General features: G+C 66.1%; 53 protein-coding genes and 4 pseudogenes (2 of these 57 only partly in view). 23 read left to right on the forward strand and 34 right to left on the reverse strand.

Going from position 1 to position 56462, the window contains the following annotated elements; all coding sequences use genetic code 11:
* On the forward strand, nucleotides 1-1085 hold the 3' portion of the coding sequence (locus CDN38_RS12450; RefSeq protein ID WP_075512535.1) for a PE family protein. It extends 379 nt beyond the left edge of the window; only the last 1085 of its 1464 coding nucleotides appear in the window; its start codon lies off the left edge, out of view; the stop codon is at nucleotides 1083-1085.
* A 41-nt stretch (nucleotides 1086-1126) separates the two neighbouring features.
* Here CDN38_RS12450 and CDN38_RS12455 read toward each other — a convergent pair whose 3' ends face one another.
* The 4 genes from CDN38_RS12455 to CDN38_RS12470 all read right to left on the reverse strand — a co-directional run bounded on the left by CDN38_RS12455 (nucleotide 1127) and on the right by CDN38_RS12470 (nucleotide 4693).
* Nucleotides 1127-2551 carry an NAD(P)(+) transhydrogenase (Re/Si-specific) subunit beta gene (locus tag CDN38_RS12455; protein WP_075512536.1) on the reverse strand — a complete coding sequence of 475 codons (1425 nt, stop codon included), beginning with the start codon at nucleotides 2549-2551 and terminating at the stop codon, nucleotides 1127-1129.
* Complete coding sequence (locus CDN38_RS12460; protein WP_075512537.1) at nucleotides 2548-2886, reverse strand: NAD(P) transhydrogenase subunit alpha part 2; 339 nt, start codon at nucleotides 2884-2886, stop codon at nucleotides 2548-2550. The genes CDN38_RS12455 and CDN38_RS12460 overlap by 4 nt, the downstream gene beginning before the upstream one ends.
* A gap of 1 nt (nucleotide 2887) precedes the next feature.
* Nucleotides 2888-3997, reverse strand: a complete 1110-nt coding sequence (locus CDN38_RS12465; protein WP_075512538.1) for a Re/Si-specific NAD(P)(+) transhydrogenase subunit alpha — start codon at nucleotides 3995-3997, stop codon at nucleotides 2888-2890.
* Between the two features lie 234 nt (nucleotides 3998-4231).
* Nucleotides 4232-4693 carry a nuclear transport factor 2 family protein gene (locus CDN38_RS12470; RefSeq protein WP_075512539.1) on the reverse strand — a complete coding sequence of 154 codons (462 nt, stop codon included), beginning with the start codon at nucleotides 4691-4693 and terminating at the stop codon, nucleotides 4232-4234.
* Between the two features lie 130 nt (nucleotides 4694-4823).
* Here CDN38_RS12470 and CDN38_RS12475 point away from each other — a divergent pair, with 130 nt between their 5' ends.
* From CDN38_RS12475 to CDN38_RS12485, 3 genes are all read left to right on the forward strand, one after another.
* A complete protein-coding gene (locus CDN38_RS12475; protein WP_099319382.1) occupies nucleotides 4824-6053 on the forward strand; it encodes an acyl-CoA dehydrogenase family protein in 1230 nt (409 codons plus the stop codon).
* Nucleotides 6046-6858, forward strand: a complete 813-nt coding sequence (locus CDN38_RS12480) for a tyrosine-protein phosphatase (protein ID WP_075512541.1) — start codon at nucleotides 6046-6048, stop codon at nucleotides 6856-6858. Before CDN38_RS12475 ends, CDN38_RS12480 begins: the two co-directional genes overlap by 8 nt.
* Before the next feature lie 116 nt (nucleotides 6859-6974).
* Entirely contained in the window at nucleotides 6975-8615 is a 1641-nt protein-coding gene (locus tag CDN38_RS12485) for a PE family protein (RefSeq protein WP_075512542.1), read from the forward strand.
* 11 nt (nucleotides 8616-8626) lie between these two features.
* On the opposite strand, the gene CDN38_RS31780 is transcribed toward CDN38_RS12485, so the two are convergent.
* On the reverse strand, nucleotides 8627-8863 hold the full coding sequence (locus CDN38_RS31780) for a hypothetical protein (RefSeq protein ID WP_267888305.1): 237 nt from the start codon (nucleotides 8861-8863) through the stop codon (nucleotides 8627-8629).
* Here CDN38_RS31780 and CDN38_RS31785 point away from each other — a divergent pair.
* From CDN38_RS31785 to CDN38_RS12500, 4 genes and pseudogenes are all read left to right on the forward strand, one after another.
* A complete protein-coding gene (locus CDN38_RS31785; protein ID WP_267888304.1) occupies nucleotides 8748-9206 on the forward strand; it encodes a PE domain-containing protein in 459 nt (152 codons plus the stop codon). The genes CDN38_RS31780 and CDN38_RS31785 overlap by 116 nt on opposite strands.
* A pseudogene (locus CDN38_RS29415) lies at nucleotides 9149-10210 on the forward strand (PE-PPE domain-containing protein). The gene CDN38_RS31785 and the pseudogene CDN38_RS29415 overlap by 58 nt, the downstream one beginning before the upstream one ends.
* Before the next feature lie 710 nt (nucleotides 10211-10920).
* Nucleotides 10921-11385, forward strand: coding sequence for a PE domain-containing protein (locus CDN38_RS31790; RefSeq protein WP_075512543.1), 465 nt, complete (start codon nucleotides 10921-10923; stop codon nucleotides 11383-11385).
* Complete coding sequence (locus CDN38_RS12500; RefSeq protein WP_075512544.1) at nucleotides 11346-12539, forward strand: PE-PPE domain-containing protein; 1194 nt, start codon at nucleotides 11346-11348, stop codon at nucleotides 12537-12539. The genes CDN38_RS31790 and CDN38_RS12500 overlap by 40 nt, the downstream gene beginning before the upstream one ends.
* On the opposite strand, the gene CDN38_RS12505 is transcribed toward CDN38_RS12500, so the two are convergent.
* From CDN38_RS12505 to CDN38_RS12535, 7 genes are all read right to left on the reverse strand, one after another.
* The gene (locus CDN38_RS12505) at nucleotides 12536-13504 is read right to left on the reverse strand and encodes an NADPH:quinone oxidoreductase family protein (RefSeq protein WP_075512545.1); all 969 of its coding nucleotides are present in this window, start codon (nucleotides 13502-13504) and stop codon (nucleotides 12536-12538) included. The two genes, CDN38_RS12500 and CDN38_RS12505, sit on opposite strands and share 4 nt — an antisense overlap.
* Nucleotides 13505-13509: 5 nt before the next feature.
* Complete coding sequence (locus tag CDN38_RS12510; protein ID WP_075512546.1) at nucleotides 13510-14370, reverse strand: SDR family NAD(P)-dependent oxidoreductase; 861 nt, start codon at nucleotides 14368-14370, stop codon at nucleotides 13510-13512.
* An 81-nt stretch (nucleotides 14371-14451) separates the two neighbouring features.
* Nucleotides 14452-15951: an aldehyde dehydrogenase family protein gene (locus CDN38_RS12515; RefSeq protein WP_075512547.1), complete on the reverse strand. Its 1500-nt coding sequence runs from the start codon at nucleotides 15949-15951 to the stop codon at nucleotides 14452-14454.
* A 202-nt stretch (nucleotides 15952-16153) separates the two neighbouring features.
* Nucleotides 16154-17452 carry an MFS transporter gene (locus CDN38_RS12520; protein ID WP_233026856.1) on the reverse strand — a complete coding sequence of 433 codons (1299 nt, stop codon included), beginning with the start codon at nucleotides 17450-17452 and terminating at the stop codon, nucleotides 16154-16156.
* 320 nt (nucleotides 17453-17772) lie between these two features.
* Complete coding sequence (locus CDN38_RS12525) at nucleotides 17773-18705, reverse strand: class I SAM-dependent methyltransferase (RefSeq protein WP_099319383.1); 933 nt, start codon at nucleotides 18703-18705, stop codon at nucleotides 17773-17775.
* 229 nt (nucleotides 18706-18934) lie between these two features.
* Entirely contained in the window at nucleotides 18935-19573 is a 639-nt protein-coding gene (locus CDN38_RS12530) for a TetR/AcrR family transcriptional regulator (protein WP_075512549.1), read from the reverse strand.
* Nucleotides 19574-19575: 2 nt separating this feature from the next.
* Nucleotides 19576-20559, reverse strand: a complete 984-nt coding sequence (locus CDN38_RS12535; protein ID WP_075512550.1) for a pirin family protein — start codon at nucleotides 20557-20559, stop codon at nucleotides 19576-19578.
* Nucleotides 20560-20667: 108 nt separating this feature from the next.
* Between CDN38_RS12535 and CDN38_RS12540 the strand changes: the two genes are divergently transcribed.
* Complete coding sequence (locus CDN38_RS12540) at nucleotides 20668-22116, forward strand: chloride channel protein (protein WP_099318985.1); 1449 nt, start codon at nucleotides 20668-20670, stop codon at nucleotides 22114-22116.
* 41 nt (nucleotides 22117-22157) lie between these two features.
* Here the strand turns inward: CDN38_RS12540 and CDN38_RS12545 are convergent, their stop codons facing one another.
* Nucleotides 22158-23069: a DNA-3-methyladenine glycosylase family protein gene (locus CDN38_RS12545; protein ID WP_075512552.1), complete on the reverse strand. Its 912-nt coding sequence runs from the start codon at nucleotides 23067-23069 to the stop codon at nucleotides 22158-22160.
* A gap of 88 nt (nucleotides 23070-23157) precedes the next feature.
* Here CDN38_RS12545 and CDN38_RS12550 point away from each other — a divergent pair, with 88 nt between their 5' ends.
* Nucleotides 23158-23541: a nuclear transport factor 2 family protein gene (locus tag CDN38_RS12550; protein ID WP_075512597.1), complete on the forward strand. Its 384-nt coding sequence runs from the start codon at nucleotides 23158-23160 to the stop codon at nucleotides 23539-23541.
* A 7-nt stretch (nucleotides 23542-23548) separates the two neighbouring features.
* Here CDN38_RS12550 and CDN38_RS12555 read toward each other — a convergent pair whose 3' ends face one another.
* From CDN38_RS12555 to CDN38_RS12570, 4 genes are read right to left on the reverse strand one after another with little or no spacing between them, the layout of a single operon-like run.
* Complete coding sequence (locus CDN38_RS12555; protein ID WP_075512553.1) at nucleotides 23549-23929, reverse strand: DUF427 domain-containing protein; 381 nt, start codon at nucleotides 23927-23929, stop codon at nucleotides 23549-23551.
* 24 nt (nucleotides 23930-23953) lie between these two features.
* Nucleotides 23954-24781, reverse strand: a complete 828-nt coding sequence (locus CDN38_RS12560; protein ID WP_075512554.1) for a class I SAM-dependent methyltransferase — start codon at nucleotides 24779-24781, stop codon at nucleotides 23954-23956.
* A gap of 8 nt (nucleotides 24782-24789) precedes the next feature.
* On the reverse strand, nucleotides 24790-25824 hold the full coding sequence (locus CDN38_RS12565) for an NAD-dependent epimerase/dehydratase family protein (RefSeq protein WP_075512555.1): 1035 nt from the start codon (nucleotides 25822-25824) through the stop codon (nucleotides 24790-24792).
* Nucleotides 25821-26327 (reverse strand): nuclear transport factor 2 family protein, encoded by a 507-nt coding sequence (locus CDN38_RS12570; protein ID WP_075512556.1) that lies wholly within the window; start codon nucleotides 26325-26327, stop codon nucleotides 25821-25823. Before CDN38_RS12570 ends, CDN38_RS12565 begins: the two co-directional genes overlap by 4 nt.
* A 168-nt stretch (nucleotides 26328-26495) precedes the next feature.
* On the opposite strand from CDN38_RS12570, the gene msrA reads away from it, so the two are divergent.
* The gene (gene msrA, locus CDN38_RS12575; protein ID WP_075512557.1) at nucleotides 26496-27008 is read left to right on the forward strand and encodes a peptide-methionine (S)-S-oxide reductase MsrA; all 513 of its coding nucleotides are present in this window, start codon (nucleotides 26496-26498) and stop codon (nucleotides 27006-27008) included.
* A 10-nt stretch (nucleotides 27009-27018) separates the two neighbouring features.
* Here the strand turns inward: msrA and CDN38_RS12580 are convergent, their stop codons facing one another.
* Nucleotides 27019-28344, reverse strand: a complete 1326-nt coding sequence (locus tag CDN38_RS12580) for a cytochrome P450 (RefSeq protein ID WP_075512598.1) — start codon at nucleotides 28342-28344, stop codon at nucleotides 27019-27021.
* A gap of 146 nt (nucleotides 28345-28490) precedes the next feature.
* On the opposite strand from CDN38_RS12580, the gene CDN38_RS12585 reads away from it, so the two are divergent.
* The 3 genes and pseudogenes from CDN38_RS12585 to CDN38_RS12595 all read left to right on the forward strand — a co-directional run bounded on the left by CDN38_RS12585 (nucleotide 28491) and on the right by CDN38_RS12595 (nucleotide 30203).
* Nucleotides 28491-29096, forward strand: a complete 606-nt coding sequence (locus CDN38_RS12585) for a TetR/AcrR family transcriptional regulator (RefSeq protein WP_075512599.1) — start codon at nucleotides 28491-28493, stop codon at nucleotides 29094-29096.
* 51 nt (nucleotides 29097-29147) lie between these two features.
* Nucleotides 29148-29360 (forward strand): TOBE domain-containing protein, encoded by a 213-nt coding sequence (locus CDN38_RS12590; protein ID WP_075512558.1) that lies wholly within the window; start codon nucleotides 29148-29150, stop codon nucleotides 29358-29360.
* Nucleotides 29361-29362: 2 nt separating this feature from the next.
* A pseudogene (locus tag CDN38_RS12595) lies at nucleotides 29363-30203 on the forward strand (zinc-binding dehydrogenase).
* Here the strand turns inward: CDN38_RS12595 and CDN38_RS12600 are convergent.
* Entirely contained in the window at nucleotides 30193-31077 is an 885-nt protein-coding gene (locus tag CDN38_RS12600) for an alpha/beta fold hydrolase (RefSeq protein WP_075512559.1), read from the reverse strand. The pseudogene CDN38_RS12595 and the gene CDN38_RS12600 sit on opposite strands and share 11 nt — an antisense overlap.
* A gap of 111 nt (nucleotides 31078-31188) precedes the next feature.
* Nucleotides 31189-32424, reverse strand: coding sequence for a sulfotransferase family protein (locus CDN38_RS12605; RefSeq protein ID WP_075512560.1), 1236 nt, complete (start codon nucleotides 32422-32424; stop codon nucleotides 31189-31191).
* A 28-nt stretch (nucleotides 32425-32452) separates the two neighbouring features.
* Here CDN38_RS12605 and CDN38_RS12610 point away from each other — a divergent pair, with 28 nt between their 5' ends.
* Both CDN38_RS12610 and CDN38_RS12615 read left to right on the forward strand, forming a co-directional pair.
* Nucleotides 32453-33040, forward strand: coding sequence for a TetR/AcrR family transcriptional regulator (locus tag CDN38_RS12610; RefSeq protein WP_075512561.1), 588 nt, complete (start codon nucleotides 32453-32455; stop codon nucleotides 33038-33040).
* A complete protein-coding gene (locus CDN38_RS12615; protein WP_075512562.1) occupies nucleotides 33037-34149 on the forward strand; it encodes a DUF1214 domain-containing protein in 1113 nt (370 codons plus the stop codon). Before CDN38_RS12610 ends, CDN38_RS12615 begins: the two co-directional genes overlap by 4 nt.
* Here CDN38_RS12615 and CDN38_RS12620 read toward each other — a convergent pair.
* The 4 genes from CDN38_RS12620 to CDN38_RS12635 all read right to left on the reverse strand — a co-directional run bounded on the left by CDN38_RS12620 (nucleotide 34146) and on the right by CDN38_RS12635 (nucleotide 38058).
* Nucleotides 34146-35186: an LLM class flavin-dependent oxidoreductase gene (locus CDN38_RS12620; RefSeq protein WP_075512563.1), complete on the reverse strand. Its 1041-nt coding sequence runs from the start codon at nucleotides 35184-35186 to the stop codon at nucleotides 34146-34148. The genes CDN38_RS12615 and CDN38_RS12620 overlap by 4 nt on opposite strands.
* Nucleotides 35186-35701: an SRPBCC family protein gene (locus CDN38_RS12625; RefSeq protein WP_075512564.1), complete on the reverse strand. Its 516-nt coding sequence runs from the start codon at nucleotides 35699-35701 to the stop codon at nucleotides 35186-35188. Before CDN38_RS12625 ends, CDN38_RS12620 begins: the two co-directional genes overlap by 1 nt.
* A 142-nt stretch (nucleotides 35702-35843) precedes the next feature.
* On the reverse strand, nucleotides 35844-36950 hold the full coding sequence (locus CDN38_RS12630; protein ID WP_075512565.1) for a fatty acid desaturase family protein: 1107 nt from the start codon (nucleotides 36948-36950) through the stop codon (nucleotides 35844-35846).
* A 25-nt stretch (nucleotides 36951-36975) separates the two neighbouring features.
* Nucleotides 36976-38058, reverse strand: a complete 1083-nt coding sequence (locus tag CDN38_RS12635; RefSeq protein ID WP_075512566.1) for a ferredoxin reductase — start codon at nucleotides 38056-38058, stop codon at nucleotides 36976-36978.
* 69 nt (nucleotides 38059-38127) lie between these two features.
* Here CDN38_RS12635 and CDN38_RS12640 point away from each other — a divergent pair, with 69 nt between their 5' ends.
* Nucleotides 38128-38802: a TetR family transcriptional regulator gene (locus tag CDN38_RS12640; RefSeq protein WP_075512567.1), complete on the forward strand. Its 675-nt coding sequence runs from the start codon at nucleotides 38128-38130 to the stop codon at nucleotides 38800-38802.
* Here the strand turns inward: CDN38_RS12640 and CDN38_RS12645 are convergent, their stop codons facing one another.
* The 3 genes from CDN38_RS12645 to CDN38_RS12655 form a co-directional block, all read right to left on the reverse strand.
* Nucleotides 38803-40923 carry a catalase gene (locus CDN38_RS12645; protein WP_075512568.1) on the reverse strand — a complete coding sequence of 707 codons (2121 nt, stop codon included), beginning with the start codon at nucleotides 40921-40923 and terminating at the stop codon, nucleotides 38803-38805.
* An 83-nt stretch (nucleotides 40924-41006) separates the two neighbouring features.
* Complete coding sequence (locus CDN38_RS12650; RefSeq protein ID WP_075512569.1) at nucleotides 41007-41348, reverse strand: hypothetical protein; 342 nt, start codon at nucleotides 41346-41348, stop codon at nucleotides 41007-41009.
* Nucleotides 41349-41412: 64 nt separating this feature from the next.
* Entirely contained in the window at nucleotides 41413-42018 is a 606-nt protein-coding gene (locus CDN38_RS12655; RefSeq protein WP_075512570.1) for a GNAT family N-acetyltransferase, read from the reverse strand.
* 155 nt (nucleotides 42019-42173) lie between these two features.
* Between CDN38_RS12655 and CDN38_RS12660 the strand changes: the two are divergent.
* Both CDN38_RS12660 and CDN38_RS12665 read left to right on the forward strand, forming a co-directional pair.
* A pseudogene (locus CDN38_RS12660) lies at nucleotides 42174-43270 on the forward strand (F420-dependent hydroxymycolic acid dehydrogenase).
* 465 nt (nucleotides 43271-43735) lie between these two features.
* Nucleotides 43736-45034, forward strand: coding sequence for an acyl-CoA dehydrogenase family protein (locus tag CDN38_RS12665; protein WP_180276320.1), 1299 nt, complete (start codon nucleotides 43736-43738; stop codon nucleotides 45032-45034).
* 10 nt (nucleotides 45035-45044) lie between these two features.
* Here the strand turns inward: CDN38_RS12665 and CDN38_RS12670 are convergent, their stop codons facing one another.
* The gene (locus tag CDN38_RS12670) at nucleotides 45045-45500 is read right to left on the reverse strand and encodes a MaoC family dehydratase (RefSeq protein WP_075512572.1); all 456 of its coding nucleotides are present in this window, start codon (nucleotides 45498-45500) and stop codon (nucleotides 45045-45047) included.
* 79 nt (nucleotides 45501-45579) lie between these two features.
* Nucleotides 45580-46083, reverse strand: coding sequence for a cyclic nucleotide-binding domain-containing protein (locus CDN38_RS12675; RefSeq protein ID WP_075512573.1), 504 nt, complete (start codon nucleotides 46081-46083; stop codon nucleotides 45580-45582).
* A 506-nt stretch (nucleotides 46084-46589) separates the two neighbouring features.
* Between CDN38_RS12675 and ag85C the strand changes: the two genes are divergently transcribed.
* Nucleotides 46590-47585, forward strand: coding sequence for a diacylglycerol acyltransferase/mycolyltransferase Ag85C (ag85C, locus tag CDN38_RS12680; protein WP_075512574.1), 996 nt, complete (start codon nucleotides 46590-46592; stop codon nucleotides 47583-47585).
* Nucleotides 47586-47683: 98 nt separating this feature from the next.
* On the opposite strand, the gene CDN38_RS12685 is transcribed toward ag85C, so the two are convergent.
* The 5 genes and pseudogenes from CDN38_RS12685 to CDN38_RS12710 all read right to left on the reverse strand — a co-directional run bounded on the left by CDN38_RS12685 (nucleotide 47684) and on the right by CDN38_RS12710 (nucleotide 53493).
* On the reverse strand, nucleotides 47684-48370 hold the full coding sequence (locus tag CDN38_RS12685) for a YoaK family protein (RefSeq protein ID WP_075512575.1): 687 nt from the start codon (nucleotides 48368-48370) through the stop codon (nucleotides 47684-47686).
* A 93-nt stretch (nucleotides 48371-48463) separates the two neighbouring features.
* A complete protein-coding gene (locus tag CDN38_RS12690; protein WP_099318986.1) occupies nucleotides 48464-49822 on the reverse strand; it encodes a maltokinase N-terminal cap-like domain-containing protein in 1359 nt (452 codons plus the stop codon).
* Nucleotides 49819-51692 (reverse strand): annotated as a pseudogene (treS, locus tag CDN38_RS12700) (maltose alpha-D-glucosyltransferase). Before treS ends, CDN38_RS12690 begins: the two are co-directional and overlap by 4 nt.
* Before the next feature lie 109 nt (nucleotides 51693-51801).
* Nucleotides 51802-52875: a S1C family serine protease gene (locus tag CDN38_RS12705; RefSeq protein WP_075512578.1), complete on the reverse strand. Its 1074-nt coding sequence runs from the start codon at nucleotides 52873-52875 to the stop codon at nucleotides 51802-51804.
* Between the two features lie 168 nt (nucleotides 52876-53043).
* Nucleotides 53044-53493 (reverse strand): nuclear transport factor 2 family protein, encoded by a 450-nt coding sequence (locus tag CDN38_RS12710; RefSeq protein ID WP_075512579.1) that lies wholly within the window; start codon nucleotides 53491-53493, stop codon nucleotides 53044-53046.
* Between the two features lie 82 nt (nucleotides 53494-53575).
* On the opposite strand from CDN38_RS12710, the gene CDN38_RS12715 reads away from it, so the two are divergent.
* The 3 genes from CDN38_RS12715 to CDN38_RS12725 form a co-directional block, all read left to right on the forward strand.
* Entirely contained in the window at nucleotides 53576-53983 is a 408-nt protein-coding gene (locus CDN38_RS12715) for a TIGR03668 family PPOX class F420-dependent oxidoreductase (RefSeq protein ID WP_075512580.1), read from the forward strand.
* Nucleotides 53984-54291: 308 nt separating this feature from the next.
* Nucleotides 54292-56448 (forward strand): elongation factor G-like protein EF-G2, encoded by a 2157-nt coding sequence (locus CDN38_RS12720; RefSeq protein ID WP_075512581.1) that lies wholly within the window; start codon nucleotides 54292-54294, stop codon nucleotides 56446-56448.
* A 10-nt stretch (nucleotides 56449-56458) separates the two neighbouring features.
* Nucleotides 56459-56462: the 5' portion of a DUF2231 domain-containing protein gene (locus tag CDN38_RS12725; protein WP_075512582.1), read on the forward strand. Its footprint extends 455 nt past the window's final position; the window shows 4 of its 459 coding nt (coding positions 1-4); it begins with the start codon at nucleotides 56459-56461; its stop codon lies beyond the right edge, outside the window.

A 56462-nucleotide genomic window follows, 5' to 3' on the forward strand; every position in this document is an offset into this window, starting at 1 on the left:
CGACGTCGACTGTGATGCTGTCCGGCAACCCGGTCACGGCGTTGATCATGGGCGGCACCGGGTATCCGACCTTCCCTGCGCCTGTCTTGGCGGCCCTCGAGAGCGCATACATCCAGCCGATCTTCGGGCCCAACAACCCGGTCGCCCAGTACACGCCCGAACAGTGGTGGCCGTTTATCGGGCACCTGTCACTCGACCAGTCCATCGCCCAGGGCGTCACTGCGCTGAACAATGGAATCAACGCGGAACTACAAAATGGGCGCGACGTCGTCGTTTTTGGCTACTCGCAAAGCGCCGCGGTAGCCACCAACGAGATACGTGCGCTTATGGCGCTACCAGTCGGCCAACAGCCAGACCCCAGCCGACTGGCTTTCATGATGATCGGTAATATCAATAACCCCAACGGCGGTATCCTCGAGCGTTACACCGGCCTTTACATCCCGTTCATGGATGTGTCGTTCGACGGTGCAACGCCATCGAATTCCCCCTACCAGACTTACATTTACACCGGCCAATACGACGGCTATGCCCACAATCCGCAATACCCGCTCAATATCTTGTCCGACATCAACGCCTTTATGGGCATCAGATTCGTCCACAACGCGTATCCCATCACGGCCGCCGACGTTGCGAATGCCGTGCCATTGCCGACATCCCCGGGTTACACCGGCAACACTCATTACTACATGTTCTTGACCCAGGACCTCCCGTTGCTGCAACCCCTTCGCGCCTTGCCCTTTGTCGGGCCCCCGCTCGCCGACCTGATCCAGCCGGACCTACGGGTGTTGGTCGATTTGGGCTACGGCTACGGCTACGCGGATGTGCCCACCCCCGCCAGCCTGTTCGGATTCGTCAACCCGATCACGTTGATCTCCCACCTGGCGACAGGGGCGGTGCAAGGCCCCCAGGCCGCCCTCGTAGATATCGGGGTGTTACCGCAGTCCAACCTGCCTGACACCTACCCCTATGTTCCGTCGGCGAATCCCGGCCTGGTATTCAACTTCGGCCAATCGAGCGTGACAGAGCTGTCGCTGCTGAGTGGTGCCATTGGGTCCGTAGCGCGATTGATTCCGACTGTCGTTTGAAACAGCCTCGCGCCGGGTTACACCTAACGGCTATAGCCGGCCTATAGCGCCTTGAGTTCCTCGGTGACCTCGCTCACCGATTTCTTCGCGTCGCCGAACAGCATCGTGGTGCCCTCGGCATAGAACAGCGGGTTGTCGATGCCGGCGAATCCGGAGTTCATCGACCGCTTGAGCACGATCACCGACTTGGCCTTGTCGACGTTGAGGATCGGCATGCCATAGATCGGACTGGACGTTTCGTTGCGGGCCGCAGGATTGGTGACGTCGTTGGCGCCGATGACGATCGCGACGTCGGTGCGGGCGAACTCGTCGTTGATGTCGTCCATGTCCTTCATCGCGTCGTAGTCGACCTCGGCCTCGGCCAGCAGCACATTCATATGCCCGGGCATGCGGCCGGCCACCGGGTGGATCGCGTACTTGACCGGCACACCCTTGTCCTCCAGCAATGACGCCATGTCCTTGACGGCATGCTGTGCCTGGGCCACGGCCAGCCCATAACCGGGCACCACGATGACCTGGTTGGCGTACGCCATCTGAATAGCGGCGTCGGCCGCCGACGTGGCCTTGACATGCTTGTCGCCGCCCCCGTCACCGCTGGGGGCCACCCCGCCGCCACCGAAACCGCCCGCGACGATGGCCGGGATCGAGCGGTTCATCGCCTTGGCCATCAGGTTGGTCAGGATCGAGCCGGACGCGCCGACGATCATCCCCGCCACGATCATCGCGGTGTTGTTCAGCGCCAGACCGGCCGCCGCGGCCGACAGCCCGGTCATGGCGTTGAGCATCGAGATCACCACCGGCATGTCGGCGCCACCGATGGGTAACACCACCATCAAGCCCAGCACACCGGCCGCCGCCAGCAGACCGATCATCCACCACAGCGACACCCCGCCGCTGCCGGGATGTGCGCCCAACCCGATCACCACCGCGGCCGCGACCGCCCCGGCCAGCAGCAGCAGGTTGACCGGCTGCTGCGCCTTGCCGAGACCGATCGGGCGGCCGGAGATGATCTCCTGCAGCTTGCCGAACGCGATGATCGATCCCCAGAACGAAATCGATCCGATGATGGCGGCAAACAGCGAGGCCACCACGATGTGCACGGTCGGCGACTCGCCATGTCGGAACGCGGAAAAGCCGCTGGTCTGGATGAATTCCGAGAGCGCGATGAGCGCGACCGTCCCACCGCCGACGCCGTTGAAGAACGCCACCAGCTGAGGCATGGCCGTCATCTTGGTCAACCGGGCCGGCGGCACGCCGAGCACCACACCCACCACCAGGCCCGCGATGATCAACGGCCACTGGCTGGTGTGCCGGATCATGACCAGCGTCGCCGCCACCGCGATGGTCATACCGACTGCGGCGATCAAGTTGCCGCGCACCGCCGTCTTGGGCCCGGTCAGGCCCATCAGGCCGTAAATGAACAGCGAGAACGCGAAGATATAAAGGCCGATCACCAAGTACGTCATTTGGCTGCCGGCTCCTCTTTCTTAGCGGCTTTCTTTGCGGCCTGTGCCTTCTTGCCCTTGAACATGCCCAGCATCCGGTCGGTGACGATGAAGCCGCCGATGACGTTCAAGGTGCCGAACACCACCGCGACGAACAGGATGATCTGCACCGCGATCGATGGGTGCTCGACCCGCCCGAACACCACCAGCGCCCCGAGCACCACGATCCCGTGGATGGCGTTTGTTCCCGACATCAGCGGGGTGTGCAGCGTGTTGGGCACTTTGGAGATCACCGCGAATCCGACGAACCCGGACAGCACCAGGATCGCCAGGTTCTCCAACAGTTGGTCGTACATGCTAGGAGGCCTTTCCGTCCTGGGTGCGGGTCACACACGATTCCGCGATGACCTCGTCGTCGAAGTCGGGGGCCAGCTTGCCGTCCTTGATCAGCAGGTCCAGCAGGGCCGTGATGTTCTTGCTGTAAAGCTCACTGGCATGCTCGGGCATGGTCGCCGGCAGATTCAGCGGCGAGGCGATGGTGACGCCATGCTTGACCACCGTCTTGCCGGGCTCGGTCAGCTCGCAGTTGCCGCCCGTCTCGCCGGCCAGGTCCACGACCACGCTGCCGGGCTTCATGGCTTCCACGGCGGCAGCGGTCACCAGCCGCGGCGCGGGCCGGCCCGGGACCAACGCCGTGGTGATGACCACGTCGAAGCCGCTGATCGCCTCTTCCAGAGCCTTCTGCTGCTGGGCGCGTTCCTCGTCGGTCAGCTCGCGGGCGTATCCGCCCTCGCCCGAAGCCGTGACTCCGACCTCCAGCCACTGCGCACCCACCGAGCGCACCTGGTCGGCGACTTCGGGACGCACGTCATAGCCGGTGGTGCGTGCTCCCAACCGCTTGGCGGTCGCCAGGGCCTGCAAGCCGGCAACGCCGACACCGAGCACCAGCACCGTGGCCGGCTTCACCGTTCCCGCCGCGGTGGTCAGCATCGGGAAGAACCGGGTCGACTCCGATGCGGCGAGCAGCACCGCCTTGTAGCCGGCGACGTTGGCCTGCGACGACAGCGCATCCATGACTTGGGCCCGGGAGATGCGCGGAATGGCCTCGAGAGCGAAGGCCTGCACGCCGGCTTGCTTGAGGGCACCGATCGAGTTGTCGGCGTTGCGCGGGGCCAGGAAGCCGATCAGGGTCTGCCCGCTGTGCAGCCGGCCGACCTCCTCGGCGGTCGGCGGCGCGACCTTGACGACGACGTCGGCAGCCCACGCATCTCCGATGGTGGCTCCCGCGTCGGTGTAGAGCTCGTCGGGTAGCAGCGCCCGCTGACCGGCACCGGACTCGACCACGACGGCGACACCACTGTTGACCAGTGAGGCGACCGCTTTGGGTACCAGCGCAACGCGCCGCTCGTCGGGCCGTGACTCGGCCACCACCCCTACCCTGACGGTGTGGGTCTGCGCATCTGTCATGGCGCGTACATCTACTTTCCTCGTACTTTCCTGCGCGATGGATATGCCGCCGGCTCGGCCGCGCGCCTGGCTACCATAACGCGTACCGGGTTCACCACCGACTTGTGACCGTTCAGGTCGAGGTGCCGGCAACCCTCAGCACACTGGTTGATGGTTCGCCGCTCGATGCCAATCCGGTAGCCGCCGGGCTGTTGTGGCGACACAAAGTGAGGTTGTGTGATGCAGCGACGGGCCTCACCACAGCGGGATGTCCTGCCCGTGTTCGGAGGCCGGTCGCGGACCGAACCAGCGCCGCTCGGATTCGGCGATCGGCACGTCGTTGATGCTGGCCTCGCGGCGCGCCATCAGTCCCGACGGGGTGAATTCCCACAGCTCGTTGCCGTAGCTGCGAAACCATTGACCGGTGTGGTCGCGGCACTCGTACTGGAACCGCACCGCGATGCGGTTGTCGTGGAAGTCCCACAGGGTCTTGCGCAGCGTGTAGTCGAGCTCGCGCTGCCACTTGCGGGTCAGAAAGGCGACGATCTGGTCCCTGCCCACGATGTGCTCGTGGCGGTTTCGCCATTGCGAGTCGACGGTGTAGGCCAGGCTGACGTGGTGAGGGTCGCGAGTGTTCCAGGCGTCCTCCGCGGCCTGGACCTTCTGGGCTGCGGTGTCAAAGGTGAACGGCGGGAAGGGCGGGCGAGTCTCGTTCATGACGCCTATTCCATCGCGAGCAGTCGCAGAATCGCACTGACGTATGCGAATTCACGCGATTCCGCGTCTGCTCGCGGCGGCTTATTGCACGTGTCCAATGGTGCCTTAGGGTGTGGGAATGGACTTCGCGATGTCGGCCAAGGCCGTCGACTACCACCAGCGGTTGTCCGACTTCATGACGGAGCACGTCTTCCCGGCCGAGTCCGACTACGAGAGATACCGCAACGAAGCCGGCCCGGACGACCACACCGTGCCGCCGATCATCGAGGAACTCAAAATCAAGGCCAAAGAACGCGGCCTGTGGAACCTGTTCCTGCCGGCCGAGTCGGGCTTGACCAACCTGGAGTACGCGCCGCTGGCCGAGCTGACCGGGTGGAGCCTGGAGATTGCGCCCGAGGCATTGAACTGCGCGGCGCCCGACACCGGCAACATGGAAATCCTGCACATGTTCGGCACCGACGAGCAGCGCCGGCAGTGGCTGCAACCGTTGCTGGACGGCGAGATACGCAGCGCGTTCTCGATGACCGAGCCCGCGGTCGCCAGCAGCGACGCCCGCAACATCGAAACCACGATCGCGCGAGACGGCGATGACGGCGATGGCTACGTCATCAACGGCCGCAAATGGTGGACGTCGGGCGCTTCCGACCCGCGCTGCAAGATCCTGATCGTGATGGGCCGCACCAACCCCGACGCGGCCGCGCACCAACAGCAGTCGATGATCCTGGTGCCGATGGACACCCCGGGGGTGACGATCGTGCGTTCCACCGCAGTTTTCGGCTGGCAGGACCAGCACGGCCACTGCGAGGTGAGCTACGACAACGTCCGGGTACCGGCCACCAACCTGCTCGGCGAAGAAGGCTCCGGCTTCGCGATCGCCCAGGCCCGGCTGGGGCCGGGTCGCATCCATCACTGCATGCGGGCACTGGGCGGAGCCGAACGCGCATTGGCGCTGATGGTGGACCGGGCGCGCAACCGGGTGGCGTTCGGCCGCCCGCTGGCCGAGCAGGGCGTGGTCCAGCAGGCAATTGCCAAGTCCCGCAACGAAATCGACCAAGCAAGGCTGCTGTGTGAGAAGGCGGCGTGGACCATCGACCAGCACGGCAACAAGGAGGCTCGCCACTTGGTCGCGATGATCAAGGCGGTAGCGCCGCAAGTCGCGTGTGACGTCATCGACCGGGCGATCCAGATACACGGAGCCGCCGGGGTCAGCGACGACACCCCGCTGGCCCGGCTCTACAGCTGGCATCGTGCGATGCGGATCTTCGACGGACCCGACGAGGTGCACCTGCGGTCCATCGCGCGCGCCGAGCTGGGGCGGGAGAAATCCGCGTTCGCCGCCGCGGTCACCCGACATGGCTGACCGGGAACTCCCGGGCGCATGGAACTTTCGTGACGTTGCCGACAGCACCGCGCTGAGACCGGGGCGGCTGTTTCGCTCCAGCGAGCTCAGTCGCCTCGACGACGCCGGCCGGGAAACGCTGCGCCGGCTGGCCATCACCGATGTCGCCGATCTGCGCTCGTCACGGGAGGTCGTCCGGCGCGGTCCGGGACGAGTGCCTGCCGGCGTCGACATCCACCTGCTGCCGTTTCCCGACCTGGCCGACGACGACGCCGGGACCGACGCCGATGCGCCGCACGAACACGCATTTCGGCAGCTCATGACCGACAGTCCGGACGGCGAATCAATCGACCAGGCCGCCGTCCGCTATATGACCGACGAATATCGCCAATTCCCCACGCGCACCGGCGCCCAACGCGCGCTGCACCGCGTCGTCACCTTGCTGACCGGCGGGCGGGCGGTGCTCACCCATTGCTTTGCGGGCAAAGACCGCACGGGCTTCGTGGTTGCCACCGTGCTGGAAGCCGTTGGTGTCGACCGCGAGGCCATTCTGACCGACTTCCTGCGCAGCAATGACGCAGTGCCGCGGTTGCGGGAACAAATCTCGGAAATGATCCGACAGCGCTCCGACACCGAACTGACGCCGGAGGTGGTGACGTTCACCGAAGCCCGGCTGTCCGACGGCGTGCTCGGCGTCCGGCCGGAGTACCTGGCGGCAGCGTGGCAGACCATCGATGAGGCCTGGGGATCGGTGGATGCCTACCTGCGCGACGCGGGTATCACGGCGGCCGACGTCGGCCGATTGCGTGACGAGCTATTGGGCTGAACACCTAACTTTGAGGTCGGTCCAAAGGCCAGACACGATCGCGGAATCGCCTTACGCTCAACGGGTAACCGACTTGGCGGGTGAATGGTGCACCCCGTCGCCAGGAGGATGGCCTCTTGTCGTATGTTCTCACGCAGCCGCCGGCCATGGCCGCGGCCGCCGCCGACTTCGCCGGGATCGGCACGGCGATCAATGAGGCCGCTGCGGCGATGGCTGTTCCGACGACCGCGATCGCCGCGGCCGCCGCAGATGAAGTGTCCACCGTCATCGCGCAGCTGTTTGGCGCGTTCGGGCAGGAATACCAAGCGATCAACGCGCAACTCGGGGCGCTCTACAACCAATTCACCCAAAAATTGGTGGCGGCGGCGAACGCCTACTTCGGCGACGAGGCCATCAGCGCCGCCATCCTGGTGAATGGCGCGACCGCCGGGCTCTTTACGCCGACCTCTCCCCCCGTAGTACCGCCGGTTTTCGGCCAGGACACCGCAATCGTCATGAGCGGCACCGGATCGCCGATACCCTCGAGCCAGTACGTCGCCGCCATCACCAATCTATTCCTTCCGCCCGGCGTCGTCGTGAACCCGTTGAACACAACTGAGGAGCTCTATCCCATCACCGGCGTCAAATCCCTGCCCTTCCAAAACTCGGTACAAATAGGGCTGTCGATTCTCGACACCGCGATTTGGGAGCAGATCAACGCGGGTAACCGCGTCACGGTTTTTGGCTATTCCCAGAGCGCCGTCATCTCGTCCCTGGAAATGCAGCACCTCATCTCCCTGGGCACAAATGCTCCAGACCCGAGCCAACTCAGTTTCATATTGATAGGCAACGAGATGAATCCCAACGGCGGCATTCTCTCGCGGATACCCGGTCTGAACATTTCGACCCTAGGGCTGCCGTTCTATGGGGCGACACCGGACAACCCTTACCCAACAACTACCTACACGCTCGAATACGACGGTTTCGCCGACTTCCCGCGGTATCCGCTCAATGTCCTGTCCGACATCAACGCCGTATTCGGGATACTCACCGTGCACACCCAGTATCAGTACCTCACCCCGCAACAGGTGGCGGACGCCATACTCCTTCCGGTCGAAGGCGTGACGTCGAATCAGTACTACATCATCGAAACCGCGGACCTGCCCCTGCTAGCCCCGGTACGGGCAATCCCCGTCATCGGACCCCCCCTGGCCGCACTCGTCCAACCGAATTTGGAAGTGATCGTCAATCTCGGCTACGGCGACCCAAGATTCGGCTATTCAACGAGCCCCGCGAATGTGCCCACCCCATTCGGACTCTTCCCAGACATCCCGCCTGGGGTCGTCGCCGATGCCCTGGTTGCCGGAACCCAGCAAGGCATCAACGACTTCGCGGCAGCTCTGCCGGCTGCGCTCAACCCTCCCGAATTGCCGGTGATCGGATTCCCACCCTACATCCAGCAAATCCTGCCGCCGGATCCAGTACCGGTGCCGGCGACACCCGCCAATATCGCCAGCACTTTCGCGGCCGTTATCTCGGACAGCTACTCACTTCTGCTTCCCACGGCGGATCTCGGCCTGGCTTTTGCCACGATTCTTCCGGCCTACGACCTCAGCCTGTTCCTGAACCAATTGCTACACGGAAACTTCATCGCCGCGATCGAATTGCCGCTGGCCGCCACCGCCGGGTTGGCCGCGCTGGGCGGCATGATCGAATTCATCGCGATCGTGAGAACGATAGCGGCAATTATTCAGCAACTGCAGAGCCTGAACTTCTAGCTGGATTGCGGCTAGACGATGAAAGGGCCGGGCACCAAAGCGGCGGACAGGTTTGCATTGAGCGCCTGAGGTTGGTCGTTAAGGGAGGATGCGTCGATGCCGTACGTGCTCGTCGAGCCGCAGATGATGGCGATGGCCGCGGCGGATCTGGAACACATTGGCGCAGCGGTGGGCTCGGCCAGTGCTGCGGCAGCCGGTCCGACGTCAAGCATGGCGGCGGCTGCGGCCGACGAGGTGTCAGCGGCCATCGCGAATCTGTTCGGCGCGTACGGCCCGGGCGTACCAGGGGGTCGTCACCCTCCTGGAGGCGTTTCGAGCCGAGTTCGCTCGAACACTGGCGGCCGCGGGTTTGGTATACGCGCAAAGCGAGGCCACCAATGCGGCAACGGTGTCGGCTTCCATCACGGCGTCGCCACTGACGGGACCGACCGTTTCCCTGATCATGGGCGGCAGCGGAACCCAACGCCCGGAATCGATTACGTGTACGATCTGCTCAACTACATCAGTCCGCAATTCGGGCCACCAATGCGCAGGTGCTGTTCACCCCGGAGCAGTTGTATCCGCTCACCGGCGAAAAGCGCCTGCCGCTGACCACTTCGGTGAGCCAGGGCGTCGAGATCCTGCACAACGCGATCCTGAACGAGTCAACACCCTGGGAAACAGCGTCGGCGGCGGCGGCTACTCGCAGAGCGTGATCATCGCCTCGCTGGAGATGCGGAACCTGGCGGACATGCCGCGGCGCCGCTCCGCGCGCCGACAAGCTCGGCTTCGTCCTGCTGGCCAACCCGATGAATCCCAACGGCGGCCTCCTGTCGCGCTTCGCCGGCCTCAGCCTGCCTAGCCTGGGCATGGAGTTCTTCGAAGCGACGCCCGCCGACACCATCTACCCGACCTCGATTTACACCCACGAATACGACGGCTTCGCCGACTTCCCGCGCTATCCGCTCAATATCGTGTCGGACCTCAATGCCATCGCCGGCATCGCCTTCGTGCACACCGATACTCCGGATATCAATCCGCACTTCGGCTATTCGACCGGATATGCGGATGTACCCACCCAATTCGGGCTTTTCCCGTCGATCGATCCGGTGACCTTTGCCGGCGATATGGTCGGCGCGGCCCAGCAGGGGGTGAATGCCTTCGTCGGCGACATCGGCGCCATGCTGCCGACGTCGCTGCCCGTCTTCTCGCTGCCGGCCGCCGCGCTGACCGGCGGCTCGCCGACGGTGTGGGCGTTACCGACGCTGCCTGCGGCCACCGGGTCGCCCATCGACGGCATCATCGATGCCCTCAAGGCGGCCAACACCCACGTCACCAACGTCATCAGCAGCGCCACCGCCGACACCTACGCCATGGCGCTACCGACTGCTGACATCATCAATACCCTGGCCACCAAGGTTCCGTCGTATAACGTCAGCCTCTTCCTGGACGGGATCCGGGAGCTGGCCAACGGTGACCCGGCCGGCATAGTCAATGCATTCGGCTATCCGGTCGCTGCAGATGTGGCCCTGCTGACCCTCGCTGGCGGCTTCCAGACCATCGTCTTGCTGAATGGAGTCGAATCGGTCATCGGCGACCTCACCGGTGCGGCCTAGCTTTTTCTAGCCGTGCCACGGTAACCAAAACCACTGCGGTGCAGCTGTTCTGAGCCCGGCAACCCGGGGAACTGACCGTCCGCGACATCGGGCCGAGCATCCTGCGCGGCCGGGGTGCGTTACCCGATCCCGACTTCTATCAGGCGAGTGCGCAGTTCGTGGATTGTGGCGATGGCGTCGGCGAGGTCGTCGATGGGGGTCGGCAGCGATGAGTGCGACGCACGGTGCGCACGAATCCCCGGGCATGGCTCGGACACCTGCATCCGGTGGTGGTCGAAGGAAGGCGATGCGCGACAGAACAGACCGATAGGCGATTCCCAATTGCGATAGCGCCGGTGCTAGCGCAATTGGGAACCGCCTTATGGCCGGCCCACGGTACTGACGTGACTCATGTGATTACTGATGCCGTCGACCGCACATTCGGACCAGCTGCCCAGCCAACCGGCACCGTCGACGGCGGTGCTTTCGGCCTTGACTTAGTGCTGACTTAGTGCGCACTTTTCGACTGTCGACGCAAACGCGCAGTTCAGCGATGTGCCATCGCTCGAACTCGCGGATCGCGAGCCAAGTCGAGACCAATTTTCCGGTCAAATCTCAAGCGGCCCTTACCGAACTCCTTACGCTAACGAGCACCGGCTTCGGGCGCCGGATCACCTGTTTGGCCGATCCATCGGTTGGACAGGGATCCTGGTCGTTCGGAGGACGGACTGATGACCTATCTCACCACCGAGCCGCAGATGACGACGGCGGCGGCCGCCGATGTGGCGCGAATCGGTTCGGCGATCGGGGACGCCAACGCGGCGGCGGCGGGGCGGATCACCGCTTGGGTAGCCGCCGCAGCCGACGAGGTGTCAGCGGCCACCGCGATTCTCTTCGGCTCGTACGCCCGCGAGTACCAGACGATCATGAGTCAGGCGGCGGCCTTGCATGACCGCTTCGTCCAGGCGTTGACCGGTGCGGCAAGCGCTTACCTGGACACCGAAGCCGCCAACGCCGCCGTAGCGCTCAACACCCTCACCGCGACCGTCCGGTCACTGCTGGGCCGGCCCGCTAGCCGACAGTGCCAAAACCGCCGCGACCGCACTCAGCGCGATGACGGTGCCTGCAGCAACTCCCACCACCGCTTTGGTGATGGGTGGCAGCGGCGCTGCCGATACCGGACGCGACCTTCGTGAGCAATGTCGTCGGCACCTACCTGACACCCAATTTCCCCGGCGTGACCTTCAATCCGCGGGCCCTGTTCACTCCCGAAGGGCTGTATCCGGCGTTCGGCCCCAAGGATTTGACCCTGGACGCATCGGTGTCGCAAGGACTGACCATGCTGGACGACGCGATCCGGCGGGAACTGGCCGCCGGCAACCCCGTCGCCGTCGTCGGCCTGTCGCAGAGCGCGGTCATCGCCTCATTGGAGATGAGCAAACTCAGCCCTACCGGGGCGCCGAGTTCGCTACCGATAACCTTCACCCTGCTGGGGAACCCGGTAAATCCCAACGGCGGCCTGCTCACCCGTTTCCCCGGACTGAGCCTGCCGAGCCTGGGCATCACCGCCTACGGCGCGCCCCCGGACAACGCCTTCCCCACCAGCGTCTACACCATCGAATACGACGGCTACGCCGACTTCCCGCGGTACCCGATCAACATCTTGTCCGACGTCAACGCCCTGGCCGGCGTCGTCTTTCTGCATGACACCTATCCGGAACTGACGTCACTTCCACCCGCCATCACCTTGCCGACCCAAGGCCCCACCCAGACCACGTACTACATGATCCGCAGCCAGCATCTGCCGATCTTGACGCCGTTGCGGGCGCTGCCGCTCGTCGGCAACCCGCTGGCAGACCTGATCGAGCCGGTCACCGGAACCCAGCAGGGCGTGAGCGCGTTTGCCAGCGACATTGCCGCCATCGGCGTGCCGTCGCTCCCGGACCTGTCCCTGTCCGGCATGGCAACTCCGTTCACCCTGCTCGACCTACTCAGCCAACCCCCCACGCCTGCGACCGTGTCGATCGACAGCGTCATCACGGGCCTGCAGGCGACGAACACCGCCGCCACCAACCCCGTGTCGAACGCGCTGTCCGCGGGCTACTCGGCGCTGCTTCCGACCGCGGACATCGCCAACGCGGTCCTGACCTCGTTGCCGTCCTATGACCTCAACCTGTTCCTGGACGGAATCTCGCAAGCCGCCCACGGCGACCCGGCAGGTCTGGTCAATGCGATCGGCCGTCCGATCGCGGCCAACGCGGGACTGCTGACATTCGGCGCCGGGTTCGAGCTCATCGTCATCGGCAATGCCGTCGTCTTGATGCTGGGCGGTCAGATCGAGCCGGGCTAAGGCTCGAGGACCACCTTGCCGAGGACACCTCCGTCGGCCAGGCTCTGTAACGCAGCCTGGGCTTCGGCCAGCGGATAGCGTTGCGGCGGAGGCGGTCGCAGCCCCAGGGCGACCAGATAGTTCAAACCCCACGAGAACAACGCCGCCGAACCAGGGACCTTGTTGAGGTACTCGCCCCACGCGACGCCGAGCACACCGACGTTGCGCAGCAGCAGCCGGTTGACGGTGAGCGTCGGGATGCTGCCCGCGGCAAAGCCGATGACCAGTAACTTGCCGTCGATGGCCAGCACCCGGATGGCGTCGTCGAAGCTCGGGCCGCCGATCGGGTCGACGACGATATCCACACCGCGGCCGTGAGTGTGCTTGTGCACCTGCGCAACCCAGCCGTCCGCCAATCGCAGCACCACGTCGGCACCGAGCGCGCCGACGTAGTCAACCGCCCCCTCGCGGTGCACCACGGCTATCACCTGGCGGGCGCCCATCGCCTTGGCGAGCTGGACGGCGGCCGTGCCCACCCCGCCTGCGGCACCGAGCACCAGCACCGTGTTGCCCGGCCGCATCGCGGCACGGCGGGCCAGCGCGAAGTACATGGTGTTGTAGTTGACCAACAACGACACGGCTTCGGCGTCGTCGAGTTCGGCTGGACTGCGCACCACGTTGGAAACCGGAACGGCCACCCGTTCGGCGTAGCAACCGAGCACCCCGAAGGCCGAGACCCGTTCTCCGGCACGAAAACCCGAGCCGGGCGGCGCATAGCGCACGACGCCGGCGGTTTCCAGGCCGGGCACGAACGGCGGCGGCAACTTGAGTTGGTACTCGCCCTTGCTCAGTAGCAGGTCCGGAAAGCAGACGCCGGCAGCGCGGACGTCGATGACGACCTTGTCGCCGTCATCGGCAATGTCGTCGATATCGGTATAGACTATGCCGGACGGGCCGGAAAGCTCTTGTACGACACAGGCTTTCATGCAAGCTACAGCTTGAATCCGGCTTTTTGCGCGCCGGACAGGTCGGTGATCTCGGCCCAGTGTGCCGCCACATCCTGTACCGAAGGCGGGGTGTCGAAGTTGACTCCGGCGTTCTGGAACAACGCGGCCCGCTGCACCTTGCCGCCACCGACGATGAACACCGACGCGTTGTCCGCGCATTCCTCGGTGCACAGGTAGGCCACCACCGGCGCGACGAAGTCCGGCGTGAGCTTCTCGAACACCTCGGGCGGCAGGATGTCCTTGGTCATCCGGGTGGCCGCGATCGGGGCGACCGCGTTGGCGTGAATGTTGTACTTGGCGCCCTCCAGCGCCAGCGTGTTGATCATGCCGACCAGACCGAGCTTGGCCGCGCCGTAGTTGGTCTGGCCGAAGTTGCCGAACAGCCCGCTGGTGGAGGTGGCGACGACGACCCGGCCGTAACTCTGCTCGCGAAAGTGTGGCCAGGCCGCGCGGATCACGTTGTAGCCGCCATAGAGGTGCACCTTGAGCACGGCGTCCCAGTTCTCGAACGACATCTTATGGAAGGTGCCGTCGCGCAGGATCCCGGCATTGCTGACCACGCCGTGCACCGCCCCGAACTCGTCAAGCGCGGTCTTGATGATGTTGGCCGCCCCCTCGGGCTCGGCAACGCTGTCGTAGTTGGCCACCGCGCGACCGCCGGCGTCCTTGATCTCGGCGACAACCTGGTCGGCCATGTTGTGGCCGGCGCCGGTGCCGTCTCGGGCTCCACCGAGGTCGTTGACGACGACGCTGGCCCCTTCCTTGGCAAGGGTCAGGGCGTATTCACGGCCCAGCCCCCCACCGGCTCCGGTAACGACGACGACGCGATCCTGCACTCCGGGCATCAGGTTCCTCTCTGAACGTGCGTTGACATGGTCAGGGTCGGCCCCGGCGGCTAACCGGGTCGCGCGGGCGTCTGCGTCAGGCTAGAACAGCTTGCGCGCCAGCTTGAAGGCCCGCTCGGTGTAGGGCGGGTAGATGATCTTCGAGAAGTCGGGGCGGGTCGGCTTGGTCAGCACCGACTTGCGGTGGCTGAACTCGTCGAAGCCCCATTTGCCGTGGTAGGCGCCCATGCCGGAGGCGCCCACGCCGCCGAACGGCAGCTTGGCCGTCGACACCTGGAAGGCCAGGTGGTTGACCAGCATGCCGCCGGCCGGCACCTCCTTGATCACCCGCTCGCGGGTTTCGCGTGACTTGGTGAACAGGTATGCCGACAACGGCTTGGGCCGCGAGTTGACGAACTTGATCGCCTCGTCCAGGGACTTGACGGTGAGCACCGGCAGGATCGGCCCGAAGATCTCGTTGGACATCAGCGGTCCGGCCGGATCGGGGTCGACGACGACGGTCGGCTGGATGCGCAGACTCGACACGTCACACTTACCACCCACGGCGATCTTGGCCTTCCCGTCGGCTTTGGCTTCGGTTTCCACGGCGGAGACGTAGCTGCTCAACCGGTCGAACTGGCGCTGGTTGACGATGCGCAATCCGGCCGGGTCGTCCTGGGAGCGGAACCTGCTGATGGCGGCGCCGATCTTGGTGACGAGCTCGTCGCGGATGGTCGCGTCGGCTAGCACGTAGTCGGGAGCGACGCAGGTCTGGCCGCCGTTGAGCAGCTTGATCCAGGCGATCCGCTTGGCGGCCACATCGATGTCGGCGTCGGCCGCGACGATCACCGGGCTCTTGCCGCCGAGTTCGAGCGTGACCGGGGTCAGATGCGGCGCCGCGCCCTCGTAGACCTTGCGGCCGATCTCAGTGCCGCCGGTGAACATCACCCGGTCCAGTCCCTGCGCAATCAGTGCCTGACTTACCGTGCCGTCACCTTCGACCACGGCAATCGCGTCGCGGTCGAGGTAGCGGGGCACCAGCTCGGCGATCAGTCGTGACGACGCCGCGGCGATTTCCGAGGGTTTGAGGATCACCGTGTTTCCGGCGGCGATCGCACCGACCGCCGGGCCCAGCGTCAGATAAAACGGGTAATTCCAGGCGCCGATGATCAGCACGGTGCCATAGGGTTCGTACTCCACCCAGCCGCGGCCGGGCAGCTGCGGCGCCTCGAGGAGCAGGTACTTGCGGCGCATCCACCGGCGGACTTTCTTGGCCGCGTACTTCGCTTCGGCGATGGTGACCGCGATATCGGCGATATACGCCTCGACCGGGTTGCGGTCCAGATCCTCGGCGAGGGCCTTGGTGATCGCGTCCTCGTTCTCCTCCATCAGCCGCTGCAATTGCAATAACTGGTTCCTGCGCCACTCGACACTGCGAGTGCGTCCGGTCGCGAACGTCTTACGCAGCCGCGCCACGGTTTCTGCGACTGTTTCGGCGACATCGGTCGACTTCGGTGCGTCGGACGTGGTGGCGGCTCCAGCGGCTGCGGGTTGGGCCGTCTCGAGTTCCTGAGCTTTCGGTGCAACCGATTCGGTGGTCATCGTTGTCCCTTCCTATCGGGGTCCTGTCCGGGTCCTGTCCGGGTCCTATCCGGTTCCGAATCCGGGTCTTTCCGGGCTTCACGGGAAGTTACCCGGAGTGCTTCGGAGTGCTCTGCCACATCATGTGGTCGCACATCGGTGATATTGGCGATCCTAGTCATGCGGTTACGACAGGAATAGGAAAGATCCGGCCCGATCTGCACTACCCGGGCGCGGCGGGTGACACTCTGCCACCAGTCGGAGGTCGTTCGGCACGGAACAGTGGTATCGCGACCGCCCCGGCGAGCAGCGACAGAGCCGCAAACCAGGCGAAGGCGCCGGAAAAGCCCAGTGGCAGCAGGATGGCCTGGAAGACGAGGCTGCCAATCCCCATACCAACCCACAGGACGCAGGAGTTGAGCCCGATCGCCTGCCCCCGCTGCCCGGGAAGGTCGGTGACGATGACCACCAGGGCCGGTTGGGTCATGTCGTACCCCAGCGACAGCGAGACGACGGCGGCTTGGAGGAATACCAACGACGGCTCACTGGCGAACACCGCGGCACAAGCGGCGGTCAGGGCCAGCCCGAGCGGGATGACGCGCGCCCGCCCATAGCGATCGGCCAGCCGGCCGATGGCGGGGCTGAGCACCAGGCCCGGGATGCCGTAGCCGAGCAGCACCAGCCCGATCTGCTCCTCGTCGAGCTGAACGTGGTCATGCAGATAGACCCCAAGCCAGGTGTAGACCCCGGCGTGCAACACCGCGTTGACCAGCACGTAGCCGTAGGTCCGGCGACCGCGGGAGGTGCTCAGCAGCGCCGCGAATCCGGCCGCGACCTGGCGGACCGACGACGGGCGCAGAGCCGCGGCGGTGTCGGGAACCAACCACAGCCCCAGCACCAGCAGCACCAGCCCGCCCATGGCCACCACACCGAACAACCCCTGCCAGCCGACCAGCGGTTCACCCAGCGCGCCCCCGGCCGCGCCGAAGGCCATCCCACCGGCCGCTCCGCCGAAGACCCATCCCAGCACCCGGCCGCGGCGCCGGTACGGCACCAGGTCACCGATCAATGCCACACTGATCGGCACCACGCCGCCGGCGGCAACCCCGGTCACGAATCGAAGCGCGATGAATTCCCCGACATTGGTTGCCAGCGGGGTGGCTGCGGTCAGGACCACGAAGGCGCACAGCGACATGAGGATGACGCGGCGGCGTCCCCACCGATCCGATACCGTGCCCCACACCAGGACCGTCCACCCGTAGGGCACCAAGAACGCCGGCACCCCGAGTCCGACCATGCCCGCGGTGCTGCCGAAGTCGCCCGCCAGCGCCGGCAGGATCGGGGCAACCATGAAGATCTGCGCGAAAAGCAGGAACGCCGTCGAGGTCAGCAGCGCCAGCGTCAGCGCGAACGAGTTGGCGTCAGTGTCCGGGGCGACCCTGCCCCCCGATACGTCGCCGCGGCCGACATGGCCCGGCGTGCCGGGCAGCAGACCGTGACCATCGGCGCTGCGGGTCGACACGGCCACAACCCCGGGTTTTGGCGGTTAGTCCGCGCCGGCCTGATGGGGTGGGTCACCCACCGCTAGGGCCGATAACGCCGATAAGCAGAAGCTCCTGGTAGTTGCCGATACGAGGGCTACCGTGCTGACCGCGGCGTCGAGGTCCATGCAACCACTTCCTTACCGGGTGACCGGACGGAGCCTCAGACTAACCCAGCCGCCGCCGGCCGGCCGTGGCTTTGAAAGCTTTGCTGCAGCGAATCCGAGCGCGGCCTTGGCTTTGGATGCCTTGCCGCGTGGGTTTGGCCGCTGCCACGAATCGGTTGGCGAACGGCCCGTCGTCACAACCGCTCCGCCGTCACGAACTCGGAGAACGCATCCTTGTCGTCGGCCATCGGTACCCCCTCGACCCAGCGGCCCACCCGGCGCATCTCGTCGCCGGCGTTTTGCGCGGTGGCGCGCCAACCGTGTTCGTTGAGCCAGTCGGCGACCTTCGCCCGGTCGGGGTCGTGGTAGATGAGCTCCTGCACATCGACGGTCTGCTCGAGGCCCAGCGTCTCGGCCACCTTCTTGAATCGCTCCCGCATCTGTTCGCGCCGTTCGTCGGCATGGTTGCCCGCGGTTTCAGCAGCGATCCGGCTCCCCGGCGGGCTGAGCTCGCCGATCTGGTTGAACAGCCGGTCCTGGGCGTCGGCGGGCAGGTACATCAACAGTCCCTCGGCCAGCCATGCGGTCCGGGCTGTGGGGTCGAAACCGGCGGCACGCAGCGCGGCAGGCCAGTCCTGGCGCAAGTCGATCGGCACCTCACGGCGATCGGCCGACGCCGTCACTCCGTTTCCCGCCAGCGTTGCGGACTTATAGGCAAGAACCTGGGGCTGATCGATCTCGTAGACCGTCGTCCCGGCCGGCCAGTCCAGCCGGTAAGCGCGGGAATCCAGTCCCGAGGCCAGAATGACGACCTGACGGATCCCGTCGGCGACCGCGTCGGCGAAGTAGGTGTCGAAGAAGTTCGTCCGCACGGCCTGGTAGCTGCGCATGTGCTGGACGGTCGCCGCGGTCTCGGCGTCGAGAGCCGCCATCTTGGCCACCATCTGCTCGTCGAGCATCGCCTCCCACAGGACGCCGGCGTTGGCATTGGTGACCAGCAATTTGGCGTACGGGTCGCGGATCAGCGGGGCGGGCTGTTCGGTTTCGACGGCCCGCGCCGCGGCCACCATCACCGCGGTGGCGCCGACGCTGGTTCTGATGTCCCAGGTGTCGTCATGGGTACGCAGGGTGCTCATCGCGTGCTCCCGTTCTCTAGCGGATCTCTCGTTGGATGGACCGGCGAAAAGTGGTGCGAGACCGTGGGATTCGTCCCAGCGGCGGGCCGGAGATAAACCGGGAAGGCAAACCAGGGAAACGCCGACCGGATCAGTCACACCGCGACCAATGCTACCTAATAAGTTAGGCAACCTATGCACTTTGTGAGCCAGGTCACTGCAGTCGGTCAGCTACTGGCGGTCAGGCCTGCGACGTCCAGAGCGTGCCGGCCATCAAATGCCGCAGCGCCGCGATGATGTCCGCCATCTCCCGATAGCTGCCGACGAAGCCGGCATAGAACCCGACCCCGCACAAGACGAGCAGCAGCGCCTCGGCCAAGGGAGCGGCCCGGGTATCGGCGGTCAGTTCGCCGCGCTCAACGGCATCGTGGACCGCCCAGATCAGGAATTTCCGGGAGCCGGCGACCGGGTCGTTTTCGGATCGCCCCAATTCCGGATGCCGCTGCGACTCGAGCACGGCGGTGGCCAAGAACGCAGCAGTGGCAGGATTTTTCTCGTCTGCCTCCATCGCCACGGTGATGAACGCGGCCAGCCGCCGCAGCAGCGTCGGCTCGCGCCGTGCCCGCTCGATACCGGCGGTGACGACCAGCTCGTTGGTTTGGTCCACCACTTCCCGGTACAGCACCCGCTTGCTGGCGAAGTAATGGTTGATGGCCGGCCGGGTCAGGTCGGCGCGGACGGCGATCGCCTGGAAGGTCGCGCCGTCATAACCACGTTCACTGAACACCTCCCGGGCGGCGCTGACGATGCGCCGTCGCGTCTCGTCCGATTTTGCGGCAGGCGGACGTCCGGGGCCGCGACGTGCGGCGGTGGGCGGCATGCCTAGAGTGTGCCACCGCCACGGTGCGGCATCAGCGCGTTCGGCGGGATGCTACGAAACTTGCCGGCCTGGTAGTCCTCGAGCGCCTCGATCACTTCGGCCCGGGTGTTCATCACGAACGGCCCGTAGTGGAATACCGGCTCACGGATGGGTCGCCCGCCCAGCAGCAGCACGTCAAGAGCCGTTGTCCGGTGGGTGTCCGGCGCCGGGCCGGCGGTCGCGGTGATCCGGTCACCGGGGCCCATCACCGCCAACTGACCCCGGTGGATCGGGTGTTCGGCCGCGCCGACCGAGCCGCGCCCGGACAGCACATAGACCAGCGAATTGAAATCCCGTTGCCAACCGATGTTCAGCCGCGCGCCGGGTGCGATCGTGGCGTGCGCCAGCGTGATCGGCGTGTGGGTGATCCCGGGTCCACGGTGGCCGTCGATCTCCCCGGCGATGATGCGGACCAGGGCTCCGCCGTCGCCCGAGGCGATCAGCGTGACGTCGCCGCCCTCGATGGCCTGGTAGCGAGGCTGAGCGAACTTGTCCTTCTTCGGCAAGTTCACCCACAACTGGACGCCGTGGAAGATTCCGCCGCGCTTCACGGTGTCGATGGGCGGGGTCTCGATATGCAAGATGCCCGATCCCGCCGTCATCCACTGCGTTGCGCCGTCGGTGATCAGGCCGCCGCCTCCATAGGAATCCTGGTGCGCGAGCTTTCCGTCGATTATGTAGGTGACGGTTTCGAAGCCCCGGTGCGGATGCCAGTCGGTGCCCCGGGGCTCGCCCGGATGGTAGTCCACCTCACCGATTTGGTCCATATGCACGAACGGGTCCAGCGCGGCGGTGCCGATTCCGGCGAACGCCCGGACAACGGGAAACCCCTCGCCCTCGTAACCTCGCGGGCCGGACGTGATGGAGCGAACCGGCCGCTCGGTAGCGCCGGCATCGGGTGCGGCCACCCGCGGCAGGGTCAACGTATCGGCGGTTACAGCAGGCATTTCTACCTCCTCATCGGGAGCTCATCGAGAACTACGAGGTATAACCGGACCAGGGTCCAGTTATTTCCGGTTGTCATAGGATGACCTGATGCTTGCGAGGCTCGCGCGGTGAACGACCCGACACCGGACGACCCGGAACCCCGAGAGGCGCCGCCCGCCGCCGCCGGCGGGCGATTCGGCGCATCGATCAGAAGTGCCGGCTATTTACGCAAGTGGTTGTTGCTGGGCATCACGATCGGCGTCATCGCGGGCCTGGGCGCGGTGGTGTTCTATCTGGCGCTGAAGTACACCGGCGAGTTCCTGCTCGGCTATCTCGCCGACTACCACATTCCGACTCCGCTGGGCGAGGGCGATAGCCGCGGGTCCAGCGGTTTCGCCCGCCCATGGGCCATTCCGCTGGTGACGACGGGCGGGGCGCTGCTCTCGGCCTTCATCGTGGCCAGGTTCGCACCGGAAGCCACCGGTCACGGCACCGACGAGGCCATCGAGGCGGTCCACACGGATCCGCGGGCCATCCGCGGACGGGCGGTGCTGGTGAAGATGGTGGCCAGCGCGCTAACCATCGGATCGGGGGGGTCCGGCGGGCGGGAGGGTCCGACGGCGCAGATCTCGGCCGGTTTCTGCTCGTTGCTGACGCGGCGGCTGGGCCTGTCCGACGAGGATGGCCGGATCGCGGTGGCGCTGGGTATCGGCGCGGGTATCGGCGCGATCTTCGCCGCCCCGCTGGGCGGAGCGGTGCTGGCGGCGTCGATCACCTACCGCGACGATTTCGACTATCGCAGCCTGCTGCCCGGCTTCATCACCTCCGGGACGGCGTATGCGGTGCTCGGTGCCTTCCTGGGGTTCGACCCGCTGTTCGGCTACATCGACGCCGAGTACCGCTTCGAGCGGGCCTGGCCGCTGTTGTGGTTCGTCGTGATCGGGCTGATCGCCGCGGCCGTCGGCTACCTGTACGCCCGCATCTTCCACGCCTCCGTGGCGCTCACCCGCCGGCTTCCCGGCGGGCCGGTGATCAAGCCGGCCGTCGGCGGATTGTTGGTCGGGTTGCTGGGGCTGCTGATCCCGCAAATCCTGAGCAGCGGCTACGGCTGGGCGCAGCTGGCCGCGGACCCCGGATCGCTGATGAGCATCCCGTTGTGGATCATCGTCGTCCTGCCGATCGCCAAGATCATCGCCACCTCGCTGTCGATCGGCACCGGCGGTTCGGGCGGGCTGTTCGGGCCCGGCATTGTCATCGGCGCGTTCGTCGGCGCCGCGATCTGGCGGCTGGGAGAGCTCTCCGGGATACCGGGAGTCCCCGACGCACCGGGAATCTTCGTCGTCGTCGGCATGATGGCGTGTTTCGGCAGCGTGGCACGGGCGCCGCTGGCGATCATGATCATGGTCGCGGAGATGACCGGCTCGTTCTCGGTGGTGCCCGGCGCGATCCTGGCCGTCGGGATCGCCGCATTGCTGATGTCGCGCACCAACGTCACTATCTACGAAGCGCAGCGGTTGAACCGCGAAGCCGCCGAGGCCGAACGAGCCGCACGCGCGGCGAAGGCTCGCGGGGACTGACTGGGTCCCGGCCGTCTCACACCGGTCCTCGCCGCGGAGGCTTACCGCGAGTGGATCTGCTGCACCGGCAGTCGCGGCCCGCGGCGCGGCTCGTAGGCCAGTCCGCTGGCTTCGAGCAGCCGAACCACCCGATGCCGGTGCGGCCGCATCGGCTCCAGCACCTCGAGCATGCCGGCGTCGTCGACCGGACGGCCCAGCAGGGTCCAGCCGATCATTTTCGGAATGTGGTAATCACCCACCGACACCGCGTCGGGGTCACCGAAGGCCCGCTGCGCCGTCTCGGCCGCGGTCCACACACCGACTCCCGGCAGCGACGTCAGCGCCTCGCGCGCCTGCGCTGCCGGCACCGCGGTCAAACGCTCCAGCGACGCCGCCCGCCGTGCGCAGCTCACGACCGTCCGGGCCCGCCCCGGGTCGACGTTGGCGCGGTGAAACTCCCACGACGGGATGTGCCGCCATGCGTCAGCCGAGGGCGGCACCCGCATGCCCTCGGGCGCCGGTCCGGGGGCGGGCGTGCCGTACTTGGTCACCAGCAAGCGCCACGACCGGAAGGCGTCGGCGCCGGGGACCCGCTGCTCGATGACCGCCGGGATCAACGCCTCCAGCACCTGCCCGGTGCGGCCCAGGCGCAGGTGCGGCAGCCGCCGGTGCGCGGCCGCGACCGTCGGCTCACTCGGCACGAAATCCGAGGCGTCGTCGTCGGCTCCCAGCAGCGCCGGCAGCAGCTCGAGGAACTGCTCGGCGCCGGGGCCCCAGGCCACGCAGTGAGCCGCGTCGGGCGCCACCCGGCTGATGCGCGCCGTGACCGGCCCGCTGGTCAGCAGGCTGGTGCGCCAGATCGTGCCGTCTCCGGGGACGCGAAAGCAGGGATCGCCGCGGCCGCGACGCAATGGTGCCAGGGTGTGCCCGAAGCCGGCGGCCCCGGGGAATGTGACTGTGCGTGCGCTGATCACCTGAGCCTGCCATGAGACGCCCGCGAGCGAACTGGGAGCGGGACCTCGATTGACCGCGATCGCCCTGCCGGGACAGGATGACGATGTGATGACGCCGTTCGACGACCCTCAGGCCGAACTGGCATGGATGTTCATGCAGAGCATGTGCGAGGGCGGAGACCTCGACGAGGGCTTCGCATTGCTCAGCGACGACTTCACCTATTGGAGCATCGTCACGCGTTCGGCAATCGATAAGGCGACGCTGCGGCGCGCGGTCGAGCGCCGCAAAAAGAAGTTCGAGGTCAACATCGAATTGCTCCGCTGCCTCAACGAAGGCGAGACGGTTGTCGTCGAAGGCCAAGTCGAGGCCGTCACCGCCGGCGGCACCCGCTACGACAGCCCATTCGTCTGCATCTTCGAATGCCACGACGGCCAGATCGTGTCGCTGCGCGAATACAGCGATACCCAGTCGTTGGCGAAGGTGTTTGCCTGAGCGGGTCTTACGCCGGCTCGACGATGATGCCGGCCTTGTCGGGATAGAACGCGACGTGCCCGGTTATCGCAGCCACCGCGGGATAGGGCTGTTCGTAGGTCCAGATCGCATCCTTGACGGTGTCGCCGGCCGAGGTGGTCACGCTGTAATAGCTGGCTTGTCCCTTGAACGGGCAGTAGCTGCTGGTGTCGCTGCGGGTGAGCCGGTCTTGGGCGACGTCGGCCAGCGGAATGTAGTGCACCACAGGCAAACTGGCCTCCCGTAATTCCAGTGCCGCAGTCGTGTCCGCGACGAGTTCGCCGTTGACGCGGACCTGTACCCGGCCCTTGGTCGGTTCGATCGTGATGGGATGCCCTGCGTTGGGCTCTGAGACTTTCGGGTGGCTCATGCGGCTTTCAACGCCTGGCGGCGATCAACATTCCCGGCCGAAGGCGTAGCGGTGGTACTGCGACATGTTGGCCAGTGCCGACACCCGCGACATCAGCCAGCCCATCACCTGGTAGGCGCGCGGCAACCGGGCGAAGCTGTCCGATTCGAACCAGCGGACCCAGGCCAGGAGCCGGGTGCCGGGCACCGCCCGCAAGATGTCATCGGGTCCGTCGATGCCCCAGCGCAGCGTCGATCCGGATCGGCGCACCACGGTGTTCATCCATTGCGACTTGATGCCCAGCCGGTTGAACGCGTCGAACTGCAACTCACCGGACGGAAACCGGTCAACCACGCGTCGCAATAGTCCAACGCCGTCCGGTTCGCTCAAATACATGGTCAGGCCCTCGCCGATCAGCAGCGCGGGCCGGTCGTTGGGAATGTCGGCGAGCCAGGCCGGATCGGTGACCGACGCGGAGACGACGTGGTGGTGGGCAGCTGCGGGGTACAGCCGGGTGAACAGCGCGGCGACCTCGGGGTAGTCGACGTCATACCACTCCACCGCCGGGCCCGGCTGCAGCCGGAAATATCGACCGTCCAGCCCGCAACCGAGGTGCAGCACGACAGCGCTGGGATGCGCGGCCAGGAATTGGCGGGCCCAGGTGTCCAAGTGCGCCGTCCGCGTCGTCACCACTGCCGAGTTGCGCGCGGTGATCGCGGTTTTCGTCCAGTCATAGTCGATGCGCCCGACAACCTCCTTGGCGTAGCGATCGCCCAGGATCGGGTTCGCCGAGCCGGCGTCGAGCGCCTTGGCGTACAGGGTCGCGAGCATGGTCTGCGGCGGCCCGCTGAGGTCGACCGCGACTTTGTCCATACGGCTGCCTATTCGGATGACGCGGTCTTCGCGTCCGGTCTGGCGGTGCGCATCGCGGCCCAGAACCGGGCGGCCTGGCGAATCGATTCCTCGACCGGGCGCGGCTGCCAGCCCAACTCGCGAACCGCCTTGCTGTGGTCGACGTCGGCCTCGGCGCGCATCATCCGCACCGACTGCAGGCTCAGTTCGGCATCTTTGCCGGTGAGCCGGGCCCGCAGGCTGCCCAGAGCGCCCAGCGCGTAAAGCACCGGCACCGGGATCGAGCGTCGCGGCGGCGGCACCCCGGCCTCCTCCGCCGCGATCCGCACCACCTCGGTCAACGCGATCATCCGCTCGGAGACGAGGTAGCGCTCGCCGTTGCAGCCGCGTTCGGCTGCCAGGATCATCGCTTCGGCGGCATCGTCGACTCCCACGGCTTCCAGTTGGATCCCGGTCATCAGGAAGGGCAACTTGCCGAAAACCGCGCCGGCGATGAAGGCGCCGTGGGGTGTGCGGCCCCAGTCGCCGCTGCCATAGGTCGTCGAGACGCACAGTGCGACGGCGGGCAGCCCAGCCTCCGACACGTACCGCATCACCAGGTTTTCGGCTTGGACCCGGGATTGGACGTAGGGGCTGATCCGGCGGACATCGACGACGTCGTCCTCGGTCGCCACGTGCCCATGACGGCGGCCCACCGTGGCATAGGTGCTGGTGAAGACGAACCTGCGCAGGTCCGCGGCTATCGGCTTTTCGACGGCCACATCCAAAACGTTGCGCAGGCCTTCGACGTTGGTGCGAAACAGCGGCGACGGGTCGCGCAACCAGGCGCGGGTGTCGACCACGCAGTAGTAGACGTCGTCGCAACCGTCCATCGCCTCGCGCAGCACCGCGGTATCGAAGACGTCGCCGTGAAATCGGGTGAGCTCCAGGTCGTCGATCGACCGGGTATTGGCGGTGGGGCGCACCATCGCCCGCACCTGTTCGCCGGCCGCGACCAGTCGGCGGGTCACATGTGACCCCAGGAAGCCGTTGGCTCCGATGACCAGCTTGGGCTTGGTGCTCATTGTGGTCCCCCATACCGTTGCATCCACTGCGCCGCGTCCTCGTCGAGGGTGCCCAGCGCCTGCGCCTTGCGGCACCACGTCAGTCCCGCCTTCAAGAAGCGCAGCGGGTTGTAGATGTCTTCCTGACGGCACCACAAGCCGTCGCCGGCGTAGGTGATGATCGAAATGTTGGTCGCGCTGATCACGCTGCCGTCGCCGGGGTCGCGCATCCGGTTGTCCAGCTCCATGATGATGCGGCCGGTGGACTCGTCGATCACCGACCACAACGACGGAAACGCCACCATGTGACTGCCGGGGAAGGTCGACATCGTGTACTGAATCCAGGCGCGCACCTGCTCGCGGCCGTGCATCGTGCCCGCGGCATGCTCGATGTATTCGACGTCCGGGGTGTACTGCGCGACCCAGTCGTCCCAGTCTCGGGTCTGCGCCGCGCGGGCGACGGTCCGCTCGAATTCGCCGAATGCCGCGGCCAATTCGTCGCGGCTGAACACCGGGCCGGTCACGTTAGCTCCTCAGGAAGGCCCGGCATGAGGCGAATCGTACGACGTCCGACGTCGGTAGCGCCGACGGCATCGACCTCGACTGCGTGGTCTGGCTCTGGGCGATGTCCGCCAGCCGCAACTAACCTCGGATCGTGGGCCCTTGACGACCCCACCGAAGGAGAGACTGCAATGACGACCAACAAGGCAATCCTGGCCGGCGGATGCTTCTGGGGCATGCAGGACCTGATCCGCCGTCAGCCCGGTTTCATCTCGACCCGCGTCGGCTACAGCGGCGGCGAAACCCCCAACGCCACCTATCGCAACCACGGCAACCACGCCGAGGCCGTCGAAATCGTCTACGACCCGGCGGTCACGGACTATCGCACCCTGCTGGAATTTTTCTTCCAGATCCACGACCCGACCACGAAGAACCGGCAGGGTAACGACGTCGGCACCAGCTACCGCTCGGCGGTCTTCTACCTGGACGACGAGCAGCGGCGAATCGCGCTGGATACCATCGCCGACGTCGAGGCCTCGGGCCTGTGGCCGGGCAAAGTGGTGACCGAAGTCAGCCCGGCCGGAGCATTCTGGGAAGCCGAGCCCGAGCATCAGGACTATCTACAGCGCTACCCCTACGGGTACACCTGCCACTACATCCGCCCGGGCTGGAAACTGCCGCGACGGGCCCCGGCAAGCCAATAAGCGCCAGCCGCTAACGGGTACGCACCACGATTCGTCCGCCGTCCTTGGGAATGTAGGCAACCCCACGGCAGTGCCACTTCTCGTCGGGCGCCGTCGTCGTCTCGATGACGAAGTGGCGCAACACCGTTCGCAGCACCACATCCATCTCCATGTTGGCGAACGCCGCGCCCACGCAGCGGCGGGTGCCGCCGCCGAACGGGATCCAGGCGAATGCGGACGGCTTGCTTGTGATGTAGCGCTGTGGGTCGAAGCGTTGCGGGTCGGGGAATACGTCGGGGTTGTCGTGGATCTGGCCGATGTTGATGATGATCGAATCCCCGCGCGGGAGCGCCCACTCGCCCAGGCGATAAACGTCGGAATAAACGTGCCGGGCCGCGAAATCGATGACGGTCCTGGCCCGCTGGACTTCCAGGATGGTCGCCTGGCGCAGCTCGTCACCGCCCGCATCGGCCTCCGCCACCAGGGCGGCCAGGATCTGCGGGTGCCGGGTCAGCCGCTCGAACGCCCAGGCCAGCGTGGCCGCGGTGGTCTCGTGCCCGGCGGCCAGCAGGGTGAGCAGCTCGTCACCAATGTCCTTGCGGGACATCACCGAACCGTCGTCGTAGCTGCTGCGTAACATCAACGCGAGCACGTCGGTCCGATCGGCGAAGTTCGGGTCGGACCGCTCCCGGTCGATCAGCTTGTCGAGGACGGCGTCGTACTGCCGCCGATACTCGGCCAGCCGGCCCCACGGGCTGTACCGGCCATAGTTGCGTTTCGGTTTGGGCATCGCGGCCAGCCGCGAGCCCAGCGTGACCCATGGCGGAATCAGCCCGCGCAGCTCGTCGAGTTCGGCCCCGTCGGCCCCGAACACTGCCCGCAGGATGGCGTTGAGGGTGATGTGCATCATCGACGGCAGGGTCGCGAACGGCTCCCCCTGCGGCCATCGAGCCGTCTCGCGCAGCGTCTCTTCCTCGATGATGGCCTCGTACTTCTTGATGCTCTTGCCGTGAAACGGCGGCGCCAGCAGGCGTCGCCGCCGGCGATGGTCGTCGCCGTCGAGCGCGAACACCGAACCGGAGCCGAACAGCCGGCTCAGATTGGGCTGGATGTTGCCCAATTCCTCGGGGCTGGTGGTGAACACCTGCCTTGCCAGCTGCGGATCACCGACCACCACGACCCGCCCGTAGATGGGGATGTTCAGGGTGAAGACGTTGCCGTAGCGGCGCGCCAGCCGTCGCATCATGCCGCGGCGCGTGACCGCAAAGACCAGGCCTTGGACCAGGCTCGGAATTCGCGGCGCCGGCGGCAACGTGCCTCCGGGTGGTGCTGGCGCATCGGTGATTGCGTGGCTCATCGACATGGGCTCCCAACATCTGCCCCGGCTGCTCGATCAGGAACACGGGGATGGTACCGCGGTGTACCGCAGGCTTATCCTGGCACGGTACTCTTTGGTACCAAGGCTGACAAGGTCCGCACCGATCCGGGTAAGGAGGCGCGTTGGTGACAGCAGTTGCCGGCAATGCCGCGCCGGTCGACGTCGATCCCTTTCGGCTTCGGCTGTTCGACGGTCTGGCCGCCGCTATCGGTGAACGCGGCTACCGCGCGACCACCGTCGCCGACGTCGTGCGCCACGCGCGCACCTCGAAACGCACCTTCTATGACCAGTTCGCCAGCAAAGAGCAGTGCTTCCTGGAGCTGCTGCGGGCCGACGTCGAAAAGCTCGGCGAGCAGATCTCGGCCGCGGTCGATCCCGACGCCGACTGGCATCAGCAGATTCGCCAGGCGGTCGAGGCCTACGTCGGGCACATCGAGTCCCGGCCGGCCATCACGTTGAGCTGGATTCGCGAACTCCCGTCGCTGGGCGCCGTCGCGCGGCCCGTCCAGCGCCGGGGATTGCAGCTGCTGTCCACCCTGCTGATCGACCTCAGTGCCAGCCCGGGGTTCCGGCGGGCCGGCCTACCCCCGCTGACCGTGCCGTTGTCGGTCATCCTGCTGGGCGGACTGCGCGAGCTGACCGCGCTTGCCGTCGAGGACGGGCGGCCGGTCCGCGACGTCGTCGCACCGGCGATCGATGCGTCGATAGCCCTCCTGGGCCCTCGTTCGTGAACGGGCCGACTACGCTCGACGCACACCCGGGGATTTGTGGAAAGGACTGCGATGCGGCTATCGACCCGGAACCAGCTCAAGGGCACCATCACCGAGGTCGACCTCGGCAGCGTGATGGCGATCGTCAAGGTCAAGCTCGACGGCGGCGACCAAATCGTCACGTCGTCGGTCACCAAGGACGCGGCGGTCGAGCTCGGCCTGAAGGCCGGCCAGCCCGCAACGGTGTTCATCAAGTCGACAGAGGTCACGATCGGCGTCGAGTGACCATGGCCACCATGCGTGCCGAACGCTTCTATGCCGACACCAAAAAGGTAGCGCTGGAAGATGTTCCGATACCGCAGCCGGGTCCCGGTGAAGTCTTGGTCAAGGTTGCCTTCTGCGGGATCTGCCACTCGGACCTGAGCCTGATCAACGGGACGTTCCCGGTGGGCCGAATACACCGTCGCGCAGGCGCCCGGCCTGACCCGGGTGCCGGACAACGTTCCGCTGGAGCAGGCGGCGATCCTGGCCGACGCGGTGTCGACGCCGTTCGGCGCCGTCGTCCGAACCGGAAAGGTGGGGATCGGCGAATCGGTCGGGGTCTGGGGTGTCGGCGGGGTGGGCACCCACATCGTCCAGCTCGCACGGTTGGTCGGCGCGGCACCGGTGATCGCCCTCGACATCAACCCGGCCGTTCTGGAACGCGCGCTGGAACTCGGCGCCGACTACGCGTTCGACACCCGTGACGACGGGTTGACCGACAAGCTCGCCGAGGTCACCGGCGGGCGGTTATTGGACGTGGCGTTCGACGCCGTCGGCCTGAAGGTGACGTTCGAACAGGCCCTGGGCTCGCTGACACCCGGCGGGCGGCTGGTCGGGGTGGGAATGAGCGCAGAGTCGCCGACCATCGGACCGACGGTGATGTTCGGGGTGACCCGCAAGCAGGTGCTCGGTCACCTCGGTTACCAGAACGTCGACATCGAGACCCTGGCGAAGCTGGTTTCGCTTGGGCGCCTTGATATTTCGCGGTCGATCAGCGAGGTCGTCACGCTCGAAGACCTCCCGGCGGGCATCGAGAAGCTGGAGCGGCAGCAGGGCAACCCGATCCGCATCCTGGTCAAGCCGTAAGGAACGCGCGCAGCCGGTCCAGCACCAGGTCGGGCCGCTGCTCGACGATCCAATGGCCGACACCGTCGACCAGCTCGACCTCGAAATCGCTTGCGCGATCTTCGTATCCGCGCAGCAGGTTGGGCGTGATCACCGGATCGCCGGTGCCGTGTAACCAGCGCACCGGCACGTCGACCCGAGCGTCGTCGTACTCGCCGCGCAGCCAGCGCGCCATCTCGGTCGTCTGGAAGCTGCGGTACCAGCGGGAGCCGGCTTCGGCGTGCCCGGGCTGGCGCATGCAGTCGACGTACATCCGGACGTCCTCGTCGGGCACGCTGAATCCGCCACCGACCCAGGACGCGAGCATCCGGAAGTAGCGGGCCTTGGGGTCGGCGATCAGCCGGGGACCGATGACCGGCAGCGAGATCGGGATCTGGTACCAGAACCGCCACATGTGCCGCAGCATGCCGAGGTCGCGGTGCACCCACGGCGCCGAGGTGTTCAGGCCGAAGAAACCGGTCACCTTGGCGGGGTGGCGCAGCATCATGATGAAGGCGACCGGGCCGCCCCAGTCATGGGCCACGAGTTTGACCTTCTCGACACCCAGCCGGTCCAGCACCGTGGCCAGATCGTCGGCCATCTCGCTCTTGAGGTATCGCGAGCGCGGCGCCGAGCTCCAGCCCGCGCCGCGCAGGTCCGGGCACAGCACCCGGTAGCCGTCGGCGGCCAGCGGACCGATCAGCTCGTGCCACTCCCACCAGTTCTGCGGAAAGCCGTGCACCAGCATGACCGCCGGCCCGTCGGTGGGCCCGGCATCGGCGACGTGGATCGTGACGCCGTCGCCTACCTCGACATATCTGTGCTCGACGCCGTCCAGGGCGGGCATGGTGGTCATGTGTTGAGAAGGTAGCGCTTGCCCCACCCGGGTGGCCACCGAGCCTGTAATTTCGCAGGCCGCTACTCGCACTTCTTCTGCATATTTACAGGCTCGGCGTCAGGCCCGGCGCTACTCCAGGAAGCGCTCGACATAGGGCGCGAAGCGGGCGCGCAGGTCCTCCTCGGCAAGCCCGAACATCTCGCAGGACGTTTCGACGTTGCCCAGCCGGCCGCGCCGGTGGCCCGCCAGGTAGCCGGTGATCGCCGCGCGCGCCGGTTCGTCGAACGACTCGCCGGCCAGGACGTACACCCGCCCGGCGACACCGAGTTCGTCGGCCATGAAGTCGTCGAATCGGATGTCGATCGAGCGCTGCGGACCGATGGTGTCGCGATCGCGCACCAGCGCGGTGAGCATCCGGTCGAGCCGGTCCACCCAATATGCCGCAATCTCTGTCACCGGCACCGGCGAGCGGTGCATCCGGGCGGAATAGGTGATCATCGCCATCATCGACAGTGCCACCGGCACCGGGTCGCGGTGGGTGAACACCACGATGCCGCCGGGAAAAACCCGATCCAGCACCGGCACCTGCTCGAGGTGCTGGGGCGACTTGAGCAACCACCGCCGCCCGCCGCGCAGAAACTGCATCGCCTTGAGCTGCCTGGCCAGGTATCGGTAGTGGGGCGTTTGGTCGTGGGCCTGGTAGTAGTCGCGCCACTGGGGCACCTGGGCCAGCGTCTCGAAAAGCATGGTCGAGAAGTCGTTGGCCAGCAGCTGAATCTCTTCATGCACATGGTCGGTGGTCATCTCGTGCATCAGCGGGAAGTAGGGCATCACGGTGTTGATCACGGCCACCGCGACGTCCATGCGTGCCCGCCGCGGATCCGGCTCCACGCCAACCTCGCGCGGCAGCGGAAAAGGCTCGACGCTTTCCCAGTACGGCATGGTGCGAAAGGTCGGCGCCGCCGCCAGCATGTTGTGCAGATGTGTGGTGCCGGTGCGGGGCAAACCGGCGATGAACACCGGTGATTGCAGTTCGACGTCGTCGATCTCGGGATGCGTGGTGAGCAGATCGGTCAACAGCAGCCGGTTCTTGAGCAACTGCAGCAGTTGCCCGTAGAAGTTCACCACCCCGGCCGCGTGCAGCCCGTCGATGTCGCGCAGCGCGGCCAGGAAGACGTCGAGGCGTTCCCGGTAGTCGTCGTCGCCGAAATCGTGCAGGCCGGTGTCGGCGCTGGCGCGCGCGTGCAACGCCTCGGCATCCAACGGACAGTCCGGGGCCAGTGCGGCCATCAAGTCGCGGATCCGCTGGGCCTCCGCGCTGAACCGGGGCTGAGCCAGGTCGTCGAGACGAACGACATCACTCACGGCGACTTATGTTACTCTGAGTTTCGTAATGGTAGTCGATTTCGGCCGACCCCGTGATCCGCGGATCGACGCGGCGGTGCTGCGCGCGACGGTTGAACTGCTCGCCGAAACGGGCTATGCCGGGCTGCTGGTGTCCGCCATCGCCGAACGGGCCGGCACCAGCAAGCCCGCGATCTATCGGCGCTGGCCCAGCAAGGCCCACCTGGTACACGAGGCGGTGTTTCCGATCGGCGCCCAGACCGCCATTCCGGAGACGGGATCGCTGGAGGCGGATCTGCGTGAGATGGTGCGACGCACGATGGCGGTCTTGGCGACGCCGGCCGCCCGCGCGGCGCTCCCCGGCCTGGTCGGCGAGATGGCGGCGGACCCGACCCTGCATGCCGCACTGTTGGATCGGTTTGCCGGCATCATCTCCGGCGGTCTCGCCGGACGGCTCGAGAACGCCGCTGCCGCAGGCGAAATCCGGGCCGACGTAACCGCTGATGAACTGGTCGAGGCCATTGCCGGCAGCACACTGCTGCGCCTGCTGACCCGCGGCGCCGAACTCGACGATGCCTGGGTGCACCGCGCCACCACCTTGCTCCTGAGAGGAATCCTGAAGGGAATGCCTGAATGACGCACGAGTCGACTACGGCATGGCGGGAATTGCTCGACACCTTGGGCGCCCTGGACAGCGGCTTCCTCGAGGGCGAGCGTGCGGTCACCGACGACCGGCACCTCGCCGACGGATACCGGATGCTCGCCGCCACCCTGGGTGTGGCCTTCGACGCCTATCTCTTCCCCGAGCCGGGCCGGCCGCAGTTCGTCGCGGTCAACACCCCGTTTCGTCGCGACCGCCGCTGGGGCGGCGACAACACCGACGCCTACTACTTCATGTGCCCGGTCGATCCGGCACGGCGCTACCGGATCGGCGGCAACAAGGGTGACAGCGCGTATTTCTCGGTGACCGCCTACAACGAACCCTCCCCCGGCGCGTGGTCGGACCGGGTCGTCGCGATTGTCCGCGACAGTGATCTCGATATCGACGCCGACGGCAACTTCTCCTTCGAGCTGGGTCCGACGCCCGATGCCGCCGTGCTGATGACCCGTGACTATCAGGCCGACCCGCTGACCGGCCGCCCGGTCACCTGGACCATCGAGGCGCTCGACGCGCCGGACCCGATACGCCACGGCGACGCCGAGACCGCCGCAAGACTGCGGGCGGCGGCCACCTGGATGCGCACCATGTTCGCCATCGTGCCGCTGGCCGTCGGGGACAGGGCCCGTGACGCGCATCGACTCGGACACGAGACCGCCTACGTCGCAAACCAATTCGCCGCCCCCTATCAGGTGCCCGACGCCAACTTCGGCTGGTCGGCGCGCGACGCCTGCTACTCCTACGGCAGTTTCGTGCTCGACGACGACGAAGCGCTGGTCATCACCCACCGGCCGCCGCCGTGCCGGTTCTGGAACCTGGTGGTGTGGAACCAGTTCATGGCCACCTACGGCCCCGCCGAGGGCCCCGATGCCCGCTGCTCGATCAACGGTCACAGCGCCGTGGCCAATAGCGACGGCTCGGTGACGATCGTGTTGTCCCGCGCGACGATGGTCCACCCGAATTCGCTGACCACGCTTGGCTATCCGCGGGGCAACCTCGCCTTCCGGTGGTTTCTGGCCGACGAGCTGCCGGCGCGGCCCGAGGTGAGACTGGTATCGCTAGCCGACGCGCCGACCGGCGTGGGTTAAAGCTCGCGGACCAGCTCGATGGCCCGGCCGAGCGTCGAAAGCTTGGCATCGAGCGTGTCGCCCGCGGGATAGAGCCGCACCGTGTTCACACCGGTGTCGCGCCACACCTCAAGGCGGGACCGGACCATGTCCTCGGTCCCGATCAGCGTGGTGGCCAGCACCATCTCGTCGGTGATCGACGCGACCGCGCGGTCGCGCTCACCGCGCTGCCAGTCCTCGCGCACCGCGGCGGCGACGTCGGCCCAGCCTTGCCGGCTGTAGGCCCGGTTGTAGTAGTTGGTGCTGGCCGACCCCATGCCGCCCAGGCTGAACGCCAGCTCCTTCTTGCGACCGGCGACCATGCCGCGCAGCTGGTCCTGGTCCTTGGCGAACGCGACCTCGGCGCCCTGACAGATGTCGATGTCGGCCCGGGTGTGGCCGGCGGCTGCCAGCCCGCTATCCAGGTGCGCGAAGTAGGCGCCGGCGGCGCCTTCCGGCACGAAGCTGGTGCCGAGCCAGCCGTCGGCGATCTGTCCCGTCAACCGCAGCATCGCCGGGGACAACGCGGCCAGATAGATCGGGATGCGGTGTTCGGGCCGCGTCGACAAGCGCATCGGCACCGCCTCCCCACCGGGGCGCGGAATCTGAAACTCGTTGCCGGAGTAGGCGATTTTGCCGCCGGCAAACGCTTGCCGCACGATGTCGATGGTTTCGCGCATCCGCGCCAGCGGCCGGGTGAACGACACCCCGTGCAGGCCCTCGATCACCTGCGGACCCGAGGCGCCCAGGCCGAGCAGGAACCGCCCGCACGACAGGTTGGACAGCGTGATCGCGGTCTGGGCCACCGCCACGGGCGATCGGATGCCGAGTTGCAGCACGCCCGAGCCCAGCAGCATCCGGTCGGTGCGCGCGGCGAGGTATCCCAGCGCCGACGGCCCATCCGCACCCCATGCCTCGGCGACCCAGCAGACGTCCAGCCCCAGCTTTTCGGCCTCGACGACGAACTCCACGGTGTCTCGGCCGGCGCTGGACAGTTCGACCGTGGTGGCGGTGCGCATCAGCGGACCCCGTGTTCGGCCAACCTCTTGATCGCGGCCAGCGTCTTGTCGATCGCGGTCTCGAACTCCCGCAACCGCACGAAGACGATCTTCTGTTCCTTGTCGGGCATCGCGTCGATGGCGCGCGACAACCCCGAGCGGCCCGGTCCCAGCTGCGTCCAGTAGGTCAGCAGGGTGCCTCCGTCCCGGGGTGTCAGGCGGAACCGCCAGGTGGCCGAGGGGTTGTCGGGTTCGCCTACAGCCCAAGTGAATTCGTGTGGCTCGTCGCAGCTGACAATTTGTGACGTGGTGCTCCATTCACCGAATGCGTCGTGCTGGTTGTGTCCGACGAACCGGGCGCCGACCCGGGGGCCGGCGGTCCCGTCGACCCATTCCACTGCTTGCAATTCGTTGCTGAGGGTCGGCATCAACTCGACGTCACAGACCAGACTCCAGACGCGCTCGGGATCGGCGTCGATCCACGTCGAGGCTTCCACGGTTGGCTTGTCTGCATAGCGCGCGCCGGTCCACTCCACGGGCCCATTGTCCTCCAGTTGGGCTGTTGTGGCCCCTCGCTCACAACATTGTTTCGCATCGAGACTGCGCCCAGCGCTACCTGCTCCCGGGCAAGCAGGCGCTGTGCGCAGGCTCGACGGCGTCACCGCAGGCTCGGCGGCGTCATGCCACTGACAGCGCGACCGCTTCCTGCGCGGTGGCCATGCGCCGCGCCGGCCAGGACCCCGGGAGGCTGAGCTTCACGATCTTGCGCACCACGGTGGCGAACTGCTTGGGCAGCGGGCCGCTGTTGTAGGGGATGCCGTAGCGCTCGCAGATCTCCCGCACCTCCGGGGCGATCTCGGCGTACCGCCGGGCCGGCATGTCGGGGAACAGGTGGTGCTCGATCTGGTGCGACAAGTTGCCGGACAACAGATGAAAAAGCTTGCCGCCGCTCAGATTTGCCGAGCCGAGGACCTGACGGAAGTACCACTGACCGCGGGACTCGTTCTTGGTTTCCTCGGCGGTGAACTCCTGAGTGCCGTCGGGGAAGTGGCCGCAGAAGATGATCATGTACGACCACACGTTGCGCATCAGGTTGGCCGTGAGGTTGCCCGTGAAGACGAACGGCGCGAACGGCCCGGCCAGTAGCGGGAAGGCGACGTAGTCCTTGAGGGTTTGGCGGCGCGTCTTCTTCCAGATCTCCCGCAAGACCTCGCGTTTGTCGGCCAGCCGGATCTCACCGGCCCGGATGCGCTCGGACTCCAGTTCGTGCAGCGCGACGCCGTACTGGAACAGCACCATCAACAGGAATGCGTAGACCGGGTTGCCCAGGAAGTAGGGCTCCCAGGGCTGGTCTTCGCTCATCCGCAGGATGCCGTAGCCGATGTCGCGGTCCATTCCCACGATGTTGGTGTGGGTGTGGTGCAGGTAGTTGTGCGAATGCCGCCATTGATCGGCCGGGCAGGCCGTGTCCCACTCGAAGGAACGCCCCGAGATGGCCGGGTCACGCATCCAGTCGTACTGACCGTGCATGACGTTGTGGCCGATCTCCATGTTGTCCAGGATCTTTGACACCCCGAGCATCGCGGTTCCCAGCAGCCACGCCGGCGGCAGGAACAGCAGGACTCGTCCGCCGACTTCCAGGGCGCGCTGCGTCTTGATGACCCGGCGGATGTAGTCGGCGTCTTGTTCGCCGAGATCCGCCATGACGCGTTCCTTGATGGCGTCGAGTTCGCGGCCGAATGCGTCGGCCTGTTCGGGGGTGAGGGTGATCTTGTTGGGTGTCATTGAGAACTCCTTGAGATGGTGTCGGTTATAGGGCGAGGTCGACGTCGCCGACGGGAACCGAGACACAGATCTGCACGTTCTCGTCGGGACCCGTGGAGACGGCCCCGGTGACCAGGTTTCGCACCGTGCCCGAGGTCTTGCGCCGGGTGCAGGTGTGGCAGATGCCCATCCGGCAGCCGTTCTCGGGCGTCAGGCCGGCCGCCTCCGCCTGCTCGAGCAGCGAGCGGCCGTCGTCGACGACGTCGATACCGCTGTCGGCGAAGGACACTCGGCCACCCGAGGGGTTCGCCGGCGCCTCGAACACCGGAGGCACGAAGCTCTCGGTAACGACGTTGTCACAGTGCTCACGTACCGCCTCGACCAATGATGTTGGGCCGCAGACGAACACCGCATCCGGCGACGGCATCGCCATGGCCAGGTGGTCCGCGCCGAAGCGGCCGACCAGATCACCGGCGCCGGAGCGGGTGTAGCCGTGCAGCACCCGCACCCCCGGCCGATCTTTGTGGGCGGCCAATTCCTCGCGATAGCACGCCTCCCCAGGCGTGCGCGCGTAGTGCACCAAGGCGATCTCGCCCTGATGGCCGTCGGCGACCAGGGTGCGCAGCATCGCCATGACGGGCGTGATGCCACTGCCGCCGGAGACGAGCAGGATACGGCGCGGCCGCTTCGCCGGTAACACGAAGTCACCGCCGACACCGGCCAGGCCGACCACCATGCCGCGGCGGGCACGCTGGTACAGGTAGGTCGAGACCAGCCCGCCGTCGTGGTGGCCGATCGTCAGCTCGAGGGTCGGGCTGCCTTCTGCGTTGGCCGGTGAATAGCAGCGGGTGTGCCGGCGACCGTCGATGTCGACGGTGAGGTTGACGTACTGACCGGCCTTGACGGTGTTGGTGGAGGTGAAGGTGTCGTTGGGAGCGACGGTGAGGGTGACGCTGCGCGGCGTGTCGCGCCGCACCTCGATGACCTTGGCGCGGGCCTCACCCAACGTCCACGTCGGCGCCACCAGCTCGGTGTAGCGGTCGACGCCGTGCGGACCGGTGAGCAGGTCGACCAGGTCGGAACCCAGGACTCGCTTCGCAACGGCTTGGCTAAAAGTTTGGGTGAACATATGTACACGGTGCGCCGGGATTGAGCAGTTCGTCAAGTGTTTCCGCAGGTCTGTGGTAGGGTTCACACAGTGAACGACCGTACTCCTAGCTCACACTCACACCGGTCCGGCCAAGGCCGGGCCCGCGCCACCGTGTCGCGGGAGGAGCGCAAAGAAGCCACCCGGCGCGCCATCGTCGCAGCCGCGCTCAAACTGCTGCAGGACCGCAGCTTCAGCGGCCTGAGCCTGCGCGAGGTGACCCGGGAGGCCGGGATCGTGCCGGCGGCGTTTTACCGGCACTTCGAGTCGATGGAGGCCCTGGGACTGGTCCTGATCGACGAGTCGTTTCGCACCCTGCGCGACACGTTGCGCGGGGCGCGCGCCGGCAAGCTGGACCCGAACCGGGTGATCGAGTCGTCCGTGGAGATCTTGGTGGGCAGCGTCGCCGACAAACGCGAACACTGGCGTTTCATCGTCAGGGAGCGCTCCACCGGACTATCGGTGCTGCGCTACGCCATCCGCACCGAGATCCGGCTGATCACCTCCGAGTTGGCCACCGACCTGGCCCGCTTCCCGGGGCTCAACGAATGGAGCACCGAGGACCTCAACATCCTGGCGACACTGTTCGTCAACGCGATGATCGTCATCGCCGAGGCGATCGAGGACGCCCAGAGCGCCGAAGCGCTGGAGGAGATCCATCGAATCGCCGTCAAGCAGCTGCGGATGATCGCGATCGGTGTCGCCGGCTGGCAGAGCAAGCCCTGATCAGGCGGGCACCGAGTCGGTCTCGCGCTCCCAAACGCGGTGTTTGGCAAGGACTTTGGTGAATGCTTCGACGAAGTCGTCGGACAGGTCGTCGGCCGCCGCCTTGGTGGTGACCACCCCGTTGGCGACGAGGGCGTCGGTGCTCTCGGCGGTTTTCTCGGTTATCCCGGCTTTGGGCAGCAACTTGACGCCCGCACCGAAGGCCCCCACCGTCTTGAGGTGCTTGTAGGCCTCCGTCACGAAATGCACCGCGTAGCCGTCCTCGGACAGGGTCTTGATGGCGTCGGGTCCGCACGGCACCACGACCGCGTCGTAGAGGACCGACGACATCGTGGTGATTGCCCGGTCAACCGGGAGTTCGCCGCCGGATCCGCCGGCCAGCGTGCCACCGGCCTTGGGCGCCAGCACTTCTGCGATGGCGCCGCGTTTCCGGATCGCGTCGATGAAGCGTTGGGTTCCCACCACGTCGACGCCGTCGGCGGCCAGCACGGCGATCTTACGGGTCTCGACGCTGTCGGCGACGGTGTTCAGTTGCGAAAGCGCCGGCGAGGGAGACACTTTCGCGCCCCCCTTGTCCGAGAGCGGCTGTTCCTCGGGCGCGGGCAGCCCTAGTTGTCCGGCGACCCGCACCGCCAGGTCGTGGTCGACGAAGTTCAGCTGATCCACCACGCGCGACCGGATTTCCGGTGTTCCCACCTTGCCGAGCTCGAAGGCGTACGCGGCGACAATGTGTTTGGCCTCGACGGCAGACATGCTCTTCCAGAACATCCGGGCCTGGCTGTAGTGATCCTGGAAACTTTCGGCCCGCTGGCGGATCTTGTGACCGTCGACCTTCTGGGTGTAGTGGCGGAATACGTTGTCGTCAGCCAGCGCCGGACAGCCGCCACCCAGGCTGTTCTTGTAGTAGCTGGACCTGCCCTGCGGAATGGTGTGCTGGCCATAGCCGTCGCGCTGGTTGTTGCGGACGTCGGCCACCGGCCGATTGACCGGCAGTTGCGCGAAATTGGGGCCGCCCAGCCTGATCAGCTGAGTGTCGAGGTAGGAGAAGTTACGGAACTGCAGCAGTGGATCGTTGGTGAAGTCGATCCCGGGCACCACGTTGGCGGTGTGGAAGGCCACCTGCTCGGTTTCGGCGAAGAAGTTGTCCGGGTTGCGATCGAGCACCATCTTGCCCACCGGCCGCACCGGAACCTGTTCCTCCGGAATGATTTTGGTGGCGTCGAGCAGGTCGAAGGCGAAGTTGAACTCATCGCTTTCGCCGACCAGCTGTACCCCCAGCTCCCACTCCGGGTAGTGGCCGGCGTCGATGGCTTCCCACAGGTCGCGCCGGTTGAAGTCGGGGTCCTTGCCGGCGACTTTCTGGCACTCGTCCCAGATCAGTGAGTGCACGCCAAGGCGGGGCCTCCAGTGGAACTTCACGAAGGTGCCCTGCCCGTCGGCATTGACGAAGCGGAAGGTGTGTACGCCGAAACCCTGCATCATCCGGTAACTGCGCGGCAGTGCCCGGTCCGACATCAGCCACATGATCGTGTGCAGCGTCTCCGGCTGTAGCGACACGAAATCCCACAGCGTGTCGTGCGCCGACTGCGCCTGCGGAATCTCGTTGTGCGGCTCCGGCTTAACGGCGTGCACCAAATCCGGGAACTTGATGCCGTCCTGGATGAAGAACACCGGGAAGTTGTTGCCGACCAGGTCGTAGTTGCCTTGATCGGTGTAGAACTTGGTGGCGAATCCGCGGACATCGCGCACCGTGTCCGCCGATCCGCGTGACCCGGCCACCGTGGAGAACCGGACGAAGACCGGGGTCTGCTTACCGGGTGTGGTGAGGAACTGCGCCACGGTGTAGTCGGCAAGCCAGTCGTCGTAGGGCTCGAAGTATCCGTACGCTCCCGCACCGCGGGCATGCACCACCCGTTCGGGGATGCGCTCGTGGTCGAAGTGAGTGATCTTTTCCCGGGCATGGAAATCCTCCAGCAGGGTGGGCCCACGTTCCCCCACGGTGAGCGCGTCGTCAGTGTGGTCGACTCGCACGCCCTGCTGAGTGGTCAGGTATCCGGTGCTCGCGTCCACCCGGCAGTCGTCGAGCTGTCGCTGCTTCGGGTTACCGTCGTTGGCTGCCATTGGTCCTCCAGCGTTAGGAATTCCGGACTTGGGTACCCGGCCGGGGCGGTGGCAAACGACAGGTCCGCACTGCCGCGGGACCGTCACTCGTCATCGACGACCTCGAACAACGAGTCGCCATCCTCGGGCGTACCGTCGATTTGGCCTCGATGGGCACGCCCAGGGCCGTCCTCTTGCCACGAGCCGTCCAGCCGGTCCGGTTCTTCGGCGGCGAGTCGGTCGTCGAGGGATTGCCCTTCGCGCTGCTCGCGCGCCGTCATGCCGAACCGGTCGGCCTCGCTCCACTGCTCGGGTGGGTCCACCACGATGTCGCCGTCGTCGTTAGGGAGCTCGTCGGAGTCGGTGGATTCGTTCGGGTTGAGCGTATCGCCGGGACCGCCTTCCTCGGGGAAGTCCGCGGGATCGCTCAGCTCACCGGTAGCCATTGGCAACGGTTGCCCGCAGTATTCACCCGCTAAACGCCGCACCGGCTCGGGCCGGCCGGAATGCTCAGCGCGATTCGCGCCACATCGGCCAAATCGGCGGCCCGCCGTGCGGCAGCGCGATCTCGCCGGTGACGGTGAACCCGAAACGTTCGTAGTACGGGATGTTTTCGGGTTTCGAGGACTCGAGATAAGCCGGGCAGTACTCGGCATCGCAGCGGTCCAGCCGCGACCGCATCAAGGTCTGACCAAAGCCCCGCCCGCGCACGGCCGGGTCGCTGCCGATGACGGCCAAGTACCAGTGCGGTTCTTCGGGATGCGCGCGCTTCATCGTCTCCTGGACCGCGCGTGCGGTGGCTCCGCGAAAGCCGAACACCCGCAAGAATGCCGGGGTCATGGCCAGCTCCGCCCGGCGTGTCTCCCGCCATTGATTCGGCGGATCCCACAGGGCGGCCGCGCCGACGCCGGCGCCCTCGCACGCCACCTCGACGCCGCCGCGGCCCAGATGGTGGTGCCGGGTCATCGTCGCGAACACCCGATGCAGGTGCGCGAGCCGGGACTTGTCATCGGGAAGCAACCATGTCATCACCAGGTCGTCGTAGAAGGCGCGAGCCAGGGTGCGGGACAGATCGCGGATGTCGGCCTTGTGCGCTGGGCGCGCCTGGGAGGTCACCAGCCCAAACTAGTGGTAGTGCCGACGGATCGGCCATGCTGGTCAGTCCCAGCTCCGTGCGCAGCCGCGCCCGGTGCGCCGACGGCTGTCGCAGCCCGGCCAGCGTGAGGCAAGCTCGATGGTGTGACAGGTCGCATGAGGGGTAGTCGGAGCCGATGACCGGCATCTCGCGACGGACGTTCGCACGACTGGCCGCCGGCACCGGCGTCCTGGGGACGGGCGCGATATCCGCCGGGTGCGGCACCGGCGACGAGTCGACCGGCGAGTCGACCGGCCCCACGCCGTCGCCGGCCAGCGGCATTGGAGTCGTGTTGTCGCACGAACAATTCCGCACCGATCAGCTGGTGGCGCAAGCCCGGGCCGCCGAAAGTGCCGGGTTTGGGTACGTGTGGGCCAGTGACCACCTTCAGCCGTGGCAGGACAATCAGGGTCACTCGATGTTTCCCTGGCTGACCTTGGCGTTAGTGGGTCAAAGCACCACTCGTATCTCGTTCGGCAGCGGGGTGACTTGCCCTACCTACCGCTACCATCCGGCCACGGTGGCCCAGGCATTCGCCTCGTTGGCAATGCTGAGCCCGGGCCGGGTGTTCTTGGGGCTCGGCACCGGTGAGCGACTCAACGAACAGGCCGCCACCAACACGTTCGGTTCCTACCGGGAGCGCCACGACCGGCTGGTCGAGGCCATCAGGCTGATCCGCCAGCTGTGGAGCGGTGAGCGAATTTCGTTTGCCGGACGGTATTTTCAGACGAACGCTCTAAAACTCTACGACCTGCCCGCCACGCCACCGCCGATCTTCGTGGCCGCCAGCGGTCCCAAAAGCGCGGAGCTGGCCGGCCGGCACGGGGACGGCTGGATTACCCAAGCCGGCGACCTCAAGAATCCGCGGCTGCTCGCCGCGTTCGCCGCGGGGGCACAAGCCGCCGGACGCGACCCCGCAAATCTTGGCAAGTATGCCGAGCTGTTCGCTGTCGTCGGTGACCATACGACGGCCACCCGCGCCGCCGGCTGTGGCGATTTACCGCCGGGGCCGTCGACCAGCCCAACCCGGTAGAAATCCAGCGTGCCGCCGAGTCGAACCCGATCGAGAAGGTGCTCGCCAACTGGGCCGTGGGCACCGACCCGTCGACCCATATCGGCGCGGTGCAAGCGGTGGTTGATGCCGGTGCCATACCGTTTCTGCACTTTCCGCAGGACGACCCCACCGTCGCCATCGAGTTCTACCGCACCGCCGTCTTGCCCAAGCTGCGCTAGCGAGTCCGACGGGTGCGCACCGCCCCCGCAGGGATCCGGGTGCTCTCCTGCCCGCTTATCCGCGACAATTCTCTTGCGAGCCTTGGCTTGTCGCTACTAGCACTAGCCGGGCACAACCGGTAGCGCCTTCCCCGGAGACTCCTGTGGCGGATGTGACTTCCGCCCCGGCGCGCGGTCGCCGGCCCCGGCCGGCTCCCCTCGGCTGATCCGAGGCCACGCCCAAATACTGCGGCGTTGTTTAGCCAGGCCGACAGCCGCAAGGGTGCGGAAATGGCCAAACAGCTTCTCGCACAAAGACTTTGATTGTTGAGTGATTCTCGCGCGGTCCGGGTCGTGACGCAGAAACTGCGGCCGCGATCCGGGACCGCGTACGCTGCAGCCTCGCCAGATCCCCAGCGCCCTTACGATGGGGTAGCTCCATCAACGATGCCGGTGCGACACTGCGCCGGGGAACGGTTGGCGACGGTGTGGGATTTCGAAACAGAGCCCGAATACCAGGCGAAGCTCGATTGGGTCGAGAAATTCATGGCCGACGAGGTCGAACCGCTGGATCTGGTCACGCTCGATCCGTATGACAAGAAGAATCCCGAGACGATGGCGGTCCTGCGGCCGTTGCAGCAGCAGGTGAAGGACCAGGGGCTGTGGGCCGCACACCTGCGGCCCGAACTCGGCGGCCAAGGCTTCGGCCAGGTCAAGCTGGCGCTGCTCAACGAGATCCTCGGGCGCTCGCGGTGGGCGCCGTCGGTGTTCGGCTGCCAGGCGCCGGACTCCGGCAACGCCGAGATCCTCGCACTCTTCGGCACCGAGGAACAGAAAGCGCGCTACCTGCAGCCGCTGCTGGACGGCGAGATCACGTCGTGCTACTCGATGACCGAACCGCACGGCGGCTCGGATCCCGGCCTGTTCGTCACCGCCGCGACCCGCGACGGCTCAGGCGACTGGATCATCAACGGCGAGAAGTGGTTTTCCACCAATGCCAAGCACGCGTCGTTCTTCATCGTCATGGCCGTCACCAACCCCGAGGCCCATACCCACGAGAAGATGTCGTTGTTCATCGTTCCTGGCGAGACACCCGGCATCGAGATCGTGCGCAACGTCGGTGTGGGCTCGGAGTCTTCCAGGCATGCCAGCCACGGCTACCTCCGCTACCACGACGTGCGGGTGTCGGCAGATCATGTGCTGGGCGGCGAAGGCCAGGCGTTCATGATCGCGCAAACCCGACTCGGCGGCGGCCGGATCCACCACGCGATGCGAACAATTGCGTTGGCGCGCAGGGCCTTCGACATGATGTGTGAGCGCGCGGTATCACGCAAGACCAGACATGGGCGATTGGCCGACTTCCAGATGACCCAAGAGAAGATCGCCGACAGCTGGATCCAGATCGAACAGTTCCGGCTGCTGGTGCTGCGAACGGCGTGGCTGATCGACAAACACCACGACTACCAGAAGGTGCGCCGCGACATCGCGGCGGTGAAAGTCGCGATGCCCCAGGTGCTGCATGATGTGGCGCAGCGCGCCATGCACCTGCATGGCGCGCTGGGGGTCTCCGACGAGATGCCGTTCGTCAAGATGATGGTCGGTGCCGAATCGCTGGGTATCGCCGATGGCGCCACCGAGCTGCACAAGATGACGGTGGCGCGGCGCACCCTGCGGGAATACGAGCCGGTGACAACACCTTTCCCGTCGCAGCACATCCCGACCCGCCGGGCGGCCGCCGAGGCCCGGCTGGCCGAGCGCCTGGAGCACGCGGTCGCCGAGTTCTGACGGCGAGCGCTCAGGAGATGTAGCGAACGACGCTTTCGGCCACGCATGCGGGCTTGGGCGAACCCTCGATCTCGACTGTGGTCGACACCGTGGCCTGTACGGCTCCGTTACCGAGGTCTTCGACGCCGATCAACGAACTCTGCGCCCGTACCCGGGAGCCGACGGGCACCGGCGTGGGAAAGCGGACCTTGTTGAGTCCGTAGTTGATTGCCAGTTTGATGCCTTTGACCGTGTACATCTCATGCTGCAGCCGCGGCAGAAGTGACAGCGTCATGAAGCCGTGGGCAATGGTCTTGCCGAACGGGCCTTTGGCCGCTCGTTCCGGGTCCACATGGATCCATTGGTGATCACCCGTGGCATCGGCAAACAGATTGACGTCTTCTTGAGTGATGGTCACCCAGCCGCTCTGACCGATGGTCTCACCGGCGGCCGCGGCCAGGTCGGCAACGGACTCGAAGGTGCGCATAAATGTCTCCTCTGGTCGGGGGGTAAGCATAGATCGGGTGCGGCTGCGGCTGATTGCCGGACGCACCGAGTACCCCAGATCAGCCACCGCGGCCGGGGAAGCCACCGGTTACGGCACTGTGGTGGCGACTGTCGAGGGGGGGCTCCTCGACAATCAAACTTCGGCCGCCGAAAAAGGTGCCCTTCCCCATTGTCCACAGACTTTGTCCATTGTTGCTCGACTCGACCGCGCCATCGACGACGAAGAAGATTTCGTTGCCTGTCTCGCCCTCGGTCACGACGGGCACACCTGCCAGATACGTTTGCGTCGCAGCGACAGCGCGATGATGCTTTGAATGGAAAATCTCGTATGCCATCCCCACGCCGTAATCAACACCCTCAATATTACCGCGGCCATTCCGACGGGCCACACCGGGAGCATCCGCAGAATAGCGAGGCGTCGGGGGCGTCTCTAGCGCCCACTCTCGGTGAAAGAGTGCCGCTTTAGTGAAGAGCATCGCCTTGTAAATCATGGCATAAACCGGTGCGATGGAAAAACTGAAGAGTACCCACCCCGGCACGGTGTTGATGCTTTGGAGCAGCACGGCTAAACACAGAAGTGTCAGAATTACTGCCGCCGATAGGAACTATGGATCCACGATCCGCGCGGTGGTACCGGCTTTCGCACTCAAAGTCATCCCTAAAGAAATGCCTTCCAGCTAGCTAGTTGCCGGGTGGGTTTCCGCGCCGTATCCGGCGATGGTGCCTGACACAAACTCATGTGGGTCCACAAGGTCCACAACCCGTGGTCAATTAGATAAGAATGGTAGCGCACTCGCATTACGCCTAGCGTGTTCACAGCAGATCTCACGAGATTGCTCGCGGTTGCCGGCGGCCTGCGCATGGTCCCGTCGGACCGACACGACGTCATCGAGTTGACGCCAATCGTCAACTGGACGAGCCGATTCCGGGCCGACGCCCAATCGTTAGCCAACCGCGATGTCCCGCTTCGGCGGCGACAAACCCGTCGCGGCGCCCTGCTGTGTTTCACTCGCCCAAGACAGGTTCGACCGCACATGCGGCAGACGAGAGTTGGGATGGGTTACAAGCCATGAAGTTCGTTGAAAAGCTGCGTGGCGCAGCGAAAACCATGCCCCGCAGGCTGGGTATCGCGGCCGTGGGGGCCGCCCTGCTATCTGGTGTCGTCGGCGCCGTCGGCGACTCGGTGCCCGCCGCCGCGTTCTCCAGGCCGGGCCTTCCCGTCGAGTATCTGCAGATCCCGTCGCCGTCGATGGGCCGCAATATCAAGGTCCAATTCCAAGGCGGCGGACCGCATTCCGTCTACCTGCTGGATGGTCTTCGCGCACAGGACGACTACAGCGGTTGGGACATCAACACCCCCGCGTTCGAGGAGTTCTATCAGTCCGGCCTGTCGGTGGTCATGCCCGTCGGCGGCCAGTCCAGTTTCTACAGCGACTGGTATCAGCCTTCGCAGGGCAACGGTCAGAGTTACACCTACAAGTGGGAGACCTTCCTCACCAGGGAAATGCCCGCCTGGCTGCAGGCCAACAAGGGCGTTTCACCGGTCGGCAATGCGGCGGTGGGCCTTTCGATGTCGGGCGGTTCGGCGCTGATCATGGCCGCGTACTACCCGCAGCAATTCCCGTACGCGGCGTCGTTGTCGGGATTCCTCAACCCGTCCGAGGGCTGGTGGCCGACGCTGATCGGGCTGGCGATGAACGACTCCGGCGGTTACAACGCCAACAGCATGTGGGGCCCGTCCACCGACCCGGCGTGGAAGCGCAATGACCCGATGATCCAAATTCCGCGACTGGTCGCCAACAACACTCGAGTCTGGGTGTACTGCGGCAACGGCACCCCCAGCGACCTCGGCGGCGACAACATGCCGGCCAAGTTCCTCGAAGGTCTGACGCTGCGCACCAACCAAACCTTCCGGGAAACCTACCTGGCCTCCGGCGGCCGCAACGGAGTGTTCAACTTCCCGACGAACGGAACGCATTCATGGCCCTACTGGAATCAGCAACTGGTCGCCATGAAGCCGGACATGCTGCAGGTGCTCAACGGCCCCACCGCCCCTGCCACGTGAGACCCGGCTAATACCCGAGCCAGCATCGGCAGCAGCGCACACGGCCAGCGCTGCTGCCGATGTTCGTTAGGCTCACCGGCTGATCCGGCTGATCCGGGTCAGGATTCCTTCACCAACGCCCGCCGGTCGGAGTGGAAGTACGTGTAGCCGGTGGTGACCGCGCAGACGATCGTCGCCACCGCCAGCATCTGGGATCCGCTGACCACCAAGCTGATAACGCCTCCGGCCGCGGCGCCCAGGCTGAAGCTGGCGTACAGCAAGAAGTAGCCGAGCCAGTCGTCCACCTTCCCGCCGGCCAGGTGACGTTCGATGCCCTGACCCATCTTGACCAGGGTGCCCGTCACGTAACTCAACGGCACGGACACCTCGCCATCCTTGACGAACGAGGTGTTCAATGCGCCGATCCCAAACACCACGAACAGAATCGGGACGAAATCAAGCAGGGTCTGTTCCCATCCACCGAGGAGAATGTCGAGCGCGGTGGCCGCCACCAGACTGAAAGTGGTCAGCACGGTGGGGCCGTGCGGATGATCGACCCAGAAATGGCGGCGGCATATCGAGGCAATCACCACACCGGCGACAAAGCACACGATCAACAACGACGCGGTTATCGACAGCCACACGTCGTCGCGGAAGATTCCCAGCACAGCTCGCTGCGCATTGCCGGTCATGAAAGTCACGAAATAGCCGGCGGAGTGGGTGAACGCCGTCGCCCCCAACACTCCGGCCAGCCCCGCCAGCACCCAGGACAACCTCGCTTCGCTGTCGTAAGTCTCTTTCTGCACACGAGCATGCTTCCAGAGACTCCCGGGGTCCGCAGAGGTCAGCCGGTCACCCCAGCTCGCAGACCCCCGCCACGCAACCGCGGAAACGCCGGTTCAGGCGGTCAGGCGGGCGATCGACCGCAGCGGAATCGGCAGCCATCCGGGCCGGTGCCGCGCCTCGTAGCCCACCTCGTAGACCGCCTTGTCCAGTTCGTAGGCGGCCAACAGTTGCGCCGAATCCCGGGGGTCGGTTCCCGATGCGGCCGCATAGCCCTCGCAGAACGCGGTGCGGTTGCGCTCGACCCATTCCCGGGCACGGGCGGCCAACTGCTTGTCGGTGGCCTGGTCCACCAGCGGCCCGTAGGCGGCGTACTCGAAGGAGCGCAAGACACCGGCCACGTCGCGCAGCGGCGAATCGGGTGCCCGGCGCTCATCGAGCGGCTGACCGGGTTCGCCTTCGAAATCGATCAACAGCCAGCTCTCCGGGGTCCGCAACACCTGTCCCAGGTGCAGGTCGCCGTGGATCCGCTGGACGGTGAGGGTCTCGCCGGCGAGCTTCTGGATTCGCTCTTCGATCGTCGCCGCATACCCCTCCAGCTCGGGAACGGCCGTCAGTGTCGACGACAGCCGCGCCAGCACGGTGTCCACCGGGAATGGCGCCTGGGCCGTTCCCAGGCAATCGGCCAGGGTGGCGTGCACCGACGCAACCGCCTCGCCGAGCCGGAAAGACTCGCCAGCGAAGTCTCCGCCGACTTCGTGGGCATACAGGTCGCCCTCGGCGAAGAGATCACGGACGCTGGCGGTGGCCATCGCCCAGCCCTCGGCGGCGTTGGAGGCGAATTCGGTCACCATGCCCAGCGGACACGCCTGCTCACCGGCCGCCGAACCGCCGGCGGCCGGCCCGGCCATCTCGTAGGTTCCCAGCAACCGTGCTACGTGCGGGTTACCGGCACGGCCGAGCACCCGGTTCAATTCGATATCGGGGTTGATGCCACTGGAAACCCGCCGAAACACCTTGAAGATCGCACGCCGATCGAGGATGACGCTCGTATTGCTTTGTTCGGCGTCGGAGACGTGCGGCGACGCATTCAACGGCAATTCGACGTCTGGTTCTTTGGCGAATGTCACTTCCACGCCGGAAGCAACGCGAACGGCTGACGAGTCGATCAACGACAGCAGAAACGGCGGCGAATCAGCGTCGTACAGGGCGTCGAAGCCGGTGCGGTCTTCCGCGGCGCCGATCGTTGCCACGTTGCTGTACTCGGACACCGGCGCGGCGTCCCAACCGACGATCACCTGGTAGCGCTCCGCCGAACCATCGGCGTATTCGGCGTCGACGAGCACCAGGTCGAGATCGTCCTTCAGCGGGACGACCACGCTGACCTCTGCGTGGGACAGCTCGCGGTTGCGTCCGGCGTACCACCGTTGCTGTGGCAGCCACTCAGACCAGGGCAGCTTGGCTGGCAGGCTCATGTGCGCCGCTCCTCTTCATCGCTACGTCCCCCGCAAGCGGGCGGTACCCCCACCGCATCGTCGCCCGCGCGGATCATCCGTTCTCCTCGGTTCTGGACAACTGGAACCAGTAGAAGCCGTGGCCCGGCAGGGTCAGCAGGTAGGGCAGATGGCCGATACGGGGAAATTCCACATGCCCGGTGAGCTCGATCGGTGTGTAGCTGTTCCATTGCTGCAGGTTCAGCTCGATGGGCTGCGGGAACCGGGAGAGGTTGTTCACGCAAAGCACCACATCACCGTCTCTGCCGTCGCTGCCCGGCGTTTCCCGGACGAAAGCCAGGACCGACGGGTTGGACCCGCCCAGTTCCTGGAAGGACCCGACGGCGAACGCCTGGTGGCGCCGCCGCACCGCAAGCATGGTCCGGGTCCAGTTCAGCAGTGATGTCGAGGTGTCGCGCTGCGCCTCGACGTTGACCGCCTGGTAGCCGTAAACCGGATCCTGGCTCGGCGGCAGGTAGAGCCGGCCGGGGTTGGCTGTGGAGAATCCGGCGTTACGGTCCGGTGTCCACTGCATCGGGGTCCGCACGCCGTCGCGGTCCCCCAGCCAGATCACGTCACCCATGCCGATTTCGTCGCCGTAATACAGCACCGGCGAGCCCGGCAACGAGAGCAGCAGCGCGTTGAACAACTGGATCTGGTTGCGGTCGTTATCCAGCAGCGGCGCCAGCCGGCGGCGGATGCCTACGTTCGCCTTCATCCGCGGGTCTTTGGCGTACTCGGCGTACATGTAGTCGCGCTCTTCGTCGGTGACCATTTCCAGCGTCAACTCATCATGGTTGCGCAGGAAGATGCCCCATTGCGCCATATCGGGTATCGGCGGCGTCTGCGCCAGGATCTCTGAAATCGGGAACCGCGACTCGCGGCGGACGGCCATGAAGATGCGCGGCATCAGCGGGAAGTGAAAGGCCATGTGGCATTCGTCGCCGCCGGTGGTGGCGTCGCCGAAGTACTCGACGACGTCGGCCGGCCACTGGTTGGCCTCGGCCAGCAGCACCCGGCCGGGAAATTCGTCGTCCACCACCTTGCGGACGCGCTTGAGGAAGGCGTGCGTCTCGGGCAGGTTTTCGCAGTTGGTGCCCTCGCGCTCGAAAAGGTAGGGGACCGCGTCCAGCCGGAACCCGTCGATGCCCAGGCCCAGCCAGAAGCGCATGACGTCGATCATCGCCTCTTGAACGGCCGGATTGTCGTAATTGAGGTCCGGCTGGTGGGAGAAGAAGCGGTGCCAGTAGAACTGGCGGCGGACCGGGTCGAACGTCCAGTTCGACTCTTCGGTGTCGACGAAGATGATCCGGGCGTCGGTGTACTTCTGACTGGTGTCGCTCCAGACGTAGTAGTCGCCGTACGGGCCGTCGGGGTCGCGGCGGGATTCCTGGAACCACGGGTGGGATTCCGAAGTGTGGTTCATCACCAGGTCGGTGATGACCCGGATTCCGCGGCGGTGGGCGGCATCGACCAGGGCGACAAAATCGTCGACGGTACCGAAGTCGGGCAGCACCTTGTAGAAGTCGCGGATGTCGTACCCGCCGTCACGTAGCGGTGAGTCATAGAACGGGGGCAGCCAGATGCAGTCGATGCCGAGCCACTGCAGGTAGTCCAACCGGTCCAGGAGTCCACGCAGGTCACCCGAGCCGTCAGCGCTGGAATCGTTGAAAGCCCGGACCAGTACCTCGTAGAAGACGGCGTGCTTGAACCAGGTCGGGTCGGCGGGAAGCGCGGCGGCGTTGCCGAAATCCTTGGCATCGGGGTGCTCGACCACACCTCCTTCGACATGGCTGCCCTCGGCGGGATGGTGCGCAGGATCGTGCCGGGAGGCTTCTCTCGCGTCGTTCATCAACTCCACGATGCCACGGGTACCCGAGGTGGAACTTCGGGAACCATGCGGGCAAACACTGTCGGCGCCAACCGAATTCGCCGGCCGGCAGTGATCATCCCCGCGTAGCTCAGGCCGGCGGCCCTTCCGCCAGCGTCACGTTCTCGGTGCGGGCGACCCCCGACTTGGACAGCCAGCTGATCGAGACGACGTCGCCGGGATGATGCCCGTTGAGCACATCAGACAAGGCGGTAGCCGAACTGATCGCGATGCCGTCGACCGCGGTGACCACGTCGCCATTGGAGATCCCGATCGACGCGGCGGGCGCAGTCCCCACCACTCGCTGCACCCTGGCGCCGTTGCCGTTGTTGTCGACGACGCCCAGGCCGAGGAAGGCGGTCGGTCCGATGTGCACCGTGGGCGACCCGCCTCCAGAGCGGATCTGGTTGGCGACCGCCATCGCCTGGCCGATCGGAATGGCAAAGCCCTGCCCGCCCTGGGACAGTTGGAAGTTGTCGGAAGCGGCCGTGTTGATGCCGACAATCTGTCCTTGGTTGTTGACGATCGGCCCGCCCGAGTCGCCGGGCCGGATCGCGGCGTCGACCTGGATCAGCCCGTTGAGCGTTTCTTCGGCACCGGTGAGCGCGTCCGAGGCCTGGACGGTCTGGTTGAGGGCGACCACCCGCCCGGGCACCGCGCGCGGCGTTCCGCCCTGCCCGCCGGTGTTGCCCAGCGCGACGATCGGCTCGCCGATCGACACCCCGCCACCGATCGCGGCGGTGGGCAAACCGCCCGCACCCCGCAGCTGCAGCACCGCGATGTCCTGGGTGCGGTCGTAGCCGACCACGTCGACGCCGTAGGTTTGGCCGTTACCGACGTCGAACGCGCTGATGTCGGTGGCGCCCGAAATCACGTGGTTGTTGGTCAGCACGACACCGTTGGGATCGATGACGATGCCGGTGCCGGCTCCCACCGCGTTGTTGTAGCCCAGCTTGGTGTTGATGTTGACGATCTGCGGCCCGACCTGGGCGACCAACGCCGACGGGTCGAGCGGCAGCGCCGGGTAATCGGCGAACCGGTCCAGCGCGAATGTGGACGGCGCCGCCGATGCGGGCGCCGGCGGTGTGGCCAGACCCAATCCGAGCACGGCCAATATGGCGACCAGCCATGACCACCCCACCGGGCGGTGGCGAACGTTGCTCATCCCGTAACCTCCTGCGTCGGGGGAAGAAGCTGAATTGTCCCAGCCTTAAGGTCCGGGCAGCACAACTTTGTCTACATCTACCGTAGTCCAAATACCCACCTCGGCAGGTCGGTCTCACGACTTCGGGCAGCCAAAATTGCAGATATCGCCTACACCTGTAGGCCTCTCCTAGGCCTGCGTAATGCCATAACTCAGATGGTGACTGATATCACCGACCATGTCGATCAGGGTCAAGTCGCGGTAGGAAAAACGCCAGGTGCCCTCGACGCATTCGAAGCAGTCGTGATAGCGGCCCGCAACAATGGCCTGCAGCGGAAAGTCCTCGGTCTGCTGCAGCACCGTGTAATAGCTGCGGCACCGAGCGGTGTCGGGATCCCCGTCGATCTCGATGATCGGATTGGTGACCACATGCTTGGTTCGGGGTGTCCCGTCGGGATACAAGACGATCAGCGACTTCCAGATCTTTAGCAGCCCCGCCGCATCGATGGTGTCGTGGCCGGTTCGGTCGATCCGGATGCGAGCGTGCTCGAAGAGCGCAGCCGCCTCGTCCAGGTCGCCGGCGTCGATGCACTCCGCATAGCGGTAGAGGAGATTGGCGATCTGCGTCTCCGCCGGCATGACGTAACGGTAGCCCGCCGACCGGGGGTTTCCGCGGCGATCGGCCCGAGCCGCGCAGCAGCCGGGCCTTTAGGCTGAGCAGGTGGGCGAATTCGACCCGAAGGCCGCGTTCACGCAATCCCTGGTAGCGCGGCTGGCCACGATCACGCCCGCGGGCATGCCACACCTGGTGCCGGTGGTTTTCGCGGTGGATGGGGACCTCGTCTTCACCGCCGTCGACGCGAAGCCGAAAACCACCCAGCGGCTGCGGCGCCTCACCAATATCGAAAGCAATCCGCGCGTCAGCCTGCTCGTCGATCATTACGACGACGACTGGACGCAGTTGTGGTGGGTCAGGGCCGACGGAGTCGCCGCGATCCAGCACGACGGCGCGGCCATGCACACCGGATACCGGCTGCTGCGCACGAAATACCCTCAGTACCAATCGGTTCCGTTGGACGGGCCGGTCGTCACCGTGTCGGTGCGGCGGTGGTCCGGCTGGCACGGCTGACCCGGCAGCCCACCAGCCCCACCGGTCACACCGGTACCGGCTAGGGAAGCATGACGTGACTTCGAAAAGCGCTAGCGCATGCGTTAGCGCTTTTCGTGAGGAGGTGGCCTTCGACGACGGTGCCGCACCCCCGTTTCACCGCATGGGCCGGCCCTTGTGCTGAGCGGCGGTTGGGGGAAAAGTTGCTACTGCGTCCTGTGGGTGCGTCCTGTGGGTGCGTCCTGTGGGCGGGAACGCACCGCTTACGGGAGTGGGCAGGCTTGGATTGCCGACAACCAGGGAGAACCCGGAAGAACTGGAGGAAAGTCATGGCCGACAGAGCGAGTGCCTCCCAGGGGGCGGGAGCCGCACCCACCGCGGAAGGCCCGGACGCCGTCCGCAACGTGGTTCTGGTGGGGCCATCAGGCGGCGGCAAGACTACCCTCGTCGAGGCCTTGCTGGTCGCGGCGGGAGTGCTGTCCCGGCCGGGATCGGTCACCGACGGCACCACCGTCTGCGACTACGACGACGCGGAGATCCGCCAGCAGCGATCGGTCGGGCTCGCGGTGGCCTCGCTGTCGCACGACGGCATCAAGGTGAACCTCGTCGATACCCCTGGATACGCCGATTTCGTGGGTGAGCTGCGCGCCGGGTTGCGAGCCGCGGACTGCGCGCTGTTCGTGATCGCGGCGAACGAGGGCGTCGACGAGCCCACCAAGTCGCTCTGGCAGGAATGCAGCCAGGTCGGCATGCCGCGCGCAGTGGTGATCACCAAGCTGGACCACGCCCGGGCGAACTATCCGGAGGCACTGGCCGCCGCCCAGGACGCGTTCGGCGACAAAGTCTTACCGCTGTACCTTCCCGCCGGACCCGCCGGCGACGGCCTGATCGGATTGCTGTCACAAATCCACTACGAGTACTCCGGCGGCAAGCGCACCACGCGACCCCCGGACTCGTCGGACGCCGATCGGATCGAGGAGGCCCGCGGCAGCCTGATCGAAGGGATCATCGAGGAGTCCGAGGACGAGTCGTTGATGGAGCGCTACCTCGGCGGCGAGGATATCGACGAATCCATCCTGATCCAGGATCTGGAGAAAGCCGTTGCCCGGGGCTCGTTCTTCCCGGTGATCCCGGTGTGCAGCGGCACCGGCGTCGGCACCCTGGAACTGCTGGAGGTCGCGACCCGCGGCTTCCCGTCCCCGATGGAGCATCCGCTACCGGAGGTGTTCACCCCGCAGGGTGCCGCACACGCCGGGTTGGCCTGCGACGTGAACGCGCCATTGCTCGCCGAGGTGGTGAAGACGACGTCCGACCCCTACGTCGGCCGGGTCAGCCTGGTGCGGGTGTTCTCCGGAACCATCAAGCCCGACGCCACGGTGCATGTGTCGGGCCATTTCTCGTCCTTTTTCGGCGACCAGAACGGGTCGGCGAACACCCATCCAGACCACGACGAAGACGAACGCATCGGACCGCTGTCGTTCCCGCTCGGCAAGCAGCAGCGCCCCGCGACCGCGGTGGTGGCCGGCGACATCTGCGCCATCGGCAGGCTGAGCCGCGCGGAAACCGGCGACACCCTGTCGGACAAGTCCGAGCCCTTGGTGCTCAAACCCTGGACGATGCCAGAACCCTTGTTGCCCATTGCCATTCAGGCGCACGCCAAGACCGACGAGGACAAATTGTCGGTCGGCTTGGGCCGTCTTGCCGCCGAAGACCCGACACTGCGCATCGAGCAGAACCAGGAGACCCACCAGATCGTGCTGTGGTGCATGGGCGAGGCCCACGCCGGCGTGGTGCTCGACGGGCTCGCCAATCGGTACGGCGTCACCGTGGACACCGTGGAGCTGCGGGTACCGCTGCGGGAAACGTTCGCCGGCAAGGCAAAAGGCCACGGCCGTCACGTCAAGCAATCCGGCGGGCACGGCCAGTACGGAGTGTGTGACATCGAGGTGGAGCCGCTGCCGGAGGGCTCCGGTTTCGAGTTCGTCGACAAGGTGGTCGGCGGCGCGGTGCCACGCCAATTCATCCCGAGCGTGGAGAAGGGCGTCCGGGCGCAGATGGAAAAGGGGGTGCTCGCCGGCTACCCGGTGGTGGACTTGCGGGTCACCCTGCTCGACGGTAAAGCCCACAGCGTCGACTCTTCCGACTTCGCCTTCCAGATGGCCGGTGGACTGGCGTTGCGGGATGCGGCCGCTGCGACCAAGGTGATCCTGCTCGAGCCGATCGACGAGATCTCGGTGTTGGTGCCCGACGATTTCGTGGGCGCGGTGATGGGTGATCTGTCCGGGCGCCGCGGCCGCGTGCTGGGTACCGAGACCGCCGCCAACGAACGCACGGTGGTCAAAGCCGAAGTGCCTCAGGTCGAGTTGACCCGGTATGCCATTGACCTACGCTCGCTCGCCCACGGCGCCGCATCGTTCACCCGCGCGTTCGCCCGATACGAACCGATGCCGGAATCCGCTGCGGCCCGGGTGAAGTCAACTGCGTAGCGCCGGCCTCATGT

The sequence above is a fragment of the Mycobacterium ostraviense genome (assembly GCF_002705925.1).
GTDB lineage: Bacteria > Actinomycetota > Actinomycetes > Mycobacteriales > Mycobacteriaceae > Mycobacterium > Mycobacterium ostraviense.

What these genes read in the sequence shown, in the direction of transcription:
- CDN38_RS12705 (WP_075512578.1), bottom strand. Translation starts at nt 52,875, where the DNA reads ATGAGCAACGTTCGCCACCGCCCGGTGGGGTGGTCATGGCTGGTCGCC.
- CDN38_RS12650 (WP_075512569.1), bottom strand. Translation starts at nt 41,348, where the DNA reads ATGGCTACCGGTGAGCTGAGCGATCCCGCGGACTTCCCCGAGGAAGGC.
- CDN38_RS12480 (WP_075512541.1), top strand. Translation starts at nt 6,046, where the DNA reads ATGGCTGACCGGGAACTCCCGGGCGCATGGAACTTTCGTGACGTTGCC.
- CDN38_RS12600 (WP_075512559.1), bottom strand. Translation starts at nt 31,077, where the DNA reads ATGACCACCATGCCCGCCCTGGACGGCGTCGAGCACAGATATGTCGAG.
- ag85C (WP_075512574.1), top strand. Translation starts at nt 46,590, where the DNA reads ATGAAGTTCGTTGAAAAGCTGCGTGGCGCAGCGAAAACCATGCCCCGC.
- CDN38_RS12465 (WP_075512538.1), bottom strand. Translation starts at nt 3,997, where the DNA reads ATGACAGATGCGCAGACCCACACCGTCAGGGTAGGGGTGGTGGCCGAG.
- CDN38_RS12645 (WP_075512568.1), bottom strand. Translation starts at nt 40,923, where the DNA reads ATGGCAGCCAACGACGGTAACCCGAAGCAGCGACAGCTCGACGACTGC.
- CDN38_RS12510 (WP_075512546.1), bottom strand. Translation starts at nt 14,370, where the DNA reads ATGCCCGGAGTGCAGGATCGCGTCGTCGTCGTTACCGGAGCCGGTGGG.
- CDN38_RS31790 (WP_075512543.1), top strand. Translation starts at nt 10,921, where the DNA reads ATGACCTATCTCACCACCGAGCCGCAGATGACGACGGCGGCGGCCGCC.
- CDN38_RS12670 (WP_075512572.1), bottom strand. Translation starts at nt 45,500, where the DNA reads ATGCGCACCTTCGAGTCCGTTGCCGACCTGGCCGCGGCCGCCGGTGAG.
- CDN38_RS12535 (WP_075512550.1), bottom strand. Translation starts at nt 20,559, where the DNA reads ATGCCTGCTGTAACCGCCGATACGTTGACCCTGCCGCGGGTGGCCGCA.
- CDN38_RS12580 (WP_075512598.1), bottom strand. Translation starts at nt 28,344, where the DNA reads ATGAGCCACGCAATCACCGATGCGCCAGCACCACCCGGAGGCACGTTG.
- CDN38_RS12620 (WP_075512563.1), bottom strand. Translation starts at nt 35,186, where the DNA reads ATGCGCACCGCCACCACGGTCGAACTGTCCAGCGCCGGCCGAGACACC.
- CDN38_RS12590 (WP_075512558.1), top strand. Translation starts at nt 29,148, where the DNA reads ATGCGGCTATCGACCCGGAACCAGCTCAAGGGCACCATCACCGAGGTC.
- CDN38_RS31785 (WP_267888304.1), top strand. Translation starts at nt 8,748, where the DNA reads ATGGCCGCGGCGGATCTGGAACACATTGGCGCAGCGGTGGGCTCGGCC.
- CDN38_RS12555 (WP_075512553.1), bottom strand. Translation starts at nt 23,929, where the DNA reads ATGAGCCACCCGAAAGTCTCAGAGCCCAACGCAGGGCATCCCATCACG.
- CDN38_RS12475 (WP_099319382.1), top strand. Translation starts at nt 4,824, where the DNA reads ATGTCGGCCAAGGCCGTCGACTACCACCAGCGGTTGTCCGACTTCATG.
- CDN38_RS31780 (WP_267888305.1), bottom strand. Translation starts at nt 8,863, where the DNA reads ATGGCCGCTGACACCTCGTCGGCCGCAGCCGCCGCCATGCTTGACGTC.
- CDN38_RS12635 (WP_075512566.1), bottom strand. Translation starts at nt 38,058, where the DNA reads ATGTTCACCCAAACTTTTAGCCAAGCCGTTGCGAAGCGAGTCCTGGGT.
- CDN38_RS12470 (WP_075512539.1), bottom strand. Translation starts at nt 4,693, where the DNA reads ATGAACGAGACTCGCCCGCCCTTCCCGCCGTTCACCTTTGACACCGCA.
- CDN38_RS12615 (WP_075512562.1), top strand. Translation starts at nt 33,037, where the DNA reads ATGACGCACGAGTCGACTACGGCATGGCGGGAATTGCTCGACACCTTG.
- CDN38_RS12720 (WP_075512581.1), top strand. Translation starts at nt 54,292, where the DNA reads ATGGCCGACAGAGCGAGTGCCTCCCAGGGGGCGGGAGCCGCACCCACC.
- CDN38_RS12690 (WP_099318986.1), bottom strand. Translation starts at nt 49,822, where the DNA reads ATGAGCCTGCCAGCCAAGCTGCCCTGGTCTGAGTGGCTGCCACAGCAA.
- CDN38_RS12610 (WP_075512561.1), top strand. Translation starts at nt 32,453, where the DNA reads ATGGTAGTCGATTTCGGCCGACCCCGTGATCCGCGGATCGACGCGGCG.
- CDN38_RS12630 (WP_075512565.1), bottom strand. Translation starts at nt 36,950, where the DNA reads ATGACACCCAACAAGATCACCCTCACCCCCGAACAGGCCGACGCATTC.
- CDN38_RS12515 (WP_075512547.1), bottom strand. Translation starts at nt 15,951, where the DNA reads ATGACCACCGAATCGGTTGCACCGAAAGCTCAGGAACTCGAGACGGCC.
- CDN38_RS12710 (WP_075512579.1), bottom strand. Translation starts at nt 53,493, where the DNA reads ATGCCGGCGGAGACGCAGATCGCCAATCTCCTCTACCGCTATGCGGAG.
- CDN38_RS12565 (WP_075512555.1), bottom strand. Translation starts at nt 25,824, where the DNA reads ATGAGCACCAAGCCCAAGCTGGTCATCGGAGCCAACGGCTTCCTGGGG.
- CDN38_RS12530 (WP_075512549.1), bottom strand. Translation starts at nt 19,573, where the DNA reads ATGCCGCCCACCGCCGCACGTCGCGGCCCCGGACGTCCGCCTGCCGCA.
- CDN38_RS12560 (WP_075512554.1), bottom strand. Translation starts at nt 24,781, where the DNA reads ATGGACAAAGTCGCGGTCGACCTCAGCGGGCCGCCGCAGACCATGCTC.
- CDN38_RS12550 (WP_075512597.1), top strand. Translation starts at nt 23,158, where the DNA reads ATGACGCCGTTCGACGACCCTCAGGCCGAACTGGCATGGATGTTCATG.
- CDN38_RS12505 (WP_075512545.1), bottom strand. Translation starts at nt 13,504, where the DNA reads ATGAAAGCCTGTGTCGTACAAGAGCTTTCCGGCCCGTCCGGCATAGTC.
- CDN38_RS12460 (WP_075512537.1), bottom strand. Translation starts at nt 2,886, where the DNA reads ATGTACGACCAACTGTTGGAGAACCTGGCGATCCTGGTGCTGTCCGGG.
- msrA (WP_075512557.1), top strand. Translation starts at nt 26,496, where the DNA reads ATGACGACCAACAAGGCAATCCTGGCCGGCGGATGCTTCTGGGGCATG.
- CDN38_RS12455 (WP_075512536.1), bottom strand. Translation starts at nt 2,551, where the DNA reads ATGACGTACTTGGTGATCGGCCTTTATATCTTCGCGTTCTCGCTGTTC.